Annotated in this window: 55 protein-coding genes (1 of these 55 only partly in view); 38 read left to right on the top strand and 17 right to left on the bottom strand. The window is 65.2% G+C overall.

What is annotated here, in order from left to right; all coding sequences use genetic code 11:
- Window positions 1-10 precede the first annotated feature (10 nt).
- Complete coding sequence (locus tag ACZ0AJ_RS14530; RefSeq protein WP_499455427.1) at window positions 11-2,254, bottom strand: phosphocholine-specific phospholipase C; 2,244 nt, start codon at window positions 2,252-2,254, stop codon at window positions 11-13.
- A 299-nt stretch (window positions 2,255-2,553) separates the two neighbouring features.
- Here ACZ0AJ_RS14530 and ACZ0AJ_RS14535 point away from each other — a divergent pair, with 299 nt between their 5' ends.
- The 15 genes from ACZ0AJ_RS14535 to ACZ0AJ_RS14605 all read left to right on the top strand — a co-directional run bounded on the left by ACZ0AJ_RS14535 (window position 2,554) and on the right by ACZ0AJ_RS14605 (window position 16,595).
- Window positions 2,554-4,383 carry a PAS domain-containing sensor histidine kinase gene (locus ACZ0AJ_RS14535; protein WP_499455214.1) on the top strand — a complete coding sequence of 610 codons (1,830 nt, stop codon included), beginning with the start codon at window positions 2,554-2,556 and terminating at the stop codon, window positions 4,381-4,383.
- Window positions 4,380-4,757, top strand: a complete 378-nt coding sequence (locus ACZ0AJ_RS14540) for a response regulator (RefSeq protein ID WP_183555695.1) — start codon at window positions 4,380-4,382, stop codon at window positions 4,755-4,757. Before ACZ0AJ_RS14535 ends, ACZ0AJ_RS14540 begins: the two co-directional genes overlap by 4 nt.
- Before the next feature lie 27 nt (window positions 4,758-4,784).
- Complete coding sequence (locus ACZ0AJ_RS14545; protein ID WP_499455429.1) at window positions 4,785-6,338, top strand: HD domain-containing phosphohydrolase; 1,554 nt, start codon at window positions 4,785-4,787, stop codon at window positions 6,336-6,338.
- Window positions 6,335-8,371 (top strand): ATPase, T2SS/T4P/T4SS family, encoded by a 2,037-nt coding sequence (locus ACZ0AJ_RS14550; RefSeq protein ID WP_499455431.1) that lies wholly within the window; start codon window positions 6,335-6,337, stop codon window positions 8,369-8,371. Before ACZ0AJ_RS14545 ends, ACZ0AJ_RS14550 begins: the two co-directional genes overlap by 4 nt.
- A gap of 5 nt (window positions 8,372-8,376) precedes the next feature.
- The gene (locus ACZ0AJ_RS14555; protein ID WP_499455216.1) at window positions 8,377-9,501 is read left to right on the top strand and encodes a type II secretion system F family protein; all 1,125 of its coding nucleotides are present in this window, start codon (window positions 8,377-8,379) and stop codon (window positions 9,499-9,501) included.
- Between the two features lie 141 nt (window positions 9,502-9,642).
- Window positions 9,643-10,203, top strand: coding sequence for a prepilin-type N-terminal cleavage/methylation domain-containing protein (locus ACZ0AJ_RS14560; RefSeq protein WP_499455217.1), 561 nt, complete (start codon window positions 9,643-9,645; stop codon window positions 10,201-10,203).
- 18 nt (window positions 10,204-10,221) lie between these two features.
- On the top strand, window positions 10,222-10,776 hold the full coding sequence (locus ACZ0AJ_RS14565) for a prepilin-type N-terminal cleavage/methylation domain-containing protein (RefSeq protein WP_499455218.1): 555 nt from the start codon (window positions 10,222-10,224) through the stop codon (window positions 10,774-10,776).
- Window positions 10,777-10,790: 14 nt separating this feature from the next.
- Window positions 10,791-11,237: a type II secretion system protein gene (locus ACZ0AJ_RS14570; RefSeq protein WP_499455219.1), complete on the top strand. Its 447-nt coding sequence runs from the start codon at window positions 10,791-10,793 to the stop codon at window positions 11,235-11,237.
- Entirely contained in the window at window positions 11,234-11,728 is a 495-nt protein-coding gene (locus tag ACZ0AJ_RS14575) for a PilW family protein (RefSeq protein ID WP_499455220.1), read from the top strand. Before ACZ0AJ_RS14570 ends, ACZ0AJ_RS14575 begins: the two co-directional genes overlap by 4 nt.
- Window positions 11,725-12,609 (top strand): DNRLRE domain-containing protein, encoded by an 885-nt coding sequence (locus ACZ0AJ_RS14580; protein WP_499455221.1) that lies wholly within the window; start codon window positions 11,725-11,727, stop codon window positions 12,607-12,609. The genes ACZ0AJ_RS14575 and ACZ0AJ_RS14580 overlap by 4 nt, the downstream gene beginning before the upstream one ends.
- 16 nt (window positions 12,610-12,625) lie before the next feature.
- Window positions 12,626-13,738, top strand: a complete 1,113-nt coding sequence (gene pilM / locus ACZ0AJ_RS14585) for a pilus assembly protein PilM (protein ID WP_499455222.1) — start codon at window positions 12,626-12,628, stop codon at window positions 13,736-13,738.
- The gene (locus ACZ0AJ_RS14590; protein WP_499455223.1) at window positions 13,731-14,390 is read left to right on the top strand and encodes a hypothetical protein; all 660 of its coding nucleotides are present in this window, start codon (window positions 13,731-13,733) and stop codon (window positions 14,388-14,390) included. The genes pilM and ACZ0AJ_RS14590 overlap by 8 nt, the downstream gene beginning before the upstream one ends.
- The gene (locus ACZ0AJ_RS14595; RefSeq protein WP_499455224.1) at window positions 14,387-14,920 is read left to right on the top strand and encodes a GspMb/PilO family protein; all 534 of its coding nucleotides are present in this window, start codon (window positions 14,387-14,389) and stop codon (window positions 14,918-14,920) included. Before ACZ0AJ_RS14590 ends, ACZ0AJ_RS14595 begins: the two co-directional genes overlap by 4 nt.
- Entirely contained in the window at window positions 14,917-15,255 is a 339-nt protein-coding gene (locus ACZ0AJ_RS14600; RefSeq protein ID WP_499455225.1) for a hypothetical protein, read from the top strand. Before ACZ0AJ_RS14595 ends, ACZ0AJ_RS14600 begins: the two co-directional genes overlap by 4 nt.
- Window positions 15,252-16,595 (top strand): type II secretion system protein GspD, encoded by a 1,344-nt coding sequence (locus ACZ0AJ_RS14605; protein ID WP_499455226.1) that lies wholly within the window; start codon window positions 15,252-15,254, stop codon window positions 16,593-16,595. Before ACZ0AJ_RS14600 ends, ACZ0AJ_RS14605 begins: the two co-directional genes overlap by 4 nt.
- A gap of 11 nt (window positions 16,596-16,606) precedes the next feature.
- Here the strand turns inward: ACZ0AJ_RS14605 and ACZ0AJ_RS14610 are convergent, their stop codons facing one another.
- Together ACZ0AJ_RS14610 and fliE are read right to left on the bottom strand one after the other, a co-directional pair.
- The gene (locus ACZ0AJ_RS14610) at window positions 16,607-18,445 is read right to left on the bottom strand and encodes a M14 family metallopeptidase (RefSeq protein ID WP_499455227.1); all 1,839 of its coding nucleotides are present in this window, start codon (window positions 18,443-18,445) and stop codon (window positions 16,607-16,609) included.
- A 158-nt stretch (window positions 18,446-18,603) separates the two neighbouring features.
- The gene (gene fliE / locus ACZ0AJ_RS14615; protein ID WP_183555708.1) at window positions 18,604-18,978 is read right to left on the bottom strand and encodes a flagellar hook-basal body complex protein FliE; all 375 of its coding nucleotides are present in this window, start codon (window positions 18,976-18,978) and stop codon (window positions 18,604-18,606) included.
- Window positions 18,979-19,167: 189 nt separating this feature from the next.
- On the opposite strand from fliE, the gene fliF reads away from it, so the two are divergent.
- From fliF to ACZ0AJ_RS14685, 14 genes are all read left to right on the top strand, one after another.
- Complete coding sequence (fliF, locus tag ACZ0AJ_RS14620) at window positions 19,168-20,868, top strand: flagellar basal-body MS-ring/collar protein FliF (protein ID WP_499455228.1); 1,701 nt, start codon at window positions 19,168-19,170, stop codon at window positions 20,866-20,868.
- Entirely contained in the window at window positions 20,861-21,865 is a 1,005-nt protein-coding gene (fliG, locus tag ACZ0AJ_RS14625) for a flagellar motor switch protein FliG (protein WP_499455438.1), read from the top strand. The genes fliF and fliG overlap by 8 nt, the downstream gene beginning before the upstream one ends.
- On the top strand, window positions 21,865-22,638 hold the full coding sequence (gene fliH, locus ACZ0AJ_RS14630; RefSeq protein WP_499455229.1) for a flagellar assembly protein FliH: 774 nt from the start codon (window positions 21,865-21,867) through the stop codon (window positions 22,636-22,638). The genes fliG and fliH overlap by 1 nt, the downstream gene beginning before the upstream one ends.
- Before the next feature lies 1 nt (window position 22,639).
- The gene (gene fliI, locus ACZ0AJ_RS14635) at window positions 22,640-24,064 is read left to right on the top strand and encodes a flagellar protein export ATPase FliI (protein ID WP_183555712.1); all 1,425 of its coding nucleotides are present in this window, start codon (window positions 22,640-22,642) and stop codon (window positions 24,062-24,064) included.
- 40 nt (window positions 24,065-24,104) lie between these two features.
- Window positions 24,105-24,548 (top strand): flagellar export protein FliJ, encoded by a 444-nt coding sequence (gene fliJ, locus ACZ0AJ_RS14640; RefSeq protein ID WP_183555713.1) that lies wholly within the window; start codon window positions 24,105-24,107, stop codon window positions 24,546-24,548.
- Between the two features lie 25 nt (window positions 24,549-24,573).
- Complete coding sequence (locus tag ACZ0AJ_RS14645; protein ID WP_499455230.1) at window positions 24,574-25,905, top strand: flagellar hook-length control protein FliK; 1,332 nt, start codon at window positions 24,574-24,576, stop codon at window positions 25,903-25,905.
- Window positions 25,906-26,104: 199 nt separating this feature from the next.
- Window positions 26,105-26,626 carry a flagellar basal body-associated protein FliL gene (gene fliL / locus ACZ0AJ_RS14650; RefSeq protein ID WP_183555715.1) on the top strand — a complete coding sequence of 174 codons (522 nt, stop codon included), beginning with the start codon at window positions 26,105-26,107 and terminating at the stop codon, window positions 26,624-26,626.
- Window positions 26,627-26,638: 12 nt separating this feature from the next.
- Complete coding sequence (gene fliM / locus ACZ0AJ_RS14655) at window positions 26,639-27,622, top strand: flagellar motor switch protein FliM (protein WP_183555716.1); 984 nt, start codon at window positions 26,639-26,641, stop codon at window positions 27,620-27,622.
- Between the two features lie 47 nt (window positions 27,623-27,669).
- Window positions 27,670-28,113, top strand: coding sequence for a flagellar motor switch protein FliN (fliN, locus tag ACZ0AJ_RS14660; protein WP_499455231.1), 444 nt, complete (start codon window positions 27,670-27,672; stop codon window positions 28,111-28,113).
- Window positions 28,110-28,802 carry a flagellar biosynthetic protein FliO gene (gene fliO / locus ACZ0AJ_RS14665; RefSeq protein ID WP_499455232.1) on the top strand — a complete coding sequence of 231 codons (693 nt, stop codon included), beginning with the start codon at window positions 28,110-28,112 and terminating at the stop codon, window positions 28,800-28,802. The genes fliN and fliO overlap by 4 nt, the downstream gene beginning before the upstream one ends.
- Entirely contained in the window at window positions 28,792-29,532 is a 741-nt protein-coding gene (fliP, locus tag ACZ0AJ_RS14670) for a flagellar type III secretion system pore protein FliP (RefSeq protein ID WP_183555719.1), read from the top strand. The genes fliO and fliP overlap by 11 nt, the downstream gene beginning before the upstream one ends.
- A 13-nt stretch (window positions 29,533-29,545) precedes the next feature.
- Complete coding sequence (gene fliQ, locus ACZ0AJ_RS14675; RefSeq protein WP_332532384.1) at window positions 29,546-29,815, top strand: flagellar biosynthesis protein FliQ; 270 nt, start codon at window positions 29,546-29,548, stop codon at window positions 29,813-29,815.
- A 30-nt stretch (window positions 29,816-29,845) separates the two neighbouring features.
- Window positions 29,846-30,688 carry a flagellar biosynthetic protein FliR gene (gene fliR / locus ACZ0AJ_RS14680; RefSeq protein WP_499455233.1) on the top strand — a complete coding sequence of 281 codons (843 nt, stop codon included), beginning with the start codon at window positions 29,846-29,848 and terminating at the stop codon, window positions 30,686-30,688.
- A 129-nt stretch (window positions 30,689-30,817) separates the two neighbouring features.
- Entirely contained in the window at window positions 30,818-31,654 is an 837-nt protein-coding gene (locus ACZ0AJ_RS14685; protein WP_499455234.1) for an alpha/beta hydrolase, read from the top strand.
- A gap of 58 nt (window positions 31,655-31,712) precedes the next feature.
- Here the strand turns inward: ACZ0AJ_RS14685 and ACZ0AJ_RS14690 are convergent, their stop codons facing one another.
- Window positions 31,713-32,726: a DUF4214 domain-containing protein gene (locus tag ACZ0AJ_RS14690; protein ID WP_499455444.1), complete on the bottom strand. Its 1,014-nt coding sequence runs from the start codon at window positions 32,724-32,726 to the stop codon at window positions 31,713-31,715.
- A 254-nt stretch (window positions 32,727-32,980) separates the two neighbouring features.
- Here ACZ0AJ_RS14690 and ACZ0AJ_RS14695 point away from each other — a divergent pair, with 254 nt between their 5' ends.
- Window positions 32,981-35,008, top strand: coding sequence for an AsmA family protein (locus tag ACZ0AJ_RS14695; protein WP_499455446.1), 2,028 nt, complete (start codon window positions 32,981-32,983; stop codon window positions 35,006-35,008).
- Here ACZ0AJ_RS14695 and flgL read toward each other — a convergent pair.
- The 11 genes from flgL to flgB form a co-directional block, all read right to left on the bottom strand.
- A complete protein-coding gene (gene flgL, locus ACZ0AJ_RS14700) occupies window positions 34,995-36,218 on the bottom strand; it encodes a flagellar hook-associated protein FlgL (protein WP_499455237.1) in 1,224 nt (407 codons plus the stop codon). The genes ACZ0AJ_RS14695 and flgL overlap by 14 nt on opposite strands.
- Window positions 36,219-36,235: 17 nt before the next feature.
- A complete protein-coding gene (gene flgK / locus ACZ0AJ_RS14705; RefSeq protein WP_499455238.1) occupies window positions 36,236-38,206 on the bottom strand; it encodes a flagellar hook-associated protein FlgK in 1,971 nt (656 codons plus the stop codon).
- A gap of 106 nt (window positions 38,207-38,312) precedes the next feature.
- Window positions 38,313-39,278, bottom strand: a complete 966-nt coding sequence (gene flgJ / locus ACZ0AJ_RS14710) for a flagellar assembly peptidoglycan hydrolase FlgJ (protein WP_499455448.1) — start codon at window positions 39,276-39,278, stop codon at window positions 38,313-38,315.
- A 15-nt stretch (window positions 39,279-39,293) separates the two neighbouring features.
- Window positions 39,294-40,406: a flagellar basal body P-ring protein FlgI gene (locus tag ACZ0AJ_RS14715; protein WP_183555732.1), complete on the bottom strand. Its 1,113-nt coding sequence runs from the start codon at window positions 40,404-40,406 to the stop codon at window positions 39,294-39,296.
- Between the two features lie 12 nt (window positions 40,407-40,418).
- Window positions 40,419-41,066, bottom strand: coding sequence for a flagellar basal body L-ring protein FlgH (locus tag ACZ0AJ_RS14720; RefSeq protein ID WP_183555733.1), 648 nt, complete (start codon window positions 41,064-41,066; stop codon window positions 40,419-40,421).
- 15 nt (window positions 41,067-41,081) lie between these two features.
- Window positions 41,082-41,864 (bottom strand): flagellar basal-body rod protein FlgG, encoded by a 783-nt coding sequence (flgG, locus tag ACZ0AJ_RS14725; protein ID WP_482899817.1) that lies wholly within the window; start codon window positions 41,862-41,864, stop codon window positions 41,082-41,084.
- A 64-nt stretch (window positions 41,865-41,928) separates the two neighbouring features.
- Window positions 41,929-42,669: a flagellar basal-body rod protein FlgF gene (gene flgF / locus ACZ0AJ_RS14730; protein ID WP_499455239.1), complete on the bottom strand. Its 741-nt coding sequence runs from the start codon at window positions 42,667-42,669 to the stop codon at window positions 41,929-41,931.
- Window positions 42,670-42,688: 19 nt separating this feature from the next.
- The gene (locus tag ACZ0AJ_RS14735) at window positions 42,689-44,239 is read right to left on the bottom strand and encodes a flagellar hook protein FlgE (protein ID WP_499455240.1); all 1,551 of its coding nucleotides are present in this window, start codon (window positions 44,237-44,239) and stop codon (window positions 42,689-42,691) included.
- A 41-nt stretch (window positions 44,240-44,280) separates the two neighbouring features.
- The gene (locus ACZ0AJ_RS14740; protein ID WP_499455241.1) at window positions 44,281-44,997 is read right to left on the bottom strand and encodes a flagellar hook assembly protein FlgD; all 717 of its coding nucleotides are present in this window, start codon (window positions 44,995-44,997) and stop codon (window positions 44,281-44,283) included.
- Between the two features lie 20 nt (window positions 44,998-45,017).
- Window positions 45,018-45,419 (bottom strand): flagellar basal body rod protein FlgC, encoded by a 402-nt coding sequence (gene flgC / locus ACZ0AJ_RS14745; RefSeq protein WP_183555738.1) that lies wholly within the window; start codon window positions 45,417-45,419, stop codon window positions 45,018-45,020.
- 11 nt (window positions 45,420-45,430) lie between these two features.
- Entirely contained in the window at window positions 45,431-45,847 is a 417-nt protein-coding gene (gene flgB / locus ACZ0AJ_RS14750) for a flagellar basal body rod protein FlgB (RefSeq protein WP_499455242.1), read from the bottom strand.
- Between the two features lie 167 nt (window positions 45,848-46,014).
- Between flgB and flgA the strand changes: the two genes are divergently transcribed.
- The 5 genes from flgA (at window position 46,015) to ACZ0AJ_RS14775 (ending at window position 49,460) form a co-directional block, all read left to right on the top strand.
- Window positions 46,015-46,713, top strand: coding sequence for a flagellar basal body P-ring formation chaperone FlgA (flgA, locus tag ACZ0AJ_RS14755; RefSeq protein WP_499455243.1), 699 nt, complete (start codon window positions 46,015-46,017; stop codon window positions 46,711-46,713).
- 116 nt (window positions 46,714-46,829) lie between these two features.
- Window positions 46,830-47,144: a flagellar biosynthesis anti-sigma factor FlgM gene (gene flgM / locus ACZ0AJ_RS14760; protein WP_183555741.1), complete on the top strand. Its 315-nt coding sequence runs from the start codon at window positions 46,830-46,832 to the stop codon at window positions 47,142-47,144.
- A 3-nt stretch (window positions 47,145-47,147) separates the two neighbouring features.
- Window positions 47,148-47,618 (top strand): flagella synthesis protein FlgN, encoded by a 471-nt coding sequence (locus ACZ0AJ_RS14765; RefSeq protein ID WP_332532402.1) that lies wholly within the window; start codon window positions 47,148-47,150, stop codon window positions 47,616-47,618.
- Window positions 47,619-47,792: 174 nt separating this feature from the next.
- On the top strand, window positions 47,793-49,028 hold the full coding sequence (locus ACZ0AJ_RS14770) for a GGDEF domain-containing protein (protein ID WP_499455244.1): 1,236 nt from the start codon (window positions 47,793-47,795) through the stop codon (window positions 49,026-49,028).
- A gap of 96 nt (window positions 49,029-49,124) precedes the next feature.
- A complete protein-coding gene (locus ACZ0AJ_RS14775) occupies window positions 49,125-49,460 on the top strand; it encodes a hypothetical protein (protein WP_499455245.1) in 336 nt (111 codons plus the stop codon).
- 18 nt (window positions 49,461-49,478) lie between these two features.
- Here ACZ0AJ_RS14775 and ACZ0AJ_RS14780 read toward each other — a convergent pair whose 3' ends face one another.
- Together ACZ0AJ_RS14780 and ACZ0AJ_RS14785 are read right to left on the bottom strand one after the other, a co-directional pair.
- On the bottom strand, window positions 49,479-50,624 hold the full coding sequence (locus ACZ0AJ_RS14780; RefSeq protein WP_499455246.1) for a DUF1501 domain-containing protein: 1,146 nt from the start codon (window positions 50,622-50,624) through the stop codon (window positions 49,479-49,481).
- A 3-nt stretch (window positions 50,625-50,627) separates the two neighbouring features.
- Window positions 50,628-51,998, bottom strand: a complete 1,371-nt coding sequence (locus ACZ0AJ_RS14785) for a DUF1800 domain-containing protein (protein WP_499455247.1) — start codon at window positions 51,996-51,998, stop codon at window positions 50,628-50,630.
- A 185-nt stretch (window positions 51,999-52,183) separates the two neighbouring features.
- On the opposite strand from ACZ0AJ_RS14785, the gene ACZ0AJ_RS14790 reads away from it, so the two are divergent.
- From ACZ0AJ_RS14790 to ACZ0AJ_RS14800, 3 genes are all read left to right on the top strand, one after another.
- Entirely contained in the window at window positions 52,184-53,545 is a 1,362-nt protein-coding gene (locus ACZ0AJ_RS14790; RefSeq protein ID WP_499455248.1) for a chloride channel protein, read from the top strand.
- Between the two features lie 240 nt (window positions 53,546-53,785).
- A complete protein-coding gene (nhaA, locus tag ACZ0AJ_RS14795) occupies window positions 53,786-55,018 on the top strand; it encodes a Na+/H+ antiporter NhaA (RefSeq protein WP_499455249.1) in 1,233 nt (410 codons plus the stop codon).
- On the top strand, window positions 55,015-56,180 hold the 5' portion of the coding sequence (locus tag ACZ0AJ_RS14800; protein WP_499455456.1) for a TrkH family potassium uptake protein. The gene runs 163 nt beyond the window's last position; the window shows 1,166 of its 1,329 coding nt (coding positions 1-1,166); the start codon lies at window positions 55,015-55,017; its stop codon lies off the right edge, out of view. The genes nhaA and ACZ0AJ_RS14800 overlap by 4 nt, the downstream gene beginning before the upstream one ends.

Below are 56,180 nucleotides of genomic sequence, written 5' to 3' on the forward strand. Positions count from 1 at the left end.
GCGAACATGGTCAGACCAGGCCCAGCGCCGGATCGCTGACCGTGTGGCGGCCGGTTTCGACGCGCCCGGCAAAGCGGCGCAGGTAATCGGGCTGGGCCGAGACCGTAGCGCTCAGGTCGTACCAGTAACCATTGGCCGCCAGCGGAATGCGCACGAGCAGTTCGGTGCGCGGCGCCAGCGTGTGCAGCTGGCGCAGTTGCGCATAGGCGTTCGCATTCAGGTTGAACGTGCACGGCGCCGCGCCGGTATTCATCAGGCGCAGTACCAGCTCCCCCGTGGCCGCATCGCAGCGCACGTGAACGTCCGGACGCGCCTGGCCCGCCGCGACGGCGCGCAGCGCGCTGCCGGTGAAATGGCGGTGATAGCCGTTCGGCCCCAGCACCCACAGGTCGTAGGCGCCGCCCACTGCGGGCGTCCAGCTGTCGGCCAGCGATTTGCCCGCCTCGACGGTGTAGCGGCGCGGCACGGCGGCCAGGTTCTTGCGGTCGTAGACGTGGAAGACCGCGCCCTGGCGCCCGCTATTGATGAAGTTCAGCGTCACCTGCACGGCGGCCATCGTGGCGCCGGGCTGCACCTGGCAGGTGGTGGCCAGTTCATATGGCAGCGCGCGCGATGGCCGTGTGCCCGGGGCCTGGATCGGCATCTGCGGCGACGCTGGCGGCGCGATCTGCGCCAGGCGTTGCTGCGCGGAGCGCAGGGCGTCGGCCTGGCTGCGATTGGTGCGGCCCTGCAGTGCCGGCAGCGCCTCGTCGTTCGGTGTCGCGAAGTTGAAGGCGCTGGTCAGGTCGCCGCACACGGCGCGGCGGTACGCGCTGATGTTCGGCTCGATGACACCGAAGCGTGTCTCCAGGAAGCGCAGCACCGACGTGTGATCGAACACCTGCGAATTGACCCAGCCGCCGCGGCTCCATGGCGAAATCACGTACATCGGCACGCGCGGGCCGGGCCCGTAGACGCGCCCGTCCGCAGCCGGTTGTCGGGTGCTGCCGGCAGGCCGTGGGTGCGTGTAATATTCCGGCCCCAGCGCGCCAGGAGACAGCGTGGTCTTGCCGGCGTAGCCGCCCTTGCCGTCAGGCGACGGCGCCGAGGGCGACGGCACGTGGTCGAAATAACCGTCGTTCTCGTCGAAGTTGACGATCAAGACCGTCTTGCTCCAGACCTCGGGGTTGGCCGTCAGCGCGTCCAGCACCTCTTGCAGGAACCAGGCGCCCTGCACCGGGCTCGATGGGCCCGGGTGTTCGCAATAGATCGACGGTGCGTTGATCCACGAGACCTGCGGCAGCTTGCCTTCACGGATATCGCGCTTGAAGGCGTCCAGGTACTGCTCGGGCTGGGTCCCCGGCAAGGTGTTGGCGATGCCTTTGTAAAGGGGATTCTTCGCGTTGTCGGTCGCCGCATCGTAGGCGTGATACGGCAGCGCCTGGCCCGTGTTGGTGTACGGCTGACCTGGCGCGCCGCCGCTGGACACCGGATAGCCCGACGCGATATTGGCGCGCCGGAACTGGCGGAACGCACCCAGCATATTGTCGCCCCATTCGTCGGGCATGTTCTGGTAGCTGATCCAGCTCACGCCCGCCTTCTCGAGGCGCTCGGCATACGTGGTCCAGGTGTAGCCCGTGTTCACGCCGCCGGGCAGGCCGTCGATCGCATCCCACTCATTCGAGACAAAGGCCGTGCCGGTGGGCCCGGCGCCGTTGGTGCCGGTCAGGAAGAACGAACGGTTGGCGTCGGTCCCGGTGTGCATCGCGCAGTGGTAGGCGTCGCAGACGGTGAACGCATTGGCCAGCGCAAACGCGAACGGAATCTCGCTTTCCTTGAAGTAGCCCATCGAGATGGGATTCTTGTAGCGCGGCCACTGGTCCATGCGGCCGTTGTCCCAGGCCAGCTGGCTGTCGAGCCAATCGTGCGGCGTGCCATTCACGCGCTGGGCGTTGCCGCGGCTCGCGTCCAGGTGGAACGGCATGACGACATTGCCGTTGGCCAGGCGCTGCTGCCAGACGCTGCGCCCTTCCGGCAGCGGGATCGTGAAGCGGTCGCCGAAGCCGCGCACGCCCTTGAGCGTGCCGAAATAATGGTCGAACGCACGGTTTTCCTGCATCAGGATCACGACGTGCTCGACGTCGCGGATGGTGCCCGTCGCGTTATTGGCCGGGATGGCCAGGGCGCGCTGGATGGCAGGCGGAAAGGCGGCAAACGTGCCGGCTGCGATACCCGCGCGCGCACTATTGCGCAGGAAACTGCGTCGTGAGGTCATAGATTCTATCCAAAGACGTGAGTGTTTAAGCCAGGAAACTTAAGTTGCAATAAGTTGTCTTGCAGACATGATGCGAGACGGCGCCAGCGTACGCCCGGATCGTGACGACGCCATGACACGTTCAATGGACTGGCGGTAGACGTGAAGACAACATGAAAACAACAATCGCCGTTGTCACGCGATTATTTTTTCAAGGAAATGTTGCGCACAATTGGAATTGTATTTGCCTCATTGCAACCTTAGACCTATAGTTTCGATCGTTACAGTTCGCTAGATTCCATTTCGCCAAGTCCATCCGCATGAAACTCAACCGCATCGGCATCATCCTCATCGCCTGTGCGCTGGCGGCCATTACTCTCGTCGTCGCCTTGCTCGTGGTCCGGCAGCAGGCCAGTCAGGCTGCGCAGGTGCGCAACAAGGGTGTCGGACTGGTCAGGGCGCTCAGCACCGTCCCGATGGCCCTGCTCGCCGACAGCAGCGGCCGCAGCGGCGTGCTCGCCGCAGTGCTTGCCTCGAACGATGGCAGCGACTTTGCTTATGTGACAATTGGGGATGCGACCGGCCGCACGCTGGCCGAAATCGCGGGCAGCGGCAGCATCGCGCCCGCCACCCCGCTGCCTGCGGATGCGCAGGCCGGCTTCGGTGAGCGCACGCTGCCGGCAACCGGTGGCAGCGCGCCGCTGCGCGAATTTTATGGTCCGCTGGCCGACGCCAGCGGCGGCCCGGTGTACGTCCGCGTGGGTTTCTACCAGCCGGGCTTTACCGTGCTGGCGCAGGATGTCTCGTTCCTCGCGCTGCTGGCGCTGATGATGTTTCTGGTCGTGCCGGTCATGTACGTCGTCATCAAGCGCGAGATGGCGCCGCTGGCGGCGCTCAGCCAGCAACTGCGCGGCCAGCTGCGCCAGCTCGCCGCGCCCGGCAGGCCGGATCAGCCCGGTGCGGACGACATGCGCGAACTGATCACCAATATGCAGCACTACCTCGACCAGGCTGGCGCCCGCATCGTCCAGCTCGAGGAAGGCTCGCTCAACACCACCGCCGACAACCGCCTGCTGCAATACGGCAGCAAGAAGCTCAATGCCGCGCTGCAGTCGCTGCCGGACGGCCTGTTGATGCTCGATCCGGCTGGCGACGTCACGTTCGCGTCCGGCAAGGTCGAGCCCCTGCTGGGCATCCCGATGGACCGGATCCTGGGGCAGCCGCTCGATGCCTGGTGCTGCGATCCGGCGCTGCGCACGCTGTTTGGCCGCTACAGCGGCGACCTGCGCGACAACGCCCGCTCGCACAAGATCGACTTCGCGCCGCAGAATGTCGAAGGCCGGCAGCTGAGCGCCACCGCACAACCGCTCAGCGGTGGGCACGGCACGATGTCGTTCGGCACGCTGGTCGTGCTGCGCGACGTGACCCGCGAATACCTGGCGCGCCAGGCGGGCAACGACTTCGTGGCCCACGTCTCGCACGAGCTCAAGTCGCCGCTGAACGTCATCGGCATGTACGCCGAGATGCTGGCCGACAGCGACGACGAGAGCATGCGGGTCGAATCGCTGAACGTGATCCAGGACGAGATCGAGCGCATGAATGCGCTGGTCGGCAACCTGCTCAACGTGAGCAAGCTGGAAACCGGCAGCATGAGCCCCGAACGCAACCGCGTGCGGCTCGACGACATGCTGCGCGACGCGTATGAGCAGGCGCTGCCGCGCGCCGAAGGCAAGCAGCTGCGCGTGCTGCTCGACCTGCCGCGCGAACTCGAGGCCGTGGCCATCGACAAGGACCTGTTCCGCATTGCGCTGAACAACTTGCTGACCAATGCCATCAAATACAACCGCCCGGGCGGCAGCGTGACGCTGGCGGCCCGCAATGAGGACAATGAAATCGTGATCAGCGTACGCGACACCGGCATCGGCATCGCGCCGGAAGCCCAGGACCGCATCTTCGAGAAGTTCTACCGCGTCAGCGAAGCGGGCGCCGCCACCCAGCGCGGTGGCCACGGCCTGGGCCTGTACCTGGCGGCCCAGATCGTCGAACTGCACCACGGCCGCCTGGTCGTCGAGAGCGAACCCGGCGTGGGCAGCACCTTCTCGGTGCACCTGAAAATCGTTTCCGCGCCCGCCGGCGCCGCCGTGCTATGAGCGCGCGCCACATCCTGCTCGTCGACGACGAGCCCCATGTCCTGCGCGTGCTGCGCCTGTCGCTCGAACGCGAAGGCTATATCGTGGCCACCGCCAGCGATGGCAACGCCGCGCTGGCTGCGATGGCGCAGCAGCTGCCCGATGTCCTGATCAGCGATATCCAGATGGACGGGATGGACGGGCGCACGCTGTGCCCGCTGGCCCGCGCCACGTATCCGGACCACCCGTTCCTGATCCTGGTCATGACGTCGATGACCGCGCTCGACGAGCGTGCCTGGGCACGTGAACTGGCCAATACCGAATTCCTTGAAAAACCCCTGAGTCCGCGCCAGCTGGTGGCGCGGTTGTCCCGCCATTTTGCGGCCCTGGCGTAACGCCGCGCCAGCCACCAAAGCCTGCCCATGTCCCTTGATCTTCTGCCCACCCTCGACTACACCCGCCACGAGCGCTGGCTGCGCCGCAGCACCGGGAGCGATTATTCACTGGCCGTCTGCGACGCTGCTGGCGCGCCCTGCTGGAGCGCACCCGGCGACACCACGCTCGCATCGTGGATCACGGCGCTCAATGCGGGCGGCTTCGCCTGGCCGTCCACGGGCGACGGCATGCAGCGCCACGATGCGGGCGATGCCACCCTGCTCTACACGCCGATCATCGCCAAGAGCGGCCTGATCGGCTACCTGGCGGTCCGTGCAACCACAGCGGCGACGACGGCCACCGACGTGCCGTTCGCCTGGGACGCACTGGCCGAAGCGCTCGAAGACATTGCCAGCACGATTGCCGACGACTGCCGCACGCAGGGCGAGCTCGATGCGATGGCGGACGAACTGTCGGACCGCTACGAAGAGCTGCACCTGGTGTATGCGATCGACCGTCAGGTGCAGGACATGACCACGGGCGAAGACCTGTTCGGCGAGCTGCTCGAGAGCTGGGCCAGCCACATGGACGCCGACGTCGCCGCCTTCATCAAGCCGGGCGAAAACCTGTGCGTGTCGGCCACCAACCTGTCGGCGCCGATCCATAACCTGGATCTGGTGCTGGTCGAAATGCGCGGCGATCTGTACCGCTTCTCGCATTCGTCGCGCCAGCCAATCGTCATGAACGAGCCCGACGATCCGCGCCGCGCCTACATCTTCACCGACATGCCGTTCAAGATCCTGTGCTGCCCGGTCTTCCAGGACAAGTCGGTCGTGGCGATCCTGGTGCTGCTCAACCATGCGAACAAGGAAGACTTCAGCAACAGCGACCGCAAGCTGGGCGAAGTGCTGGCCAATCACCTGTCGAGCCTGTCGCGCATGCACAGCATGCTGGCCGAAACGAGCAAGTTCAACCAGCAGATGGCGGCCGCGCTGATCGAGGCGGTCGAAGCGAAAGACCCGTACACGCGCGGCCACAGCGAGCGCGTGCACCACATCGCCATGGAAATCGGCCGCGCGCTGCGCCTGCCGCCGCGCGAACTGGACAACCTGTTCTGGGGTTCGCTCCTGCACGACGTCGGCAAGATCGGCATCCCCGACGCCGTGCTGTGCAAGCCGGGGCGCCTGACGCGCGATGAATTCACCTTCATCATGGTCCATCCCGAGCGCAGCTACGAAATCCTGCGCCACATCGACCGCCTCAAGGGCGCGGTGCCGGGCGCGCGCCACCACCAGGAAAAGTACGACGGCACCGGCTATCCGCACGGTCTGGCCGGCAACGACATACCGTACAACGCGCGCATCATCGCGGTGGCCGACACCTACGACTCGATCACCAGCTCGCGCGCCTACCGCGCCGGGCGCAGCCACGAAGTGGCGATGGCAGAGATCGCGCGCTGCGCCGGCACCCAGCTCGACCCGGGCGTCGTGGCAATGTTCGAGACGGTGTGCCGCGCCGAACCGGGCTGGATCGCCGAGTTCCGCATCGCCCGCGATCCGGTGCCGGCGCCGGCCCCAGTGCAGGTCGCCGTCACCGCATGAGCGAGACCACCGCCCCCGAGCGGATCACCCGCAGCCGCATCGGCGCCATGACGTACCTGGCGCCGCTGACGGCGCTGGTGGCCGACGAGGCCGTCCAGACGCTGCAGGCGGCGCTGAACGAGTGCGTGGCCCAGCACCAGGTGTCGATCGTGGTCGACCTGGGCAAGGTCACGCTGCTGTCCGGGCGGGCGCTGAGCATGATGGCCGACATGGGCGAGCGCCTCGGCGAGCTGGGTGGCTGGCTCAAGCTGGCGTACCCGAATGCCCTGCTGCAGGACATCCTCGCGGCCACGGGTCTGCTGGAGCAACTGCCGCTGTTCGATGCACGGCCGACCGCGCCGCGCCGCGTACGCGAGCCGGGCAGCAAGCTGGGCGACATCCTGGTCGAGCGTGGCGCGGCCAGCGCCGAGCAGGTCGCCGAGGCGGCGCGCCTGCAGGACCAGACCGGCAAGCGCATGGGCCTCATCATGGTCGAGCGCAAGTGGATCACCGAAGCGGCGCTGTACCAGGCGCTGGCTGACCAGCTGGGCCTGCCGTATGTGCAGCTGCGCACGGGGCTGTACGACCCGGGCGCGCTGGCGCTGCTCGAACGCGATGTCACGCGGCGCCTGAACGTGCTGCCGCTGTTCCAGGTGCAGGGCACGCTGACGGTGGCCAGCGCCGAACCGCAGGCCATCCACAGCATCGACGAACTGCGCGCCCGCACCGGCGTGCGCATCCGCATCGTGGTCGCGCCGCCGGCCGATATCCGGCGCCTGGCCGACGAAGCCTATGGCAGCGCCCTGCCCGATTTCGTGCAGACGGAAGCGAGTGACCTGGAACTGATCGAGTCGACGATTCCCGACGACTACACGCAGATCGACGAAATGGCCGGCGCCAGTCCGGTCATCAATATGGTCAATGCCGTGATCCAGCGCGCGATCCGCGATGGCGCCAGCGACATCCACATCGAGATCTCGCGCAACCGCGCCCGCATCCGGCTGCGCATCGACGGCGTGCTGTACGAAGTCATGTCGCCCCGCGTCGACCAGCACCCCGCCATCGTCTCGCGCCTGAAGGTCATGGCCAACCTCGACATCGCCGAGCGCCGCCTGCCGCAGGATGGCCGCATCCAGGTGGCGACCCAGGGCCGCACGGTGGACCTGCGTTTCTCGTCGCTGCCCGGCATCTACGGCGAAAAGGTCGTGCTGCGCGTGCTCGACAAGAACCAGTCGATCCTCGACGTCGACAAGCTCGGCATGAATGCGCATGCAGTCGGCGCGTTCAAGCGCCTGCTGGGGCGCAGCCATGGCCTGATCCTGGTCACCGGCCCCACCGGCAGCGGCAAGACCACCAGCCTGTACGCGGCGATCAGCCACCTCAAAAGCATCGAAAAGAACATCGTCACGATCGAGGACCCGGTCGAATACCAGCTCGACATCATCAACCAGAACCAGGTCAACGATGCGATCGGCTTGAGCTTCCCGAAGATCCTGAAACACGTGCTGCGCCAGGACCCGGACATCATCATGATCGGCGAAGTGCGCGACCGCCAGACCGCCGAGATCGCGGTGCAGGCGGCGCTGACCGGCCACCTGGTCTTGACCACGCTGCACACCAACGACACGCTGGGCGCGGTCTCGCGCCTGGTCGAGATGGGCGTGGAGCCGTACCTGCTGTCGTCGGCCCTGATCGGCGTGATGGCCCAGCGTCTGGTGCGGCGCGTGTGCCAGGGGTGCCGCACCAGCTACCTGGCCACGCCCGAAGCGGCGGCGGCTTACCGCTGGCGCGGTCAGGGCGACCTGCGCCTGATGCGCGGGCGCGGTTGCCCGGCCTGCTATGACTCCGGCTACAAGGGCCGCATGGGCATCTACGAGCTGCTCGAAGTCGGGCCCGACCTGCAGCGCATGATCGTGGCCAATGCCAGCAAGGACCAGCTGGCTGCGCACGTGGCCTCGACCGGCCACCATGACCTGTACGCCGACGGCATGGCGCGCGCTTTTGACGGCCACACGACGCCCGAGGAAATCGCGCGCGTCGTGCATTCGCTGTAACCGCCATGCCAATCGAACTCGACGCTACCGGCCCAGGCCCCGACCCGGCCATCAAGACCGCTCCTTCAGCCGCCTCGTGGTGGACCCTGGGCGCACGCCCGCCGGGCATGCGCGAACGGGCGCTGTTCACCGAGCGCCTGGCGCTGCTGCTCGAGACGGGCGTGCCGCTGCACACGGCGCTGCAGTCGCTGCACGACCAGACCGAGCCGGGCCAGCTGCGCACGATGATCGGGACCATCGGTGACGACATCCTGGCCGGTGAACGCTTTTCGTCGGCGCTCGGGCGCCATGCGCTGTTCCCGGGCAGCTACGTGAACCTGATCGCGGCCAGCGAGGCCGGCGGCTTCATGGCCGAGGTGCTGGTGCAGCTGGTGGAGCTGGACGAAAAAGAAGAGCGCCTGCGCGCCATGCTTGTCTCGGCCCTGTCGTATCCGGCGATCCTGCTGACGTTCTCCTTTGGGGTGGTGGTGTTCATCCTGACGTTCGTGTTTCCCAAGTTTGCCGTCATGTTCGCGTCGATCCATGACCAGTTACCGATCACCACACGCGCGCTGCTGGTGGTGAGTCAGGTGCTCACCGGCCATGCCGCGATTGTTGCGGCGCTCACGGCTGGCGCCATCGGCGCGGCCTGGGTGCTGATGCGCCAGCCCGGGGTGCGTGTCGCGATCGACCGGGCCAAGCTGCGCCTGCCGGTCATGCGCGACGTGTTCGCCAAGATCTATCTGACGCGCCTGCTGCGCGTGATGGGCATTTCGCTCGAACACGGTGTGACGATCCTGGCCACGCTCGAGGCCTGCCGCGCGGTGGTGACCAATGCCGACTTCCAGCGCTTCATCCTCGACCTCGAACGCGATGTCACCGAGGGCAAGGGCATTGCCGCCGGCTTCGAGCACAGCAATTTCGTGCCGCTGTCGGTGCGCCAGATGATCGCCACCGGCGAGGCGACCGGCACGCTGGGCCGCGTCATGACGCGCGTGGCCGATTCATATGACCGCGAACTGACGCGCCTGCTGGCGCGCCTGACGAAGATGGCGGAGCCGGTGATGCTGCTGGTGATGGGCATCCTGGTCGGCACCATTGTCAGTTCGCTCATCTTGCCGATATTTAAATTATCACGCGCTGTGCACTGAAGCGTTTCACAAAAACCACACTTTGTCACACGATTGACAAGTTAGTGCCGAATGGAAACATGCCCATGTTACCCTTCGGCATTACCTTTTTTAACCACGCAACGTCCTGTAAAGACGCTTGTTCAACTATTTAAATTTTCCATGTCGAGCTCATTCAAGCGCACTGCCGCCGCCGGTTTCACCCTGATCGAATTGCTGATTGTCGTGATTATTCTTGCAATTATTTCTGCGATTGCGATTCCGCAGTTTTCGGCGGCGACTACTGATGCACAACTTGCTTCGCTCGACACCAGTCTTGCGAATGTTCGTAATTCGATCGAGCAGTATCGCGTCCAGCACACGGGCAATGTCTACCCAGGCGCGACTGCATCGAGCGGCGCTACTTGCCCTGACAGCGGCGTTGCCGGTACTGGCGCAGCAGGAACGGACCAGGCATTGAAAGACCAGATGCAATATCCGTCGAATGCGGCAGGACAGACCTGCTCGATCGCCGGCGGCGCGTTCCGCTTCGGTCCGTACCTGCGTCAGGGTATTCCGGCCGAACCGGTCAATAACGATGCGACGCTCGTTGTCACCACGACCGGAGCGATCGCCACACCTGCGTTGGCAGGCAAGGGCTGGGCCTACGACACCAAGACCGGTCGGTTCATCATGAACAGCGCCACGCTCGATCCAAGCGGCAAGGCTTACTCCGCCCACTAAACTGCCGGGTTCCCGAACGTGTACGCACATCGCTGCGCAGCGTACACGCTGACCGAACTGATGATTGTGGTCGCGGTGCTCGCCATCGCCGCCGCCGTCGCCATGCCGACGGCGCAACCGGTGGCGGAATTTCGCGCCGATGCCGCCGCTGGCGAAGTGGTGAATGCCCTGCGCTTTGCCCGCGAGAACGCGCAGTACAGCGGCGTGCAGCGGCTGGTCGACTGCGATGCCGCAGCCAACACCATTGCGGTGTTCGCGCTCGAAACCGACAAGACCACCACGCGGGTGGCGCGCGACCCGGTTGAACACCCGTTCAACCGCGCGCCCTATCTGCTCAACCTGAACGCTGTCCCCGCCGGAAACACCATGGCCCTCGTGCGCTGCACCTTTACCTTTGAAGATAACACCAGCGCCACCGCCATCGCCTTCGATACGGCCGGCAATCCGCAGCGCGGTGTCGGCAGTGGGGTTGCCAGGGACAACCCGCTGCGCACGGGCCAGGTCGTGCTCGGCGCCGGTAATGTCGAGCGCACAATCGCCATTGACGGTACCGGTCGCATCACGGTTTCCTGACAACCTTGCCGACCATGCACGTTCTCCCATCGCGCACCAGGGCCGCCGGCATGACGCTGCTCGAAGCGGTGTTCGCCCTGCTGCTGCTGTCGGTCTGCCTGATCCCGGCCGCCAATGCGCTGCGCGGCGCCATCAACGTGCCCGCCGACAGCGCCCTCGCGGCGCGCGAACTCGATTGTGTCAGCACGCTGATGGACACCGTGCTGGCCGAACACTACGCCGATCTGCTCAGCGCCGCCGGTGCGCCTGACGCGCCGTCGGTCTATTCGACGCCCGGTGGCGCCCGCGCACCGGCGATGCCGGACCACTGCCCGGCCCTCACCGTCACCATCACCCGCTACGGCGTCGACAGCACCCGCAGGATCGGCCTGGGCGGCACCGGCGAGCATCTGCTGCGCGTGACCACGGCGCTGGCCGCCCCCGCCGGCCGCTGGCCATTGACCACGCTGGTGGCGCGATGACGATGCCCCGCCCTGCGCACGGCTACACACTGCTCGAACTGATGATCGGCCTGACCATCGCGGCGCTCGTGATGCTGCCGCTGAGCGAGATGTTGCGCGCCGGCGCCGACAGCGCGCGCTTCGTGCGTGCCGGCCTGGACCAGAACGCGGATGCCCGCTTCGTCCTCGGCCGCATCGTCGCGCAAGCCGCGAAAGCACGGCAACAAGATACCAAGAATCTCGGCAACCCTGCAGCCTACTGGCTCATGCCGCTCCAGTACACACTCACCAATGGCGCTCTGGTCGAAACCGATACGGACGCCAAGCCGGTGCGCAATTCGGTGCTCGCCACCGGCGTGCGGGCGTTCGATCTGAACGTATCGGATGTGGGCGCCGGGCGCCTCGTCCTGCGCATCGACCTCGTACTCGACCGTCCGGATTGCGACACCAGCCGCGGTCAGGACTGCAGCGTCGCGTATGCGCGTACCGTCCGACTCGGGGCAGCGCCATGATGCCGCGACGCCAGGAAGGCGCATTGCTGTTGATGGTCGCGCTGCTGCTGGCCACGCTGGCGGCGCTGGCGTTCGGCATCAACCGTGCGGGCAGCGTTGAACTGCGCTCGATCAACGACGACTATGAGGGCCGCGCTGCTGCCTACCTGGCCGAAGCGGGTGTTGCTGCTGCCAGGTGGTCGGGCCAGGTTGGCGCCTGCGTCACCCGGCCGGTCGGCCCCATTGCCCTGGGCGCCGGCACGATAACCGTGGACATCAAGAAAGAAGACATCATCGACGTCATCGCCACGGCAACCGTGAACGGGGCGACGCGCACGGTAACGCGCACCAAAATGCCCCTGTACGATTTGCGGCAGACCGAGCGCGTCGACATCTCGAACGAGACGATCGACACCACGATCGTGACACCCAGCGCCGGGCCGCTGGAAAAGGATCAGACGCTGCGCCTGGTTTCCGGCAAGTCGCACATCCTGATGAGCTGGAATCTGAGCGACATCGACGACGACGAGATGCTGGTGGTGTCAGCCACGCTGAATCTGGTGCCGACCACCATCAGCGGCGTCGTGCGCCAGGTTGCCGTGCACCGCGTCACGACGGCCTGGGACAAGGGCGCCACCTGGATCAAGGCGCGCCCGGCGTCGAACTGGAACGGCGGCGACTACACGAGCGCCGTGCTGGCCTCGGCGGACGTCGGCAGCGTCGCGGTCAACTGGGACCTGACCGGCCTGTTCGATGGTTGGGTCAGCGGGCGCTTGCCCGCCTATGGCGTCCTGCTACGCTTGGTCGAGGACGGCAAAAGTGTCAATTTCTATAGCCGCGAAACGCCCTTTGCCAACCTGCGGCCGCTGCTGCAGATCGTGCGCGCCAAGGAGTGCGGATGATCGACGTGAGCCCAACATGACATTGCGCCAACTCGTAACGACCATGCAGCACCGGCTGCGGCCATCGGCAGCGCGGCCCATTGGCGCCGACTTCGCCGCCAACCGGCTCAACCTGGTGCAGGCCGACTGGCGCGATGGCGGCTGGCGTTTGCGCGCTGCCAGTTCGCTGCCTTATCCGATGCCGCGCGACGTGCTGCTGGCCTCACCGAAGGCGCTGGTGCAATTCGTCGATGCCGCGCTGGCGCAGGCGCCGTTCCAGGGCCGCCGCGTGATTTCCGCCCTGCCCCCGGCCGACGTGCGCATCCTGCCTCTGACGGTGCATGTCGCCAGTGGCCAGACCGAGGCGCAGGCCGTGGGCCGCGCGGTGGGCGAGCAACTGGGCGAGCGGGCCGGCCAGCACGTCATCGATTATTACCAGGTGCGCGGCGCCGACATGGACGGCGGCGAACGGCAGGTGCTGGTTGCTGCCGCGCTCAAGCACCGGGTGCTCGATTATCTGGCGATGCTGGAGCACGCGCGCCTGGAGCCGGTCGCGCTCGACATCGGCCCGGCTGCCATCGGCCGCCTGCTCGCCACGCTGCACGGCAGCGACGTCGGCCAGTCAGTCGCGCTGCTCAATTTCGGCGCGGCCAAAAGCTACCTGACCGTGATCTGGGGCCGGCGCCTGATGCTCGATCGCGAGATCGCGTTTGGCGAAGACATGCTGGCCGGCGCTGTTGCAGGCGCGCTCGACCTCCAACCCGACACGGCCGCCAGCCTGCTGCGCCAGCACGGCATCGGCGCGCGCCCCGGCATGGCGGTCGACAGCCCGCACATCGAGCTGCGGCGCGCGATCCGCGCCATCCTGCACCCGGCCTGCCAGGCACTGGCCGACGAACTCGCCCACACGCAGGTGTACGTGGCCTCGCGCACGCGCGGCAGCTCGATCAGCCGCCTGTACCTCAATGGCAGCCTGGCGCGCTACCCCGATATCCAGTCCCGGATCGCCGAGCTGATCGACGTGCCGGTGCATCTGCTCGATCCGTTTGGCGCCTTCCCCGAATCGGCCAGGGACACGGCAGGCGAACCGGCGACGACATCGCTCGCGCTGGCCACCGGCCTGGCGCTGCGCGGAGGCGCGGATGGCTGATATCGACATGATCCCGCGCAGCTACCGCGACGGCGTGCGCGTGCGCCGTACGCTGCGCCGCGCCGGGGTGGCGCTGGCCGCGATCGTTCTCGGCGCGGCGGCCGGCAGCGGGGCACTGCGCTGGCAGAGCGCCGCACTGGAGCGCCGCACGGCCACGCTGCAGCAGGCGGCGAGCGCGGCGCAGACCAGTCAGGCGCAGGCGGCCACCGCCCAGGCAGCGCGCGAGCGCCTGCTGGCGCAACAGGGCCTGCTGCGCGCGCTGCGGCGCGAAGGCGAACTGGCCGCGCTGGCCGCTGCCATCGACAGCGCCCTGCCCGCGAATGCCTGGCTGACCGCCATCAATCTGCAGCGTGATCTGCAACTGGCAACGGCGACCCCGGCCACCGCTACGGCGCCAGCGCCGGCCCCGGACAGCCGGGCAACGACATTCGCTACCGGCAACGCGGATGGCGGCACGCTGGTGATGGTCAGCAGCGTCGAACTGGCCGGCCAGGCGGCCGATTACAACGGCATCACGGATTTCCTGTCGAGCCTGGGGCGCATGCCCGGCATGCATGGCGTCGAACTGCTCTCGAGCAGCGCCAATCCGTCGACGGCGGCGATTGATTTCCGCGCCGTGGTCGTGCTGGTCCCGCCGGCGGAGGCGCCATGAGCCCGAAACTGCGCGACCTGCTCGCCGCCCTGCCTGCGCGCCAGCTCAATCTCGTCGTCGGCGGCGCGATCGTCATCGCACTGCTGCTGGCATGGACGCTGGCCCTGCGCGCGCCGCTGGCGGCCTACCGGCAGCACAAGGCAACGCTGGCCGCACTGGAAGCAGCGGGCACGGCCACACCAGGCGCTGCACCGCCGTCGGCCTCCGCCGCCGCCATCACACCAGCGCCAGCGCCACCGGAGCCGCTGGCCCTGATCGCGGCGGTCAGTCACAGCGCTGCAGCGGCCGATGTGGCCGTGTTGTCGGCAGCGCAAGGCACGCAGCGCACCGTGGGCGGCGTGCGACTGCTCACGGTCGAGATCGTGGCCAGCGCCCGCTACACCGCCCTGCTGGACTGGATTGCCGCCATCGAACGGCAGCAGCCAACCGTGGGCATCCACCGACTGACCGTGGAAGCCGCCGACGATACCGACGAGCGCGCCATCACCCTGCAGCTTGTCATCCACGACACTGGAACACCACCACCATGAAACACATCTTGATGCCGATGCTGGCGCTGGTCCTTGCCGGCCTGGCAGCCAATGTGCTGGCCACGCCGCCCCGCATCGTGCGCGATCCGTTCGTCAGCCGGCTCCCGGCCAGCGCGCCACTGGCCGCTGCGGCGCCCGCACCCGCCACGCCGCCACGCCTGCGCGCGGTGGTGCTCAACGGCGCGCAGTCGCTGGCCAATCTCGACGGCAATGTCGTGGCCACCGGCGAACGTGTCGCCGGCTATACCGTGCTGCGCATCGATGCGCGCGGCGTGCTGCTGGGCCATGCCGGCAGCGAGCACCTGCTGACGATGCAGGACAAGGACGCCCAATGACCCCGCGCCACCTGCTCGTCGCCCTGTGCGCAGCCTGGGCCTGGCTCGCACTGCCCGCGACCGCGAACACTGCCGCACCAAGCGTGGTAACGAAGAGCACAACCACCGCACCGGTACCGCTGGCACCGGTAACGATGTCGTACACATTCCGCGACACGCCCATCGAAGAATTGTTCAACATGATTGCGCGCAGCGCACGCATCAATATCGTGCTGGGCAAGGGGGTCGGCGGCAACGTCTCGATCAACCTGTACGACATGACGGTGCGCGAGGCGATCGAGGCGATCGCCGAAGCCGGCGGCTTTGCGGTGACGGAACGCGCGGGTGGCTTCCTGATTTCGGACCCGAAGACCGCGCTGCCCGAGCGCGGCGCCATTCTGCAGGTGAAGGCGATGAAGGTGCGCTACGCCGACGTGACCAAGGTGGGCGCCATCCTGGCGCGCCAGATCGGCGTGCCCGGCACGGTGACCGTGCTCGACCAGACCAAGACGCTCGTGGTCGAAGCGACCGCGGCGGGCCTGGAGCGCGCAGCGCTGGTGCTGCGCGAAATCGACCGCGCGCCGCAGCAGATCCTGATCGAAGCGAAGATCCTGGAAATCACGCTCGACCAGAACGAAAACTTCGGTGTCGACTGGTCACGCGTGTTCAGCGGCGACGGCCCCGACACGGTGGGCGCGACGGGCTTTGCCACGCGCGCCGGCCCGCGCTTTTTCCTGAATCTGGTCAATGGGAATATCGAAGCCTACCTGAGCGCGCTGAGCAACAAGGGCCGCGTGCACACGCTGGCCACGCCGCGCCTGCTCGCCCTCGAGGACCAGGAAGCGAGCACGAATGTCGGCGACCAGCTGGGCTACCGCCTGACGACGACGATCAACAACGTCACGTCCGAATCGATCGAATTCCTCGACACCGGCGTGATCCTGCGCGTGACGCCGTCGGTGGACGCCGACGGACGCATCATGATGAAGATCCGGCCCGAAGTCAGCTCCGGCTCGGTATCGGCCGGCATTCCGTCGAAGAAGACGACCGAAGTGAACACGCAGCTGGTGGCCAGCGACGGGCAACCGGTGCTGATCGGCGGCCTGATCAAGCGCAGCCGCACCTACCGGCGCCTGGGTATCCCGCTGCTGTCGGATATTCCGGTAATTGGCGGCGCGTTCGGCAGCACCGACGACGGCGGCGCGGCCACCGAAACAATTGTCGTCATCACGCCGCGCATCGTGCCGTCCAGTGGCCCGGCCATCGATGGCGTTACCGAGCGCACGCTCCAGCAGGCCGAGCAGACCATGCGCACGCGCGGCGATATGCTCGATCGCAAGCTCGATACGCTCGACCGTTAAGGCCTGGCCTTTTACCTGGTCTCCCGGAGATTCACCGGTTGCACGTCGTGGATAGCATGGGCGTCGGCGCTGGTGCCAGTTTCGAACTGGCAGGTCGTCGTCTCTTGCTCAGTGAAGACGGGATAGGTGAACAGCGAGCGCTCAAAATAGTCGGAGCGCTGTAGCCACCAGCGCAAGCGCGCCTGAGGATCCGAGGACAGGGCTTTGTCGCTGGCAAGCGCTTGCTCGAAGCTTGCGCGCAATGCCGGGTCGCTTCCCATCATCCGGTCTGCCAATGGTGCCAGCAGGTGGTTGGACAAGCGCGATTCGGGCGGCAGCGCCTGGTCGAAGTAGCCTTGCGCCAGGAAGGAGTCATCACTCTCCGGCGCGAGCAGCGCAGCGGCAAGCGATCGTTGCGCCTGGTCGGCGGTGATGCGGACCGCCCCTGCCGGCAGAGTCACATTCTTGACGGCCTTGTACGGATTTGTCCGATCCTTGCCGTTGGCGAAGCCGACCACCCCGAGCGGGAGCGTGCATTGGCTGGCAAGCGCTTGCATCTGCACGCCATGGGCACGCAACGTTGCAATGATGTCCCGCTGCTCTGGCCGCACCCACCAGGCCTTGGGAAAATCCATTTCCCTGGTCGCGCGTACACCGTACACGGGCAAACCGATGTCGACTGGCTCTCCGGTCCAGCGCAACTCGCGTGCGCCGGAGGCCTTCGAGTCGTAGGTGTCGTAGCGATACCCCTTGAAGTCGCGTGTCGCCAGCGGTTCCGGGTCACGCTCCCACCCTGTCATCAGCCGCGCCGGACGTGCGGCCCGGTCTTGCGACTTGGCCTGCGCAATCCGTGCATGGTCGCGGGCGACGGTCCTGATCGATTGTTCCAGCAGCACATAGGTACCGAGCACGCGGCGCTTGTACGGCTTCATCGCATGATTCTCGACCAGCACCGTCGGAATGCCGGCAAAATCGCCATAGCCCGTCGAATAGCGCGGCCCCTCGGCGCTGATGCGCAGCCCCTTGTCCGGCTGGTCTTCATCGATCCAGCTGGGATAGACACCCGGCACATGCCCTTGTGCGACCAGCGCCGCGTCGACAGCCGTGGTGTAGTCGTTCATGAGCCACGCGGCGGTCGCGCGCGAGCGGGCATAACTGCCCCAGCCGGCGAACGTGTACGTGGTGTCGTACTGGTAATCGGTGCCGTCACTGACATGCACGTCGATGTACAGCGCCGGATTGAAGCGCTGCAGCAGTGCGACCACGGCGGCGATCTCGGGCGACTGCAGCCTCGCGTAGTCGCGGTTCAGATCGAGACCCTGCGCATTGGTGCGCGCCCCCTTGATCCGCAGCCCGCGCATATTGGGGCGACCGAACGGGCTGGTGTTTTCATGCGCGTCGACATTCAGGATCGGAATGAAGACGATGTCGACCCGGTCGAGCAGATCATCGCGGCCGCGAAACGCGATGTCGCGCAGCAGCATCAGGCCCGCATCCTTGCCGTCGATTTCGCCGGCATGGATGCCCGCCTGGATCATGACCACCGGCTTGCCGGCGCCGGGTTTCTTCGCCAGCGCGTAGACCAGTTCGCGGCCCTGGTAGCTCTTGCCGAACGTGTGCAGCGAGAGCAGATCGGACTTCGCATCCATGGCACGCAGATAGCCAAGCGTGCTGGCAGCGTCAGGGGAATCCTGAAAATCCGATTTCTCGGCCGGCGTGATCCACGGGTCGTTCGGGGCGGCGACCAGTTGTTCGCTGGCGCCGGTCCATGGCGCGGCGGGCGGCAGCAGTGACGGTTCTGCGGTGCTGGCCGATGCCGCAAGCGACATCAGCAGAAAGGGTGTGGAGAAAATTGATGGGAACGTCGGCAACTTGCATCCTTTGACTGGGGATGCCAGTGCCTGCACGGCGTCGGCAGGACTGGCTGGTGAGTCCGGCGAACGGAAGCATCGTTTGCGGGCAAACGATAATGATAATGGATTATCAAAAAGGCTGCCCGACGATCCCTGTTGCTGCCACAGGACTTGCCTTACACCTGCATGTTCATGATGTCCTGATAGGCAGAAATCATCTTGTTGCGTACCTGCACAGTCGCCTGGAACGCGATGCTCGATTTTTGCATCGCCACCATCGTGTCCGACAGGCTGACCGTATCGTCGCCCATCGTGAAGCGCTTGCTCAGGGCCTGCGCCTCGGCCGAACGGTCGCTCACGCCCTGCAGCGTGCTGTGCAGGGCTTCCGCAAAATCGAGCTTGACCGTGGGTTTGCCCCCGATCGCGCTCGCGCCGCCCAGGCCATTGGCCACCTCGGGCGCCGCCGACGCTTTGGTCGCTGCCGCCTTGAGCTGCTCCATCATGGCCTGGATCCGGCTTGTATCAATCCCGCCGATGCCGCCAATACTCATCTTGCCCTCCGCTTGTGTTCGCTTTGCAGAAAACTCTACAAATGCACTCAGGGAAGCAGAATAGCAGCGCAAAAGCGAATTTGACCTGCGAATCAGGCCCGTAAACGCCCGCTATTTCGGGGTTTGAATGTTGCCCGGTGGCTCCATAATGCGTGCTGTCCCCACCCATTTTGACCAGGCCCCTCCACCATGGCAGCAACTGCTGAAAACCTTATCGACACGCCACCAGGCACGCCGGCCCCCGCTACCCCGTCGTTTTTCCAGACGACCATGGGCAAGCGCGTTGCCGTGGGTGGTGGTGTCGCGCTCATTCTGGCGTTGATGATTGCGGTCTGGATGTGGAGCCAGGCGCCGGAGTACCGGGTCCTGTTCGCCAATTACAGCGACCGCGATGGCGGCGCCATTACCGCGTCGCTCGACCAGATGGGTGTGCAGTACAAGTTTTCGGAAGGCGGCAACGCGATCCTCGTGCCGGCCGAACATATCCACGATCTGCGCCTGAAGCTTGCGGCGCAGGGCTTGCCGAAAGGCGGCAACGTCGGCTTCGAGCTGATGGAGAACCAGAAGCTGGGCGTGTCGCAATTCCTGGAACAAGTCAATTACCAGCGCTCGCTCGAAGGCGAGCTGGCGCGTTCGATCCAGTCGCTGGGGTCGGTGGCCGCGGCGCGCGTCCACCTGGCGCTGCCAAAACCATCCGTCTTCGTGCGCGACCAGCAAAAGCCGACCGCGTCCGTGCTGCTGAACCTGCAGCCGGGTCGCGCGCTCGATCCGGGCCAGGTCAGCGCCATCGTCCACCTGGTCGCGTCGAGCGTGCCGGAACTCACCACAGGTAACGTCACCGTCGTCGACCAGAACGGCGCGCTGCTGTCCGATACCAGCAACAAGGGCGCGGGCGGCAAGTCGCTCGATCCGACCCAGCTCAAGTACGTCGACCAGGTCCAGCAGAACATCATCAAGCAGGTCGAGTCGATCATCAAGCCGCTCGTCGGCGAAGGCAATGTGCGCGCCGAAGCCACCGCCGAAGTGGACTTCGCCCAGGTCGATACGGCGGCTGAAATGTACAAGCCGAATTCGCCACCGGAGCCGCAGGCGATCCGCAGCACGCAGAGTTCGGAAGTCGTCGGCGCGGGCGGCGCGGCATCCGGCGTGCCGGGCGCGCTGTCGAACCAGCCGCCAGGCGTGAACACGGCGCCGATCCAGGGCGCGCCGCCGGCCGAAGCAGCCGCACCGAGCGCCCCGACCAGCAAGAACTCGACCACGAATTACGAAGTCGACAAGACCATCCGCTACGAGCAGCGTCCGATGGGCGGCATCAAGCGCCTGACGGTCGGCGTGGTCGTGAATCACCGCCGCATCGTCGACCCGGCCACCGGCAAGGTCACCGTGCGTCCGCTGGCCGCGGCCGAAGTGGCCCAGATCAATGAGCTGGTCAAGCAGGCGATGGGCTACAACCAGGCCCGCGGCGACACGCTGAACGTGACCAACGCGCCGTTCGACGGCGTGGACAAACCGGCCGAGGCGGTGGTAGAACCGACCTGGTGGAGCGATCCGGCGAACTTCCCGCTGTTCAAGGACCTGGCCCGCTATGCCTTCGTGGCTGCCGTGATCGCCTTCCTGTACTTCCGCTTCCTGCGTCCGCTGCTGCGCCCGGCCATCAAGAAGTTCGACGAAGCCACCGCCGTGCCGGAAGAGCCAAAGGAAGAAGAAAAGGACGAGGACGCCGAAGAAGAAGTCGCCGACACGCCGGCCGAAGAAGCGATCAAGGAAGAAGAAAAGATACGTCAGGACATGGGTTACCGCGCCAACCTGAAAATGGCGCAAGAGCTGGCAAACAAGGATCCGCGCATCGTCGCCAACGTGATCAAAGGATGGTTGGGTTCAAATGAGTGATAAAGACAAAGACAATACCAACAAGGCCGCCATCCTGATGCTGGCCCTGGGTGAATCCGAAGCGTCGGAGGTGATGAAGTTTCTGGGCCCGCGCGAAGTGCTCAAGCTGGGCGCCGCGATGGCGCAGATGAAGGCGGTGCAGCACGAACAGGTGGTCACGGTGCTCGAAGACTTCGTTACCGAAACCAATCTGCACTCGACCGTGGGCCTGGATTCGGACGAGTACATCCGCCAGGTGCTGACCAAGGCGCTGGGCGACGACAAGGCGGCCGTGCTGCTCAACCGTATTCTCGGCGGCAAGGACGCGTCGGGCATCGAAAGCCTGAAGTGGATGGACTCGGTGTCGGTCGCCGAGCTCATCCGCAACGAGCACCCGCAGATCATCGCCACGATCCTGGTCCACCTCGAGCGCGACCAGGCCTGTGAAATTCTGGCAAACTTTACGGAACGGTTGCGTAACGACGTGGTGCTGCGCATCGCAACGCTCGACGGCGTGCAGCCGGCGGCGCTGCGCGAACTGAACGACGTGCTGACCAAGCTGTTGTCGGGCAATGAGCACATCAAGAAGTCGTCGCTGGGCGGTGTGCGTACGGCGGCCGAGATCTTGAACTTCATGAGCGGCGAGCAGGAATCGGCCGTGATGGACAACATCAAGAACTACGACAACGACATGGCGCAGAAGATCATGGACGAGATGTTCGTGTTCGACAATATTATCGATATCGACGATCGTGGTATCCAGTTGCTGCTGCGTGAAGTACAGTCCGACATGCTGATCATTGCGCTCAAGGGCGCCTCGCAGGATCTGCGCGAGAAGGTGTTCAAGAATATGTCGCAGCGTGCCAGCGAAATGATGCGCGAAGACCTGGAGTCGAAAGGTCCGGTGCGCTTGTCTGAAGTGGAATCCCAGCAGAAGCAGATTCTGCAGATCGTGCGGCGACTGTCCGATGAAGGCCAGATCGTCCTGGGTGGTAAAGGAGAGGATTCGTTCGTCTGATGGCAATTTCAAAAGAACAGCAGAGCGCCTACCAGCGCTGGGAAATGGCCTCGTTTGGCGACGAGCGCCCCAGCACGCTTGCCCGGCGCGCTGCTGAGCAGCCATCCGCCCCCGCAGCATCGGCGGGCGTATCGCTGAACAGCCTCGGCCTCGGCCTGCCGCCGAATGTCATGCTGCCCAGCGTCGAAGAACTCGAGGCGATGCGCGAGGCGGCGCGCCAGGAAGGCTTCGCGCAGGGCCTGGACGAAGGCCGCGTGCAGGGCCGCGCCGACGGCCAAGCTGAAGGCCGCGCCGAAGGGTATGCCGAAGGTTTTGCTGCCGGTAGCGCCGAGGGTGAGCAAGCCGCCAAAGAAGAACTAGAGCAATTGCGCACGGTTGCCGCCAGCTTCGGCAATGCCGTGGCGCAGGCCGACGAAACGATCGCCAGGGATGTGCTCGACCTGGCGCTGCGCCTGGCGCGCGGCATGGTGCGCACTGGCCTGGACGTGCGGCCCGAGCTCATCATGTCGGTGGTGCGCGACGCCATCAACCAGTTGCCGATCCTGCAGCAGCCCGCCCTTCTGATGCTCAATCCGCAGGATGCCGAACTGGTACGCCATGGCATGGCCGAAGAACTGGCCACCGGCGGCTGGCGCATCATCGAGAATGCCACCATCGCGCGCGGCGGCTGCCGGGTGGAGACGGCCAGCAACCAGATCGATGCCCAGGTCGAGGCCCGCTGGCAACGCCTGACCCACGCGCTGGCCGCCAACGTCGACTGGCTAAGCCCGTAACATGGACGACCACACCACCCCGCAACCGCCCCAGGCATCCTCGCACGACCGCCACACGGCGCGCTGGAAAGCGTATATCCGCGACTGCGACACGCTCGTCAGCTTTGCCGAACCGCTGCAGATTTCGGGGCGCGTCACGCGCGTGGCGGGCCTGGTCATGGAATGCGTTGGCCTGCGGCTGGCCGTGGGCGCGGCCTGCACGATCCCCACCGCCAGCGGCCAGATCGAGGCCGAAGTGGTCGGGTTCGAGGGCGAGCGCCTGTTTTTGATGCCGCAAAGCGACACCGAAGGCGTCGTGCCCGGCTCGCGCGTGTTCCCCGTCGAAAGCGTGCTTCCGCCACCGGGCAGCGTGCCGCACGGGCGGCGCCGGCCGCAAGACCGCGCACGCCACCTGCCGGTGGGCATCCAGCTGCTGGGCCGCGTCGTCGATGGCGCCGGCCGGCCGCTCGATGGCCTGGGCCCGCTCGGCACGTCCGACATGGCGCCGCTGAACGCCCGCCCCGTCAATCCGCTCGACCGCGCGCCGATCAAGGACACGCTCGACGTCGGCGTGCGCGCCATCAATTCGATGCTGACGGTCGGCCGCGGCCAACGCCTGGGCCTGTTCGCCGGTACCGGTGTCGGTAAATCGGTCCTGCTCGGCATGATCGCGCGCTACACCGAGGCCGAAATCATCGTCGTTGGCCTGATCGGCGAACGGGGCCGCGAGGTCAAGGAATTCATCGACCAGATCCTGGGCCCGGAAGGTCGCGCACGCTCGGCCGTGGTGGCCGCGCCGGCCGACTCGCCGCCCCTCTTGCGCCTGCAGGGCGCGGCCTACGCCACCGCCATTGCCGAGTACTTCCGCGACCAGGGCAAGAATGTCATGCTGATCATGGATTCGCTGACCCGCTACGCGATGGCGCAGCGTGAAATCGCGCTGGCCATCGGCGAGCCGCCGGCGACCAAGGGTTATCCGCCATCCGTGTTCGCCAAGCTGCCGGTGCTGGTCGAACGGGCCGGCAACGGCCTCGAAGGCGGCGGCTCGATCACGGCGTTTTATACCGTGCTGTCCGAGGGCGACGACCAGCAGGATCCGATCGCCGATGCCGCGCGCGGTATTCTCGACGGCCACATCGTGCTCAACCGCCACCTGGCCGAAGCCGGTCACTACCCGGCGATCGACATCGAACAATCGATTTCGCGCGCCATGCACTCGATCACCACGCACGAGCACCAGCTGGCGGCGCGCAAGCTCAAGCAGCTGTACTCGCGCTACCAGCGCTCGCGCGACCTGATCAGTGTGGGCGCGTACGCGGCCGGCAGCGATCCGGTGCTCGACATGGCGATTGCCAAGAACACCGAGATCGAGGAATTCCTGTGCCAGGAAATCCACGACAACGCGTCGCTTCCCGAGAGCTTGGGGCGATTGACCACGTTATTCTAGTGATTGCGGGCAACGTCATGCCGGTAGAATGTGATTCACCATGGCACAAGCTTCCGCTCTCGAAACACTGATCGACCTGGCGCAACGCGATTCCGACGCGGCCGCCAAGCGGCTCGGTGCGGCCCTGAAACTGGTCGAGGACGCCGAACAGAAGCTGGCCATGCTGGTCGGCTACCGCGACGAATACGCGCGCAAGCTCGACACTGCCCAGATGGACGGCATCACCCCTTTCGCGTACCACAACTTCGTTGCCTTCATTGGCAAGCTGGACCACGCATTGAGTGGCCAGCGCGAGGTGCTCAAACACGCGCAGAACAAGGCGACGTTCGAGCGCACGACCTGGCAGGAAAGCGAGCGCAAGCGCCTGTCCTACCGCACGCTGAACGAACGTGCGGCAAGTGAAGCACTCAAGGTCGAGAACAAGCGCGACCAGAAGCAGATGGATGACCACGCAGCCCGTGGCGCCCGTTACAAACAACGCTGAACCAACGTCGATAGTCGAGTCCACCATGACGATGCAGACCAATACCCTCCCGTTTCAGATCACCGGCGCCAACGCCACGGCGCAGCGTCCGGCCATGCCCGATCGCCTGGCCGACGCAGCACGCAGCAGCGGCACTGGCGGATTCAGCGCCACGCTGAACCGTGAAATGGCCACGCGCCAGCCCGCTGCGCCGCCGCCACCAGCGGCGCAACCGAAACCGGCGCCAGGACCAAAACCGGCGGCCCCCGACAAGCAGACCAACCGCGAGCCGGTGCGTGAAGGCCCGACCCGGTCGACCATCCGCCCTCCAATGCATGACGGCGACGCCAAGTCCACACAAGCGGCCAGCAGCAGCACGGCGGACGCGGCAAGCGATGCCGATGACGCTGCGGCAGCAGAAGCGGCCGCGGCCGCGGCAGCAGCGGCAGCCACCACGCCGGTGACGGACATGCTGGCCTTCATGGCCAGCCTGAGCCAGCCGGCCAGCACCGCCGCCACCGTGAGCACGGACACCGCCGCAGCCGACACCGCCACGCCAGGCGACGCCCAACTGACGGCGCTCGAAACGGCGCTCGACAATATGCAAACCATGGCCGCCGGCGCGACCGTCACCCCTGACGCAGCCGACGCCACCGACGCCAGCACCAGCGGCACCAGCAAGGGCCAGGCACCCGCCAGCGGCGTGCAGCAGGCACCCGCCGAACTGCGCACCACGCAGGCGCCTGGCGCCGCGCTGCCACAGGGCGAGCAGGCTGTCGGCCAGTTCCAGGCCCAGCTGCGCGATACACAGCAACAGCAGCAGCAATTGCCGGTGGCCGAAGAAGCGCCGGCCCCGCTGGCCACATTGCAGGCCCAGGCGGCCAAGGTCGATGCCACGGGCAATCCGGCGATGCCGGGCGACCGCATCCCGGCGCGCCTGGGCACCCAGGCCTGGGACAACCAGGTCAGCCAGCGCATCGTGTACATGGTCGGCAAGGAACAAGCGGCCACGCTGACGCTCAATCCGCCCGACCTGGGCCCGGTGCAGATTGTGCTGAACGTGACCAACGACCAGGCCACCGTGGCCTTCTCGTCCGACCAGCTCGACGTGCGCCAGGCGCTTGAAAACGCCCTGCCCCGCCTGCGCGAAATGATGAGCGAAAGCGGCATCGCGCTGGGCAATGCCACGGTCGATGCCAACGTGCCCGACCAGCGCCAGCAGCAACAGGACAGTGACCGCCGCGCGCAGGGCGGCCAGCGCGGCGCCGGTGGCCTGACGGGCGATGGCCAGGATGCCGCACCGGCCGTGAACGAGGTCGCGCCGCGCACGCGTACCGTGTCGATCGGCGACCGTGGCATGGTCGATCTGTTCGCCTGATGCAGCACGGCTGTCCCGGGGGCGGCCACACGGCCGCCCTTTTCTATTCTGTCATCGCGCCTCAGCAACAATCACACGGATTACCACGGCTTCCCCCCTCTTTTCGAGGCTTGCCAGGACGCATCTTTCCGCGACAATGCCATAATGACGAACCCTCACCAACCAGCGGCAAAGACACATCTTGAAAGCGAATCCGAAAATGAAAGCTGATCCGAAAGCGGACACCGCAGCGGCACCTTCCGGCTCGAAGAAAAAGCTGATCATCATGATCCTCGCCGCCGTGCTGGTGCTGGGCGCAGGCGCCGGTGCGGGCTGGTACTTCACGCAGGGCGCCGCCGCCCATGGCGAAGAAGAAGACGCGCCAGCCAAAGAGCACAAGAAAAAGAAAAAGAAGAACCCGGACGCAAAAGCCGAGTACGTGCCGATCGAATCGTTCACCGTGAACCTGCAACCGGAAAACGGCGAACAGTATTTGCAAGTACAGTTCACGCTGCAAGTGGCGGGTCCCGAGCAGGCCACGCTGGTCAAGGACAATATGGCGATCGTGCGCAACCGCATGCTGCTGCTGCTGTCGAGCAAAAAAGCATCCGAGATCAGCACCGTCGAGGGCAAGCAGCAGCTCGCCACCGAGATCCAGAAAGCCATTACCGAACCCTTCGAGAAAGATGGCGACGAACAGGAAGTGTCCGACGTATTATTCACCTCGTTCATCATCCAGTAAATCCAGACAAACATGGCCGATAATTTCCTCTCCCAGGAAGAAGTCGATGCCCTCTTAAAAGGGGTCAACGGCGATCAGGACGACATCTCGGCGCCTGAAGACACCTCGGGGGTCCGCACCTATAACCTGGCAACGCAGGAGCGCATCGTGCGCGGCCGCATGCCGACGCTCGAGATCATCAACGAGCGCTTCGCCAGGTATTTGCGGATTGGGTTGTTCAACTTTTTGCGCCGCAGCGCCGAAGTGTCGGTCGGCTCGGTGCGGGTGTCAAAATACAGCGAGTTCATCCGCAACCTCGTGGTCCCGACCAACCTGAACCTGGTGCACATGAAGCCGCTGCGCGGCACGGCGCTGATGGTGCTCGATCCGGGCCTCGTGTTCCTGCTGGTGGACAACCTGTTCGGTGGCGACGGGCGCTTCCACACCCGCGTCGAGGGCCGCGATTTTACCCAGACCGAGCAGCGCATCATCATGCGCATCCTCGACATCATCTTCGAGGCGTATGCCAAGTCATGGGAGCCGGTGTTCCCGGTCGAATTCGAGTTCATCCGTTCCGAGATGAACACGCAGTTCGCCAACATCGCCACGCCGAACGAAGTGGTGGTGTCGTGCACCTTCACGGTCGAGCTGGGCTCGGTGTCGGGCCAGATCCACTTCTGCATGCCGTATTCGATGATCGAGCCGATCCGCGATGCACTGACCTCGAGCCTGCAGGGCGAAGCGCTCGAAGTCGACAAGCGCTGGGTGCGCCTGATGACGCAGCAGATCCAGGTCGCCGAAGTCGAGCTGGTCGCGGTGCTGGGCCATGGCAAGGCCAACTTCGACGAAATCCTCAACATGAAGATTGGCGACGTGATCCCGATCGTGGTGCCCGAGATGGTGCAGGCCACGGTCGACGGCGTCCCCGTGATGGACTGCAGCTACGGCGTCTTCAGCGGGCAATATGCGCTGAAGGTCGAGAAGCTGCTCGCCAATAGCGACACATTCAACAAGTAATTGGTATATTGGCAAGGCGCATCGCGCTGGCCGTACAGGAGAACACCATGTCCGACAATCAGGAAGACCAGGAACACATCGACGACGATTGGGGCGCCGCCATTGCCGAACAGGCCGCGGCCGAAGCGGCAGCACTCGAACGCCAGACGTCCGCCGCAGCCGCCGCACCGGTGGCCTCTGCAGCCGTGTTCAAGGATTTTTCGAACAAGGGCGCGCGCAACGAAACGCCGAACGATATCGACTTCATCCTCGACATCCCGGTGCAACTGACGGTCGAACTGGGCCGCACCAAGATCGCCATCAAGAACCTGCTGCAACTGGCGCAGGGTTCGGTGGTCGAGCTCGACGGCCTGGCGGGTGAACCGATGGACGTGCTCGTCAACGGTTGCCTGATCGCCCAGGGCGAGGTGGTGGTCGTGAACGACAAATTCGGTATCCGCCTCACCGACATCATCACGCCATCAGAGCGGATTCGCAAACTCAATAAATGACCGCACGCCGCGCCGCCAGCTATTTCACGACCATTGCGGCGCTGCTGCTGGCAGCGCCGCTCGCGCTGGCGCAGCAGGCGGCGCCAGCCACGGATACCACCACCGGCCGGGCGCCCGCCCCTGCTGTGCCGGCGCCGGCCACCGTGCCCGCCACGACCGCGCCACCGGTTGCCGCGCTGCCGGGCGATGCTGCGGCACTGCCGGGCAATGCTGCGGTGCCTGCAGAAGCTGCTGCAGCGGCAGTGACGGCGGCCACGCCGGCGCCATCCACCACGACCACCGCCCCCGCCATCACGCCGATGCGCCCGCCGCCGCAAGTCGCGCTGCCGGCCTCGAGCGGCTCCGGCGCGGCCGGCCTGCTGCAAACGATTTTCGCGCTGCTGCTCGTGCTGGGCCTGTTGATCGGCCTGGCCTGGCTGCTCAAGCGCTACGGCCCCAAGCCGGGCGGCGGCCTGGCCAACCTGCGCGTGGTCGGTGCGCTCAATATCGGCGGGCGCGAACGCATCATGGTGGTCGAAGTGGGCGATCAGTGGATCGTCGTCGGCGCCGCCCCGGGCCGCGTCAACGCGCTGCACACGATGCCGCGCCAGGACGTGGATTTGGGCGCGGGCGCCGCACAAGGCAGCATCCCGGCCACACGCTTTGCCGACTGGCTCAAGAATACGATGGACAAACGCAATGCGTCATAAACACCTGTGGCTGGCCGCTGGCCTGGCCCTGCTGCCGCTGATCGCGGCGGCGCAGCCCGGCATCCCGGCGTTCCAGAGCAGCCCGGCGGCCAACGGCGGCACCGCGTATTCGCTGCCGGTGCAGACGCTGCTGCTGCTGACCTCGCTCACCTTTTTGCCCGCTGCGCTGTTGATGATGACGAGCTTCACGCGCATCATCATCGTGCTCTCGCTGCTGCGCCAGGCGCTCGGTACCCAGACCGCGCCACCGAACCAGGTGATGGTCGGGCTGGCGTTGTTTTTGACCTTTTTCGTGATGGGGCCGACCTTCGACCGCATCTACAGCGAAGCGTATCTGCCGCTGCAGAACAACCAGATCCAGATGACCGAGGCCATGAACCGGGGCGCCGTGCCGCTCAAGGAATTCATGATCAAGCAGACGCGCGAATCCGACCTGGCGCTGTTCGTCAAGATTTCGCGCTCGCCGGCGCTGCAGGGCCCTGAAGACATTCCGCTGCGCGTCTTGATTCCCGCGTTCGTCACGAGTGAACTCAAGACGGCGTTCCAGATCGGCTTTGCGATCTTCATCCCGTTCTTGATCATCGACATGGTGGTCGCGTCGGTCCTGATGGCGATGGGCATGATGATGATGTCCCCGGCCGTCATCGCGCTGCCGTTCAAGCTGATGCTGTTCGTGCTGGTCGACGGCTGGCAACTTCTGCTGGGCTCGCTGGCCCAGAGCTTCTACTAGAGGACGCCGCGCGATGACTCCCGAGAGCGTAATGACGATGGGCCGCACGGCCATGGAAGTGACCCTGATGGTCTCGGCCCCACTGCTGCTGGTGGCGCTGATCGTCGGCCTGGTCATCAGTATTTTCCAGGCCGCGACCCAGATCAACGAGGCCACGCTGTCGTTCATCCCGAAGCTGGTCGGCGTGTTCGTCACGCTGGTGGTGGCCGGACCGTGGATGCTGTCGGTGATGCTGGACTATATGCGCCAGGTGTTCACGGGTATTCCCGGCCTGATCGGCTAAGGCCCGCGTGCGCACGCCCGGAAGCGCCCGATGCTGACGCTGACCTCGGCGGAAATGAATGCCTGGATCGCCGGACTGCTGTGGCCCCTGTCGCGCATTCTCGGCCTGATCGCCGCCGCCCCGCTGTTCGGCAATGCCAGCGTGCCGGTGCGTGCCAAGCTCGCGCTGGGCATCCTGCTGGCGATCGTCATCGCCCCCCTCGTGCCGGCCGTGCCGGCGGCCGACCCGACCTCGTGGGCGGGCCTCCTTATCCTGACCAAGGAAATGATCATCGGACTGGCGATGGGCTTTGCCATGCGCATCGTGTTTGCCGCCATTGAATATGCCGGTGAAGTCTCGAGCCAGACGATGGGGCTGGGTTTCGCGATGTTCTTCGACCCCAGCACGCGCGGGCGCTCGTCCGCCATCAGCCAGTTCATGGCGCTGGTCGCGACGATGGCCTTCCTGGCCGTGAACGGCCACCTGATCCTGCTCGAGGCGCTGGCCGAAAGCTTCATCACGATGCCGATTACCGACACCCCATTTTCATCGAACACCGCGCTGGAACTGGTGCGCTGGGGCGGCCGCATCTTCTCGGCCGGGCTGCAGATCGCCATGCCGATCATCGCCGCGCTCTTGATCACGCAGGTTGCCCTTGGCATCCTGACCCGCGCCGCGCCCCAGCTGAACATCTTCGGCATCGGCTTTCCGATCACGCTGGGCGTGGGCTTTTTGACGCTGAGCCTGGTGCTGCCGTACCTTGGCGCGCCGATCGTCAACCTGTTCAATCAGGGCATTGAAGTGAGCAGATCATTGCCTCGTGCGAGCAATCCGCAACCAGGGACGGCGGGTGCGCAGCCGGTGGCCAGGCCGGTGGTACCAGCGCCGGGGTAATCGAGCCCGCGCACTGCGTTACAATGAGAATCATTCTCATCCTTCATCAAGCGCATGGCCACTCCTGCTGCCGTTCCGACTTCCTTCCCGCGCCGCCGCATCCTCGGCGCCGCTGCCGCACTAACCGCCATGGCTACTCCATTGGCACATGCCGCAGCTGCGTGGCAACCCGCCACACTGCAGCAGGCCCGGCAACTCGACATCACGTCGCCCATCACCGGCCAGACCTACCGCATCTTCGTCAGCATCCCCACCACCCCGCCCCCACCCGCTGGCTACCCGGTCATCTACGCACTGGACGGCAACGCGACCTTCCCGACGCTGGCAGTGATGGCGCGCACGATCCTGCCGCGGGGCGCTGCGCTGCCCGTCGTCGTCGGCATCGGCTATCCGGGCGAGTTCGATTATGGAATGGGGCGCGGTCGCGACTACACGCCGCCCTCGGGCGCGGACGGCCCCGCGAAGGAAGGCGGCGCCGACCTGTTCCTCGACTTTATTGAACGCGAACTGAAACCGCTGATCGCAACGCTGGCGCCGCTCGATCCGGCGCGCCAGGCGCTGTATGGCCATTCATATGGCGGCCTGTGCACATTGCACGCGCTGTTCACGCGCCCGGCAATGTTCCAGACTTATCTGGCGGCCAGTCCATCGATCTGGTACCGCGACCGCGTGGTGCTGGGCGGGATGGACGGCTTCAGCCAGCGCGTTGCTGCGCTGCCGTCGAAACCGTCGCTGATGCTGGCCGTGGGCGAGCTGGAACAACCGTCAATCGCAAACGGCCCGCCGCAGGGCCGTGACGCCATTGCCGCCGCGCGCCGCATGGTGGACAACGCGCGCGAACTGGGCGAGCGACTGCAAAAGACTCCTACTCTGGCGCGTGTGCAGTTCCACCTGCTGGCGCACGAAAACCATGGTTCGGCAACCTTCCCGGCGATGGCGCGTGGCCTCGAGTTTTTCCTCGTTTGAATCAGGGAAAGTGTCTGACCGGATACGCAACGCTTCGCCTTACAAGAGCGCGAGCGACTCACCCATACGGCGTATAGGCAAAGCCATTGCCGATGACGTCTGCCAGTTGCGCTCGATTTTCCATGCTCTCGGCGAATTCAATGAGTACGTCCGCGCGACTGGTGCCATGGTCCAGCGCATCATTCCAGAATGCCACACCGGATGCTTCGCCGTCGCGATGCAGTACGTTGTCATACAGCGCGTCGATGAAGGCCATATTGCTGGTATTGGCGCCATACAGGTCGGTGAACTCCGCGCTGTCGATGAAGCTCTGCGAGATCGCCGTCAACGTCTGGCCCGCGTCGCTGACCGCTAGCCAGAAACCGAAACCGATCTTGTCGGGTGTACGGTCAAACGCGGCCTGGTACAGGCGGTAAACCTGGCCCAGGTTGCCCGTCATGGACAGCGCCAGCGCGTCCTTGCTTTCAGTGAACAGGGCACGTTCGATACTGACCAGTTCGATCGTCTGTCCGGCAAAGGGACCCGGGACGGTATAGCCGGTCGCGGTCTTGGTGAGCGTGAAGTCGGATGGCGTTTTGAAAAAGACCGCCGTGTCGCGCGTGTTCGCATCGGTGCCGGCCACACGACCGCCAATGCCCAAGCCGGCAAGTGCGGTGTCGCCATTACGCAGCGTGTTGACCTCGAATGGTCCCACAAGTCGCCCATTCTCGTAAAAGTTGCCGGCGGAATCGGCGATGCTGCCGGGGCTAAATCCCAGCGCATAGCTGCGCACCGACAGCACGTGACCTGGGATAAATGTGACCGTGTTGCCGCTGATCGTCACCGCAGGGTCGGACAGGTCGAACGAGTCGAGCGTCATCGACAAGTTCCCGGTCAGCAGCGAGAGCCTGCCGCCGTACGCCTGGATCGCTTCATCAAACACAATCGTGACAGGCCCGTCGACGGTTGCGCTGACCGACACCACCCTCGGCGCTGTCGTGTCAGGGAACGTGGCTGCAGAACCCGTTGCGACGACGCGTTCAGCGGTGGGGGCATTGGCAAGCAGACTGTCGGTGTGCATGAGCGTGACCAATGGGTCGGGAAAGGATCAGTATAGCCCGATGGAAGCCACATCAAGATAACCGGAAAGCATAAAATCACGCCGGACTCCGGGCATGGCGCGTGGCCTTGAATGTTCTCTCACCTGACGCAAAGCGTAAAAAAATACCAATTAATTGTGCAGTAGTGCGACTTAGCCAACCAACAATATTGCCAAGACCCTGCTAGCCTGACGATCCCGGTGCCTCGCTGCGCCAGCCGCCGACCCACTCATGGGCACGAACGACAATGACCCTTTCCAGACCTCTCAAAATTACCGGCTGGATCTTGCTGGCCATCACCGTGGCAGTGATCCTGTTCCTCATGCTGTTCGACTGGAACATGCTGCGTCCCTATATCAACCGCAAGGTGTCGGAAACGACCGGGCGTGAATTCGCCATCCGCGGTGATCTGGACGTCAAGTTCCAGCGTGATCGCAACGGTGAAACGGGCTGGCGGCGCTTCGTGCCGCAGCCGCATATCACGGCCGACAATGTCTACATGAGCAACCCTGCCTGGAGCACGGTCGGCAAGCAGATGGCCGCCGCCCAGCGCATCGAGGCCGGCGTACGCATCCTGCCGCTGCTGACCAGGGATGTCGTGATCACCGACCTGCGCCTGGCCAATCCGGACATCGCTGTCCAGCGCCGTGCCGATGGCAGCAATTCGTGGACGTTCAAGGACAACGGCCCCTCCGAATGGAAGGTCGATCTGCAGCGCCTGGCCTTCGACAGCGCCAAGGTGCGCTACGTCGACGAACCGATGAGCCTGGACCTGCGCGCCACGGCCGATTCGATCAAGGGCGGCGAAACCGCCTCCACGGCGCAAGGCGTGCCGCCGTATGGCCTGGCATTCAAGCTGACCGGTACCTATAACAAGGCGAAGATCACCGGTGGCGGCAAGGCCGGCGCCGTGCTCTCGCTCACGGGCGACAACACCAGCTTCCCGATCGAAGCCGAAGCCACGGCCGGCGAAAACAAGCTTGGCCTGCGCGGCATCATCCGCGATCCGCGTTCGCTGTCGGGCTTTGCCCTGCAGATGCAACTGGCCGGCGCCAGCATGGCCGACCTGTACGGGCTGACTGGCGTGCTGCTGCCGGAAACCCCGCCGTATGCCACCAAGGGCACCTTGCTGGGCAAGAAAGACGGCGACTTCTGGACGTTCACCTATAAAGACTTCACCGGCAAGGTCGGCGCCAGCGATATCGCTGGCACGCTCGCCTACGCCCAGCGCAAGCCGCGGCCGCTGCTGACCGGCGCGCTGACATCGAAGCAACTGCGCCTGGCCGACCTGGGTCCGACCGTGGGCGCCGATACCGGCGAAGGCACCAAGGCCGCCGGCAAGGTCACGGCGCCGGCGCCGGGCAAGGCCCTGCCTGTGGACCAGTTCAACACGGCCAAATGGGGCGCACTCGACGCCGAGGTCAAGTTCACCGGCAAGCAGATCCTCCGTACGGCCGACATTCCGCTGCGCGATATCGAAACCACGATCCGCATGAAGGACAAGGTTCTGACGCTGACCCCGCTGAGCTTTGCGCTGGCGGGCGGGCGCATCACGTCGAACATCCGCCTCGACGGGCGCGAGAAGGTGCTGGATGCATCGGCGCGGCTGGCGGCGCGCGGCGTGAAGATCCGCGAACTGTTCCCCAAGCTGCAATCGATGCAGGCAACCTTTGGTGAAATCAATGGCGATGGCGCGCTGGTCGGTAAGGGCAACACCGTGGCCGCCATGCTGGGCACGTCGCAGGGTGAGATCAACGCCGTCGTTACCGAGGGCACGGTCAGCCAGTTCGTCCTCGAACTGGCCGGCCTGAATGTGGCCAACGCCGTCTACGTGAAGATTTTCGGCGACAAGCAAACCATGCTCAATTGCGTGGCGGCGACCACCACGGTGCGCAATGGCCGCGCGAACATCGATCGCTTCGTGCTCGACAGTGAAGATGCGGTGGTGAACGCGACCGGCTATGTGGACCTGGCCACCGAGAAGCTCGACGTGGACGTGCGGCCGAAAACCAAGGGTGCGCGCATCCTGTCGCTGCGCACGCCGCTGTATGCGCGCGGCACGTTCAAGGATCCGAAAGTGGGGCCGCATGCCGGGCCGCTGGCGCTCAAGGCCGGCGCAGCCGTGGCGCTGGCAGCGATCAATCCGCTGGCTGCCCTGCTCCCGTTGATCAACGTCGACAAGGCGCCCGATACGAACTGCGGCGCCGAAATCAGCGCCGCGAAAGAACCACCAAAGGTGAACGGTAAGGTCGCGCCGAAGATCAAAGGTAGTTGAACAGCGACAGGCCCGACATCGTCTTGAACGACATCTGCGCCGCCTGCAGCGTCATTTGCTGCTGCGAGAAGTCCGAGATGGCCTTGACGGTGTCGAGGCCCACCAGATCGTCGAGCGTGGAGGCGTACTGAATGTCCAGGTCGTCGCCGGTGCTGTCGAGGTAATCGAGCTCTTTCATGTGCGCGCCCACCGACGATTGCACTGTCAACACGTTGTCATGCGCATTCTTCAGATTGTCGAGCGCCGTGTTCAGGCCGTTGGTCAACGCTGCCTTGCCGGCCGAGCCTTCGCCCGCCAGGCGCAGCGTGGAGATCAGGTCGGTCACGGTCGTAAACACCGACTGCTTCTGGCTCGGCTCGACGCTGAAGGTGTCGCCATTGGCCGGCGCGCCCTTGATGTCGAAGGCCATGCCGCCAAAGGTGATCTGCTTGCCGGGCTCATAGGCATTGCCGCTGCTGACCACGGCTTGCGGATTGCTGCTCGTGTCGTAGACCGAATACGTGGTGACTGGCGGCGTGGCGGTGCTCACCGCGAATTCGATCCCGTACTTGGTGCTGTTGAAGGCCTGGCGGTCCACGACCGAGCCGGACGAAATCAGGGCCGCGCCCGTATTGCCGCTACCAGCCTTGGTCTGGAACGTGCCGTTGCCGGTCGGGATTGCTTCGAAAATGGCGCTACCCGATGCCGACAGCGGCAATTTGCGCGAATCGCTCACCTGCAACTGGCGCACGCCCTGGTCGCCCTGATAGGCCGCGCCGGTGGGGGTGCTGGTGAACGGCTGGGTCGTAGTCATGTAACCCGAAAACAGGTAACCGCCCGAGCCGTCGGCGGTATTGGCGATACCCAGCAGATCGGCCAGGCGGCCTTCGAGTTCCGTCGCCAGCTTTTCGCGGTCGCTCGGCAGCATCGTGGCGTTACCGGCCGAGACGGCCAGCGTCTGGATGTCCTGCAGCACATCGCCCGTATTTTGCAGCGTCGATTCCACCTGCGCCAGCGACGACTTCGCGCTGTTGCGGTTGGTAGCGAACTGGGCATTGATTTCCTGCGACTGGCTCACTTCGAGCGCGCGCGCCGAGGCGACCGGATCGTCGGCGGCGGTCAGCAGGCGGCGGTCGGTCGACAGCTGCATCTGCGTGCGCGCGAGCGCGCTTTGCAGCGTGTTGAGCTGGTTGGTCGAGGTGGAATACAGATTCGCGGTACTGATACGCATGATCTTCTTTCTCTACGTTAGCGGCTGATCGACAGCAGCGTGTCGAAGATGGTGCCGGCGATCTGCATCACCTTGCTCGACGCCTGATAAGCCTGCTGGTACTTGATGAGATTGGCGGCTTCTTCATCCAGATTCACGCCCGAGACATCGGCCTGGGCGCCCTCGGCCTGCGCCAGCAACGCATTGCCGGCCTGCGCATTGACCTGCACTTCGCGCGTCTTGTTGCCCACCTGGCTGACCATCTGCGCATACGACGACGTCAGCGTGGCGGTGCCGTTGTTGAAGATGTTCTTGGTCTGCAGCTCGCCCAGCGCAGCGATATTGCGGGTGTCGCCCACGCCGCTGCTGTTGGCCGCGATCGTGAACTTGTCGTTGTCGCCCGGCTTGCCGGTCATCGTGACGCTCACGCCGCCAAAGCTGTAGGTCGAACCGTTGTCGAACTTGACGTTGGCAGAATTGACCTGGCTCGACTCGCCCTTGCTGTTGACCACGGTCACCATGCCGGCCGGGAAGCCGGTCAGGTTGCCGCTGGTTTCATCGAATTCAAGCGTGACCGGCAACGCGGCGGGTGTGGTCAGGAAATCCTTGGACACCTTGCCTTCGCTGATCTTGGCGGTGCCGGTATTGGTCAGCGGCATGCTGGTCAGAATCGGGGCCGCGGCGGCGATCTGCGAGACATCATTGGCCAGCACCTTGAAGTTGGCCGCGCCGTCGATGGTCGGGCGCACCAGGAACGTGTCCTTGTTGCGCGCATTGTTCTTGAAGCTGAACTCGACGCCATCGATTTCAAACGTGGCCACGCCGTTGGCGCCCGGCGTGACGGTGCCCACATCGGCGTTGTCGGACTGGCGCACGACCTTGTAGCTGGTGCCGTTGAACGTGACTTCGTAGTCGCTGTCCTTGAGCTTGCTCGGATCGGTCACCTTGGCGCTCAGTTCGGCGGCCGGATCGGTGCTGGTGCCCTTGGCGTTGTTGATGCTCGCACCGACGAACGCCGGCGCCACGTTGAAGAACGGCTGCCCCTTGTTGCCGTTCTGGTCCAGGCCCAGCTGGTGCTGTGCGTTGAATTCAAAGGCCATGCCAATGGCGATCTTGCCGAGCGAACTCTGGGCCTTGTCGAGCGTGTCGGTACGAAACTCGAGCAGGCCGCCCAGCTTGCCGCCGGAGAGCGCGCCATCGGGCAGCACCGCCACTTTCGAGCCCACCTGGTACCCCACTTCCATGCGCGTGAGGTCGGTTGGCGACGCCATCGCCGCCAGCTGGAACGAGTCATTGCCCACCACCAGCGGCTGGCCGTTGCCGATGGAAATCGTCAGGCTGCTGTTGTCGCCCGGCGTGACGCTGGCCTTGACGAATTTGTTCAGTTCGAGCACCACCTGGTCGCGCTGGTCGAGCAGGTCGTTCGGCGGGCGCGTGGCCGAGGAGGCGAAATTGGAAATCTGCTCGTTGAGCTTGGCGATCTGCGTGCCGTAGGTGTTGATCGCGGTGACGCTCGCTTCGATCTCGCCATTCACGCCGGAGCGGATCTCGCCCAGGCGCGAATCGAGGTCCTGCAGGCGCGTGGCCAGCGTTTCGGCACTCGACAGCATCGCCTGGCGCGACGGCACCGACGCGCGGTTGGCGGCCATGTCCTGCACGCCCTTGAAGAAGCCCTGCATCGCCGGCGACAGGCCCGATGTGGTGTCGGCCAGCAGGTTGTCGATCTGCTTGATCTGCCCGTAGTACGACTCCAGGCCGCTGGTGCTGGCCTGGGCGTTACGCACTTGCGCGTTCAGAAAATTATCGCTGTAGCGCTTGATCTGCGCGATCTCGGTCCCGGTGCCCAGGAAGCCGACACCCGTATCGAGCGCGGCCGACGTGGCCTGCACGACAGTCTGGCGCGAGAAACCCGCCACGTTCGCGTTGGCGATGTTGTGGCCGGTCGTGGCAAGGGCTGCCTGTGCTGCATACAACCCGGTCTTACCGATGGCGAGGAGGCTACCTGACATAATTTTTTTCTCTCTGTGACAGTACAGTCAACGGCAGGTTTTCAGAAAACTTGACGGTTGGCTGACATAAGAATGGCGTCAACGGGCGCATGTGCGCATGGGTACATTACGCCAGCGAGTTCTTGATCAGGCGCGTCAGCTTGGCCGCGTAGTTTGGATCGGTCGCATAGCCGGCGCGCTGCAGGCCCTGGGCAAAGGTGGCCGCGTCGCTGCTGCCGATGACTTTTTCGTAACGCGGGTTCTTCGCGATCATGTTTGCGTAATCGCGGAACGAATCGGCCGGGCTGTCGTAGGCGCGGAATTTCTCGACCTTCGTCTGTGGCTTGCCATTCACGTATTCGGTGGTGACGGCGGTGGCGACCTTGCCTTTCCAGCCAGGGCCAGCCTTGATGCCGAACAGGTTGTTGCTGTTGCTGCCATCGGCATTTTTGATCATGCGCTTGCCCCAGCCGGTCTCGAGCGCGGCCTGGCCCAGCATGAACTTGGCCGGCACGCCCGTGGTCTGCTCGGCCGCATGGGCGTGCTCGTGCAGTTTTTCCTGGAACGCGCGCACGTGCGGCGCCTGGATGCGGCCCGTCTCGGTCGTTGCCGGCAGCGGCGGCGCCTTGCTGGCGGTAGCACTTGCTGCAGCGCCAGCACCCAGCGCCGCGCCATTGCCATACATCGCCGCCGCGTTGGTCAGCGACGGGGTCAGGCGGCCAGCGCCAGCGGCGGCATCGCCCCCCATGCCATCGGCGCCAATGGCCAGCGCCTGCTGCCCCATCTGGTTCGCGCTCAGCTGGCGCACCAGCACGTCGGCCAGGCCGACACCGCGCTTGGCCAGGTTCTGGCTGGTCTGCTGGTCGAGCATCGTCGTGAAGGTCTTGGTCTGCTGGTTGTCCAGCATGCCTTCCTGGGGCGTCGCATCGCGCATGCTCTTCATCATCATATTGATGAACATCGCCTCGAACTGGGTCGCCGCTTCTTTCATGGCGGCCGGCGTGCCGGCTTTCGCGCTGTTCTTCAGCCCGTTGAGGCTGTTGGTGTCGAGCGCGAGCTTGCTGGTCTGGTCAAGGTTGGGCGAGGCGATCATGGCGTGTCTCTTGAATTAGATGATTTCGAGCTCGGCGCGCAGCGAACCGGCGGCCTTGAGCGCTTGCAGGATGGCGAGCAAGTCTTGCGGGGTGGTGCCGATCGAGTTCATCGCCTTGACCACTTCAGCCAGCGATGCCCCGCCCTTCACGTTGATCATCTGACCAGGCTCTTTCTTGATCTCGACCGACTGGTTCTGCGTGACGACGGTCTGGCCGCCGGCCAGGGCGTTCGGCTGGCTCACCTGCGTATCCGAGCCAATCGTGATCGACAGGTTGCCGTGCGAGATCGCGCAGTTGTCGAGCATCACGGCGCGGTTCATCACGACCGACCCGGTGCGGGCGTTCATGATGACCTTGGCCGAGGCCAGCGGCTGATTGACGTCGATCTGTTCCAGCATGCCCAGGAAAGCGACGCGCTGGTCGCTCGACGAGGGCGTGCGCACGCGCACCACACGGCCGTCCAGGGCCGTGGCGATGCCGGGCCCGAACTGGTCGTTGACGGCGTCGACGACGCGCGCGGCGGTGGCGAAATCGGTCTCTTTCAGTTCCAGGCGAATCTGGTTGTTTTCGCCCAGATTCGATGCGACGGCGCGCTCGACCGTGGCACCGGCCGAGATACGGCCGACGGCCAGGTGATTGACCTGCACCTGCGCGCCGCCGCCCTGCGCCTGGACGCCCACGCCGCCGACCACCAGGTTGCCCTGGGCCATGGCGTAGACCTGGCCATCGGCGCCATGCAGCGGCGCCATCAACAGCGTGCCGCCGCGCAGGCTTTTGGCGTTACCGATCGACGACACGGTGATGTCGAGCGTCTGGCCCGGCTGGGCAAACGCCGGCAGCGAGGTCGTGACCATCACAGCTGCCACATTCTTCAGTTGCAGCTGGGTGCCGGCCGGCAGGTTGACGCCCTTCTGTTGCAGCATCGCGCGGATCGACTGCACGGTGAATGGCGTCTGGCTGGTCTGGTCGCCGGTGCCGTCCAGGCCCACGACAATGCCGTAGCCGGACAACTGGTTCTGACGCACGCCGGCGATGGTGGCCAGGTCCTTCAGGCGCTCGGCCTGGGCCAGGGGGGCGATGCCGCCAAAAGCGGCAACCAGCAGGACAACGGAAGCAAATTTACGCATGGGGTTGGCCTTTTAGAACGGCAGCATCGACAGGAAGAAACGCGACAGCATCGACGTCACCTCGGCGCGATCGAGCCGGCTGTTGGTGCGGTATTCGACGCGCGCATCGGCGATCACGTTGGACGAGACCATATTGCCGGCCTGGATCGTGTCGGGGCTGACCATGCCCGAGAAGCGGATGAACTCGGTGCCCTTGTTCATCGCGACCTGCTTTTCGCCGGCCACGATCAGGTTCCCGTTCGGCAGCACTTCGGTGACGGTCACGCCGATCGTGCCGGTGAAATTGTTCGACGCGCTCTGGTTGTCGCCATCGGCAAACTTGGTGCCCGATTCCAGCGCCACACCGGCACCGATCACGCCGGCCAGCAGGCCCGGGCTGGTGAAGCTCGCGCTGCCGCTCTTGTTGCCTGAACTCGCACCGGCCTTGGTTGCCGACGTGCGCTCGCTGATATTGACGGTCAAGAGGTCCCCGATATGACGGGCGCGGCGGTCTTCGAACATTGGCCGGTAGCTGTTGACGTTGAAGATCGCGCCATCGGTGGCCGGGGCGCCGTCGACCAGCATCGGACGCGCGCTGGTCGGGCCCTGCACGATGGTGGTGGGGGTGGCGGCGCAACCGGCAAGCAGTACCAGCGCAGCGAACGAAGTCAGGATTTTCATGATGGCTGTAGAAGATTAAAGCTGCGACAGTTTTTGCAGCATCTGGTCGGATGTCGTGATCGCCTTGCTGTTGATTTCGTAGGCGCGCTGGGTCTGGATCATCGCGACCATTTCCTCGACCACGTTGACGTTCGACGACTCCACATAACCCTGCATGATGTTGCCCGCGCCATTGGTGCCTGGCACGTTCAGGTTCGGGTTACCGGAGGCGGTGGTTTCGGTGTACAGGTTCTCGCCGCGCGACTCGAGGCCGGCCGGGTTGATGAAGGTGGCCAGTTGCAGGGCGCCGATCTGGGTGGTGGCGGTTTCGCCGGCGACAGTGACCGATACGGTGCCGTCACGGCCCACCGTGATCGACTGGGCATTGATTGGCACGGTGATCGGCGGCTGGATGACGAAGCCGCTCGACGTCACGAGCTGGCCGTTCTGGTCTTTCTGGAACGAGCCGTCGCGGGTGTAGGCCTGGGTGCCGTCCGGCATCAACACCGGGAAGTAGCCAGGCCCGTTGACCATCACGTCCTTGTCGTTGCCGGTCAGCTGGGGATTACCCTGGGTGTGGATGCGCTCGGTGGCGACGGTGCGCACACCGGTACCGATCTGCAGGCCCGACGGCAGATTGGTCTGCTGGGACGATTGCGCACCTGGCTGGCGCACGTTCTGGTACAGCAAGTCCTCGAACACGGCGCGCGACTTCTTGAAGCCGTTGGTGCTGACGTTGGCGAGGTTGTTCGAGATGACGTCGAGATTGGTCTGCTGGGCTTCCAGGCCGGTCTTGGCGATGTAGAGCGAACGGATCATTGCATTCTCCTATTGGTGGCAGGCGAATGCCTCCACGGACAATAGAATTATGCAGCGGCAACACTTAATTCAAAGCGAGGAGTTGGGTGGCTTTCGCCGCGTTGTTCTCGGCGTTCTTCAGCAGGCTCATTTGCGTGTCAAAAGAACGTGCCAACGCAATCATGTCGACCATGCAATCGACCGGATTGACGTTGCTGCCCTCGAGCGCGCCACCTGCGACCTGCACGGTCGGGTCGGCCTGGACCGGCGCGCCGTTCTTGACGCGAAACAGCCCGTCGTCGCCGCGCACCATGTCGCCCTGTGGCGGATTGACCAGCTTCAGGCGGCCGATCACCGCCGGCGCGGCCGGCGTGTCGACGTTGGAAATCGTCGAGATGGTGCCGTCACTGCCGATCGTCACGGTAGCGTCAGGCGGGACCGTGATCGGCCCGCCTTCGCCCGCAATCGTCTGGCCACCCGGCGTTTGCAGCACGCCGTTCGGACTCATCTGAAGCGCGCCGTTGCGGGTATAGGCCTCGGTGCCATCCGGCATCTGCAGCGCCAGCCAGCCCTGCCCTTTCACCGCCACATCCAGATCGCGCCCCGTGGCCTGCAGCGGGCCGGCGGCGAAGTCGTTGCCGGCGGTCGAGTCGACGACGAATGCACGCGTCGGCATGCCCGGCCCCTGCACCGGCGCCGCGCGGAACATGTCGATCTGGGCGCGAAAGCCCGTCGTGCTCACGTTGGCCAGGTTGTTGGACGTCGTGGCTTGCTGCTCGAGGATGTGCTTGGCGCCGGAGGCGGCGGTGTAGATCAGGCGGTCCATGGTGGTTTCCTAGATGGGTTTAACGCAGGTTCACCAGCGTCTGCAACACCGAATCCTGCGTCTTGATCGTTTGCGCATTGGCCTGGTAGACCCGCTGCGCGGTGATCATGTTGACCAGCTCGGCCGTCAGGTCGACGCTCGATGCTTCGGTAGCCGACGCTTGCAGTACGCCCAGGCCACCGGTACCGGCGGTGCCCATCAGCGGGACGCCGGACTGCGACGATTCGGCCCAGGCATTGTTGCCCAGTGGCTGCAGACCGTTCGGGTTGGTGAAGTTGGCCAGCACGACCTGGCCCAGGACCTTGGTCTGGCCATTGCTGTACTGGCCCAGGATGCTGCCGTCGGCGCCGGTGGAGAAACGCTGCAGCGAGCCCGGCTTGTAGCCGTCCTGCGCCAGGAACTTTTCGCTGGTCGTGGTGCCGTACTGGGTGGTACCGGCAAAGTTGATTTCCACTGGCAGGTTCAGTTCGGCACCGGTCGATGGCACGATCGGGATGTCGATGTTGAACTTGCCGGCGGTGCCCGTGCTGGCCAGGTTCAGCGCGCCGTTGGTGTCGAATTTGAGCGTGCCGATGGCTTTCGGTTCCATCTTGAGCGCCTTGGCAATCGCGGCGTCGATCTGCACCGGGGTGGCGCCCGGGATCGCTGCCGCAGCATCGGCGGCGGCGCGCACTTCGGCCAGGTTATCGGCGCTGGCAGGGGCCTGCGTCGCAGGCGGAGTGACGACGCTGGCAGCGGCGACCACGGCATCGGCGGCGGCTTTCCCGTAGGCAGCAGCGGTGGTTGCCAGGTTGGCGGCCACTGGCGGCACGACCTTGCTGGCAGTATCCCAGGCAGTGCGGGCAGTGACGGCTGCCGGGTCGGTCTGGGCCTTGCCGACCGCGGTCAGCGCGCCGATTTCGGTGCCGTCCTTGGCCGCGTACACGTTCCAGGTGCCGTCGCCGGTCGGCGACTTGACGTAGAAGGTCGACAGCGTGTGCGAGTTGCCCAGCGTGTCGTACACGCTCATTGGCACCTGCTTGTTGTAGGTCTCCGGATCGGCCGGATCGAATTCGGTCTTCTTCGGCGGGCTGGCGCGCGAATCGAGCTGGAGCTGGATCTGCATTTCCGACGTGACCTTCGGCGGCTGGTCGGCGGTATCGATCTTGAGCGGCACGGCGGTGCCGGCGGCCAGCAGGCCGTTGGCGCCCAGGCCATAACCGGTCAGCTTGGCGCCCTGGGCGTTGACGATGAAGCCTTCTTTATCGAGCGAGAACTGGCCATTGCGCGAGTATTGCGTCACACCGGCCTGCTCGATGCGGAAGAAACCGGCGCCGTTGATGGCGATGTCGAGCGGATTGCTCGAGGCTTCGACGTTACCCTGCGTGAACTGCTGGGCGATGGCAGCGGTTTTCACGCCGATACCGGCGCTCAAGCCGCCCGCGCCGTTGAGCGCATTGGCGTAGACGTCGGCAAATTGGGTGGTCGAACTCTTGAAGCCGACCGTGCTGGCGTTGGCGATGTTGTTACCGATAACGTCCAGCGATTTGGCAGCAGCGTTCAAGCCGCTCAGGCCTTGTTGGAAAGACATGGTAATGCTCCAGTATAAGGTGAGAGAGTAAGCGGCCTGGCTTACAGAACTTGTTTAATATCGGCGAGGGAAACAGCGCCCTTGCCCGGCAGATTCAGCTTGACGCCGTCCTTGCCATTCGTCGTGACGCTGGCCACGCTGTCGAATGACAGGGTCTTGGCGTCGGTGAGCTGTTCGCCCGCGCGTGTTGCGATCACGCGGAAGGTGTAGTTCCCATCTGGCAGCACGACCGGCTTGCCATTGGCGTCCAGATTGTTCGGGTCGGGGATACCATCCCACGCAACCGGCACGATCCCGGCTTTCTGCTCGCCCAGGTCGATCGCCGCGACATCCTTGCCCGTGGCCTTGTCGACGACCACGACCTGCAGCTTGTCGGCCGGGCTTTCCAGTTCGACACCCAGGATCGCCTGGCTCTTCGACAGCAGGATGCCATTGCCTTCGACCAGCACGCCGTGGCCGATCAGATTCGTCGCCGACAGCGATTCGCTCGACTGGTAGCTGGCTTTCAGCGACTCCAGCGTGGTATTGAGTTTGTTCACGCCGGTGACGGTCTGCAGCTGGGCCAGCTGGCTGGTCATCTGCGCGTTGTCCATCGGATTGAGCGGATCCTGGTTCTTCAACTGGGTCACGAGCAGCGTCATGAACTTGTCGGTGTCGGCCTGGACGCCATCTTCGGCGGTCTTCGCCTTGGCATTCATGGTCGCCTGCAGGCTGGAAATATCGGACGTTGCGGTCGAGCTGGTAATTGGGCTGGTCATGGTATCGATCTACGGGGCGCTTACTGGCCGATGGTCAGGGTCTTGAGCAGCATGGTCTTGGCTGCATTCATGGTTTCGACGTTGGTCTGGTACGAGCGCGAGGCGGACAGCATATTGACCATCTCGTCGACCACGTTCACGTTCGGCATCGATACATAGCCCTTGTCGTCGGCCATCGGATGCTTGGGGTCGTACACCTGCTTGAGCGGCGACGGGTCTTCGACCACTTCGCGCACGCGCACGCCGGTCGCGCCCGAGGCGGTGGGTACCGACTCGAACACGACCGACTTGGCGCGGTAGGCTTCGCCCGACGGCGACGTGGCGCTGTCGGCATTGGCCAGATTGCTGGCCACCGTGTTCAGGCGCTGCGCCTGGGCGCTCATGGCCGAACCGGATACATTAAAGATATTAAACAGCGACATGGCGAGTTTCCTTATTGGCCCTGGATCGCGCTCAGGAGGCCCTTGATCTGGCTGTTGATCATATTGATCCCGGCCTCGTAGCGCAGCGCGTTGTCGGCGAACTGGTTGCGTTCGACGTCCATGTCGACCGTGTTGCCGTCGACGCTGCCCTGCACCACGCCGCGGTACAGCACTGGCGTGCCATTGGCCAGCGTGTCGCCGGTGGCAGCGCCGTGCGCCATATGGTTGGTATTGGTGGTGTTCATCGCACCGCCCGGCTTGCCGCCTCCCATCGCGCCCTGCAATGCTGCCGCGAAATCGATGTCGCGCGCCTTGTAGTTCGGGGTATCGGCATTGGCGATATTGGACGCCAGCAGTTCCTGGCGCTGCGAGCGCAGGGACAATGCCGTTTCATTAAAACGCATGTAGTCGTCGAGTTTGCCGATCATGCCGCCTCCGGGCTGTTCTTTGTTGGGACAGAAGCGATCATACGGTTCGGTTCGCAACACCAATCGACGGAGAAGAGTGGACATTCCCCCCGCTATTCAAAGTTTCACTACGGAATCATTCGACCTAAGATAGCAGCATTCCCGGATTTCAGCTCGAACACAAAACCATGACATCACAACTTGTCGCTTTTTCGCTGCTGGCACTTGTATACAGTGGTGCGCAGGCCCAGCAGGGGGCAAACAGCCGCCAGCAACCCGAGGCCGTGCGCGCCGTCGTGGAACAGTTTCTGGCGACCCAGAGCGCCGGCTTGCCGGGCCAGGTGAGCGTAAAGGTCGGCGCGATCGATCAGCGCCTGAGCCTGCCCGCCTGCCCCGCGCCTGAAGCATTCCAGCAACCGGGCGCCCGCCCCTGGGGCAAGACGACGGTGGGCGTGCGCTGCACGGCGCCGGCGTGGACGCTGTATGTCCAGGCCCAGGTCAGTGTCGTGGCCGAGTATGTCGCCGCCGGCGTGCCGCTGGCCCAGGGCCAGCCGCTGTTGGCGGGTCAACTGGTGATGGTGAAAGGCGATATCGCCGCGATGCCCAACGGGATCATCACCGACATGGCGCAGGCGCTGGGCCGTGCGCCCACCGTGTCGCTGCCGGCCGGCACCGCGCTGCGGGTGGACGCGCTGCGCAGCCAGGCCGTCATCAAGCAGGGCCAGGCGGTGCGCTTGGTATCGCGCGGCTCGAACTTTTCGGTGAGCAGCGAAGCCAAGGCGATCAACAACGCCAGCGATGGCCAGATCGTCCAGGTACGCACGACGGCCGGCCGGATCATCAGCGGCACCGCGCGCGATGGCGGGACCGTGGAAATTGTTTTATAGCAATTGCGATCTTCTCTTCGCCAAATCGGTGCTGATTGCTAAAGTTTGTAAAGGCGTGGCCGTTACAATAAGCAGATCCCGGAGCTTGTGCTCCGCGCACCGAGAAGGATGAAGCCGTGAAAATCAACGATACACTCAAGAGCAACCCAGGCCTTCAACCCGCCACCACGCAGACGAACAATGCGCGTGGCGCCGACAAGGCAGCAACGACCGCGCCCCTGACCGGTGCGCAAACCGACAGCGTGCGCCTGTCCCCGCAAGGCCAGGCCATGGCAAGCAGCGTCGGTGGCGGCGCCGCCGTATTCGACGCCAAGAAAGTAGAACGTATCAAGATGGCCATCGCCGATGGCCAGTTCCAAGTCAACTCCGAGAAAGTGGCTGACGGCTTGCTAGACACCGTACGCGACTTGCTCCATTCGAGACAACGCTAAACCATGACCACCAGCCCGTTCCAGACCCTCGCCGCCGAACACCATCACCTCACCGCCCTCCTGGCGTTGATGAAGCAAGAGCAGCAATCCCTGGTGTCGCTCGATGCCGACACCCTGGCCGAGCTGACCACGCGCAAGAATGCGATGCTGGCCGACCTGGCCTCGTTGTCGCAACAGCGCCACGCGGCACTGGCCGCGGCGGGCTGCGATGCATCGGAAGCGGGCATGGAACCCTGGCTGGCAGTCAATGACGACGGCGACGTACGGCAACAATGGGAGCGCATGCTCGACGCTGCGCGCGAAGCAAAAGAACTCAACCGCGTCAATGGCATGCTGATCAACAAGCAGCTGGCGCACAACCAGGGCGTGCTCAACGCCCTGCGCACCCCCACCAACGCACCGACCGGCACCATCTACGGCGCCAGTGGCCAGACCATGGGCGTGGGCGTCTCGAAACGCTACGTCATCGGCTGACCGGCCGTCGCGGGCAAGGCCGCCTCAGCGGCTTGCAACGTTAAGATTAAGTAATTGAACAACGGCGCCAAATAAGCGCCCGGCCTGGATACAACGACGGCATAATACCGGCTCAGTTCGGTTTGTCCCCTCTTGTCCACCACTGCGCATCCCAGTGCGCCAGGCCCGTTCGCCATGCTCGCCACTCAGCAGATCTTCCTGATCGCGTCCCTGCTTTGCTTTCTTGTCTATCTTGCGTTGGTGTCGGCCGGCTCGCAATCCCTGCGCGGCATGCGCGCCATGCGCTGGGCCGCGCTGCTGGGACTGCTTGGTAACCTGCTGTATGCCTTTGGCCGTGAACTGCCGACCCTGCTGGGCTACGAAATAGCAAACATGGCGTATTCCGGCGCCGGCGCAGCCCTTGCTGCCGGTTATCGCCAGCTGTCCGGCCGCCAGGCCCATGTCAGAACGCTGGCGTTGCTGGTCGCTGCGGTCGGCATCCTGACCGTGGTGTTTCATGACTGGTTCGACTCGTTCATGCTGCGCAGCGCCGTCGTTTCGCTGTTCCAGGCGGGCATCTGCATCGACATCGCGCACAGCGTGCTTGCCGGGCGTGGCGAGCAGCAGCGCCGCTCGCATGGCCAGGTGCACCTGCAAGGCCCCGGACAGCAGCATGTGCAGCGCTTCGTGCTGCTCATGTGCGTGCTGGTGGCCGGCGGCCACGCGGTGCGCATGCTCTGGCTGCTGGTCGCGGCCAATCCACCGACGTCGCTGCTGCAGCCAAGCACGGCCAGCCTGGCGATCCTGACCGTGGCCGCGCTGGCATTGCCGGCACTGACCCTCGGCGGCCTGCTCACTCTGCACCGCCACATCGTGCACCAGGCCGAATACATCGCCAATCACGACCACCTGACCGGTGCCTGGTCGCGCAAGGCGTTTTTCGAGATCGCCGAACGCGAGACGACGCGCGCCAGACACCGGCGCCAGCCACTGGCCCTGATGCTGATCGACCTCGACCACTTCAAGGCCATCAACGACAGCGCCGGCCACGAGGCGGGCGACATCGCCTTGCAGCTGGTGGCCACCAGCGCGCGCGAGACGCTGCGCGCCGTCGACTGCATCGCCCGCCTGGGCGGGGATGAATTCGCCGTGCTGCTGCCGGGCGCCGACCTGGCGCGCGCCAGCGCAGTGGGTAACGCGCTGGCCGCCGCACTGCGCGAGGTCGTCAGCACGATGCCGGCCGCGCAACGCCGGCTGACGCTGAGCATCGGCGCAACCGTCACGCTGGACGGGGAACCGTTCAAGACCACGCTGGCACGCGCCGACTCCGCGCTGTACGCCGCCAAGTCAGCCGGCCGCGATCAGGTGATTGCACTGGCCCCGCCGCTGCACGTCGTGCGCTCGTCACACAAGGTCAGCGCCAGCCGCTGAGCGACCAGTCCTACGCCGGAACGCTCCCTGCTCCTATTGGGAAGTGTGCGCCATGCACCCAACTGCATTGCATACCAACGCATCCAGGAGAGCAACATGAACAACGACAATACCAACGACCCGAAAGATGCCGGCGTGCGCGACGGCGGCCTACGCGGCGGCGGCCCTGACTCGTATGCAGGCTTCGTGGCGAATGACGCCGACGGCGATTCGAGCATCGGCCATCCTGCCAAGGGCACCAGCCAGTCAGGCATCAACAGCAATTTCGCGAAAGCTTCGCCGGAAAGCAATGTCGGCCCGGCAGGCGCACCGCAGGCCAGCCACGGGCAGGCAACCGGTGATGTACCGGGTGGCTCGCGGCCCAAGGCGCCGGGCGAGCCGGACGGCGAGGCGGCCGATGGTGGCGCGGATACGCCGACGCGCCAGGACTGATTGCCGTTTATACAGTCATCAGCCGCGCAACAGGCGCGCCGATGACGTTCCCGGCGTCGAACCGGGAAACAATACGCGCGCCGTGCGTTCCGGATCCAGCTGAAACGCTTCGGCGCACGCGTGCGCTACCAGCGCATCCAGGCCGAGTGTCGGCCTGAGATCGCGACTGTCGAGCAAATCCCCGGGCGCCAGCCCGGGCCAGTCGGCAACGATCCGGCCTCCCTTGACCGCACCACCGATCAGCATAGCAGCCGATGCCGTGCCATGGTCGGTCCCGCCCGTGCCATTTGCCGCGACGGTGCGCCCGAACTCGGTGGCAACGAGAATCGTCGTCTGACGCCATGCATCGCCAAGGCCCTGCTGCAGCCCGCTGATCAAGTCATCGAGGTTGTTCAGCTGTGTGGCCATGCGCCCTTTTTGCGCACTGTGCGTATCCCAGCCGTTGGTTTCGATCATCGCAATCCGGGGCCCGTCCGCGCGCGCCAGAAAGCCGGCAGCGACCTTGCCCAGCTCAACCGGAGACTGTTGGCCCTTGCCGCCGGCAGTCGCACCAGCCATGCCCTGCGCCTTGAGCGCCGTCGACCAGAGTCCGTTCAGCTGGGCATCGCCTTCATACAGCTTCTGCACGCGCAGCAGCAGATCGTCATTGGCGTGCGGCAGGCCGGATGGCGCGTACGACGCGACATCGATCGCGCCGCGCAGCGCCAGCGGCAGGGTGGGCGCGAACGCGATCGCCTGGTTACTGCGCCGTGGCAGCATGCCGGCCAGCCGGTTCATCCAGCCGTCCTTGATGTCGAACGGCGCCTTGCCGCCCGTCTCCAGAACATTTTGCGCGTCGAAGTGCGAGCGATCGCGATACGGTGACGCCACCGCATGGAACAAGCTGGCCTGCCCTGCCTTGTACAGATCGGCGATGCCGGTCAGCGACGGGTGCAGCGCAAAGGTGCCGTCCAGCTTCAATGCTTCGGTGGGATCGATGGCGAGCGCACCGCGCAACCTGGCATACGCGGGATCGGCGTAAGGGATCAGCGTGTGCAGGCCATCGGCAGCGCCGCGCTGGATGATGAACACGAAGCGGCGCTCGGTCTCGGCGCCTGCAAATGCGATGCGGGGCGCGGCAAGCAATGCGGCGGCGCTGGAAATAAAGCCTCGTCGGTTGAGCATGTTTTACCTTCTCAGGAATTCAGGCGATGCCAATAGCAAGGCCAGTGCATTGGCCGGGCTTTCTGCCTGTGCAATCGCGGTGGCGGTCGCGCCGCTCAAGGTACCCGGCAGCACGCGCGGCGCCAGCGCGCGCGCATCGATCTTGCTGCCAAATTCCGTGGCCAGGCGCTGCGCGATTTCCACCCGGCGCAGCAGCGCATCGGGGGCCGCCCAGGTGGCAGTGACGTCGCCATAACCGGCCGGCGAGCCAGGCCGCCAGACGGGCTGGCCGAGCCGGCCCGTCAGAAACTGGATGCGCGCCGCCGGCACGCTCTGCACACCCATGGCGCGCAGGCCAGACAGCATCCAGTCCCAAGGCGACTTGAACTTGGCGGCCACTGGCGGCACATCACTGGCGGCGCTCACCAGTTCGCGGTACAGCGCCGGCAAGTCGCCGCCGGTCTGCAGAAACCGGTCCGCCAGCCGCTTGACCAAGGCCGGCGGTGGATCGTCGGTGATGAAGTGGCGCGCCAGCTTGGTGGCGATGTGGCTGGCGGTGGCCGGCGCCCTGGCCAGATCGCGCAGGATGGCTGTTGCCTGCTCCTGCCCATTGTCGGCATAGCTGCGGCCAAGCACCGTCCGCACGCCGGGCTCGTGCTGGTTTGCCTGGAACCGGAAGGTTTGCGCGGCGTCCTCAAGCGACTGCTGGCCGGGCAGCGTCCAGCCGGTGAGTGCACGTGCGAATTCCAGCACGTCGGCCTGGGTATAGCCGCTGCGCACGCCCAGTGTGTGCAGTTCGAGAATTTCGCGCGCCAGGTTTTCGTTCAGGCCACGGGTCGGGCGATCCGGCGCTTTTGCGCTGGCCCGGCGCGCGGCAACGCTGTCCGGCCCGGTCGACACGGACTGGTCGAGATACAGCAGCATGGCGGGATGGCGCGCCGTGGCGAGCAACAAATCCTCGAACCGCCCCAGGACATTCGGCCGGATGGCATCGGCTTCGAAGCTGGCAGCAAAGCCCAGCACCGGTACTTTGTCGACCGAGATCGCAAAATGGTTGGCCCAGAAGTGGGTCAAGCGCTCGACGAACGGCGTGCTGCTCTGCAGAGCGCTGTTGGTGCGCGCCTCCACGCCGGCCAGATAGGCTGCCCTGCCCGCGCGCTGGTAGTCTGCACGAACGCTCGCACGCTGCGCCTCGGGTGCGTTGCGGATGGCGGCTTGTTGCTCGGTCCACTGCGCCACGCGCATCGGGGTGCGCTCGATGGCGCGCCATGGCGGCGGCAACGGCTCGTAATCGTCGAGCTGCGCCAGCAACCAGCGCCGTGGATCGGCAACGGGCTTGTCGTCCGGTCGCGCACCGAGGCCCAGGCGGTTGCGCGCAATGGAATCGTTGATCATGGCCCGAGTATAGAACCGTAACTGCCCTGGCAGGCCATACCGGCTTGTATGGGATGTAACTGTCCGTAACCGCCTGACCGGCAGTGCGTGCAGAATTTCTTTTATATTTGTGTCATTACAACAGTGTGGGCGCAAATACATTCGCACAAATCTATATAATACGGCCTCGTCCCCTCGAGCCCACCATGTCCCACGACCCCTCCCCGCACGACGTACGCTCCGCCTTCAAACGCGAACTCATTTCTGCCAATCTCTGGCGCACCCGCATCGTCGTCGTCGGCACGGCCTCCATCGCCGGCCTTGTGGTCGTGGCGTTTACCTGGCTGGCCGAATCGGCATTCGCCCAGTTCAACAAGATCGCTGACTTCGCCTGGTGGGTGCCCCTGATCTGGACCCCGCTTCTGTGCGCCGCCATCGTCTGGGTCACGCGACGCTTCGTGCGCGGCGCGGGTGGCTCCGGCATTCCGCAAGTGATGGCGGCACTTGACCCGGCTATTTCCGGCGGCCGGCGGCCCCTGCTCGTGTCCCTGAAAATCAGCTTCGCCAAGATCGGCCTGACCTCGGCTGGCTTGCTGGGCGGCCTGTCGCTCGGGCGTGAAGGCCCGTCGGTCCAGATCGCTGCCGGCGTGATGCTCGCGGCGCGCCGCTGGCTGCCGCGCGGCAGCGGCATCAGCGCCCATTCGCTGCTGGTGGCGGGCGGCGCGGCGGGGATTGCGGCCGCGTTCAACACGCCGCTGGCGGGGATCATGTTCGCGATCGAAGAATTGTCGCGCGCGCCCGAACAGCGCAACAGCGGCCTGATCGTCGCGGCGATCGTGCTGGCCGGCCTGATCGCCGTGTCTGTTCACGGCAATGGCCCGCACTTCGGCGTCATCCATCCGGGGCCGATCGGGTTGTCGTTGCTGTGGCCGGGTTTGCTGGCCGCTGTCGTCTGCGGCTTTGCCGGTGGCCTGTTCGCGCGCGTGCTGATCGCCAGCCTGCGGGGTGTCTCGCCCGACCTGCCCACGCGCTGGCGCGCCCGTTATCCGGTGCGCTTCGCACTGGGCTGCGGCTTCCTGATCGCGGTCATCGGCGTGCTCAGCGGTGGCGCAACCTACGGCAGCGGCAACGAAGCCACACGCAGCCTGCTGGAAAACGAAGCCAACGTGCCCGCGGCGTTTGCGCTCTTCAAGTTTGTTGCAACCTGGCTGACTGCCTGGTCGGGGGTGCCGGCCGGTATCTTCGCGCCGTCGCTGTCCATTGGCGCGGCCATGGGTCAGAACATTGCCTCGATTACCGGCTACCCGTACAGCGCCGCACTGATTGCGCTGGGCATGGTGGGCTTTCTGGCGGCCGCCACGCAGGCGCCGCTGACGGCCTTCATCATCGTCATGGAAATGGTCGATGGCCACAGCATGGTGCTCAGCCTGATGGCCTGCGCGGTCGTTGCCAGTACGGTCTCGCGCGTGCTCACGCCGCCGCTGTACAGCGCACTGGCGACGATCCAGTTGCCGCCGCGCCCCGTTCACCCGGCGAGTCCGGGCGAACCGCCAGAGCGTGCGCCGTGACGCGCAGCCCGCGCCATGGCGTGGGCGGCTTGTCGATTGATTACGTTATAATCCGACCAGGGTGTTCATGCCGCCAGGCATGACAGGATTTGCGCTGGTCGGGCCGCCACGCGGGCTACTACGCGACCACCATGCACCTGCACCTTACGCCGCACTCCACTCGCACGCCAGCTGCTGCTGCGCCGCCTCATTCCACACGGGGGTTGCCAGATGACGCCCAAGCACTTTTGGAGAACCACCATGCGCATTGAAAAGCGTCTATCGAACACGTTCAAGGCATTCGCCGCGTCCGGCAAGGCGGGCGGCACGGTCCTGATCCTGTGCACCATCCTGTCGCTGATGGTTGCCAACTCACCGTGGGGTGCGCCGTACCTGGCGTTCTGGCAGATCGACCTGGCTGGCCTGAGCGTCGAGCTGTGGATCAACGATGCGCTGATGGCCATCTTCTTCCTGTTGATCGGCCTGGAGCTGCAGCGTGAACTGAATAACGGCGAGCTGTCCGACCTGCGCAATGCGCTGCTGCCGATCATTGCCGCAGCGGGCGGCGTGGCGGTGCCTGCGCTGATCCACTTTTCGCTCAATGGCGGCACCCACACCCAGCCGGGCATGGGCATTCCAATGGCCACCGACATCGCGTTCGCGCTGGGCGTGCTGGCCTTGCTGGGCAGCCGGGTGCCGGCGTCGCTCAAGATTTTCCTGACCGCGCTGGCTGTCATGGATGACCTGGCCGCCATCATCGTCATCGCCGTGTTCTATACCGCAGAGCTCAAGGTCGGCTATCTGGTCGGCGCGCTGGGCATGTTCGTCGCCTTGTTCCTGATGAACCGCCGCCTGAAGGTGCTGGCGCTTTGGCCTTACCTGCTGGGCGGCGCGGTGATGTGGTTCCTGATGCTGATGTCGGGCGTGCACGCGACGATTGCCGGCGTGCTGCTGGCCTTCACCATTCCGTACTCGCACACGCAGGACGATCCCGCTTCGCCAGCGCACCGGATGGAGCACGTGCTGCACACGCCGGTCGCTTTCCTGATCCTGCCGATTTTCGCGCTGGCCAATACCGGCATCGTGATCGGCGCCGGCTGGGCGGGCGAACTGATGTCGTCGAACAGCCTGGGCATTATTGCCGGCCTGGTCGCCGGCAAGCCGGTCGGCATCTTCCTGTTCACCTTTGCCGCCGTGATGCTCGGCGTATGCCGCCTGCCGCTCGACCTGGCATGGCGCCACGTGATCGGCGCGGGCCTCTTGGGCGGGATCGGCTTCACGATGTCGATCTTCATCACCAACCTGGCGTTTGTCGGTGAGGCCGAGATCATCAACGCGTCGAAGATGGCGATCCTGACGGCGTCGCTGGCGGCGGGCATCCTGGGCTTCGTCTGGCTCAAGCTGTTCGGCGCGCCGGCCGAAGGCGATCTTGACCCGGACACCATGGATTTCGACGACGGCACCACGGACACCGGGCCAGCCCGGGCGGCATGACCACCATCCTGCATCCGGCCAGGGTCGTCGTCCTGCTGTTTGCAGGCGCGATCCTGGCCGGCACGTTGCTGCTGATGCTGCCGCTGGCCAGCGCCAGCGGCCATGGCGCGCCGTTGATGGTGGCGTTCTTCACGGCGGTATCGGCCGTGTGCGTCAGCGGCATGGCCGTGGTCGATACGGGCACCTACTGGTCGGGCTTCGGCCAGGCGTCGATCATGGTGTTGTTCCAGCTGGGCGGCTTCGGCATGATGACGGCCGCCACGCTGCTCGGCCTGATGGTCAACCGCTCGTCGCGCCTGCGCACGCGCCTGATTGCGCAGACCGAGACGCGCTCGTTGGGCATGGGCGACATCGCCAGCGTGGCCCGGGTCGTGCTGACCGTGTCGGTGCTGCTGCAGCTCGTGATTGCTGTCATCCTGTTCGTGCGGCTGCGCGCGGGGCACGATCTGGCGTGGGGCGACGCAGCGTGGAGCGCCCTCTTCCACGCCGTCTCGGCATTCAACAATGCCGGCTTTTCGCTGCACGCCGACAGCCTTACCCGCTATGCGAGCGACGCGCTGGTGCTGCTGCCGATCATGGTGGCCATCGTGGTCGGCGGCATTGGTTTTCCGGTGCTGCACGACCTGCGCCACCGCTTGCGCGATCCGCGCCACTGGTCGCTGCACACCAAGCTCACCCTCACCGGCACGCTGATGTTGCTCGTGGGCGGCTTCGCCACGGTGCTGCTGTTCGAGTGGAACAACGCCGCCACGCTGGGCGCGCTGTCGACACCCGACAAGCTGCTCAACAGCATGTTCATCTCGGTAGCGTCGCGCACCGCGGGTTTTAATACCGTCGACTACAGCGCGCTGACGCCCGAGACCTGGGCGCTGCACTATCTGCTGATGTTCATCGGCGGCGGCAGCGCGGGCACAGCGGGCGGCGTCAAGGTGGCCACCGTCATGATCCTGGTCCTGCTCGTCGTGGCCGAAGCGCGCGGCCAGTCCGATACCGAGGCCTTCGGCCGCCGGGTCGGAATGGCGGCACAGCGCCAGGCCGTGACCGTGCTCGTGCTGGGCAGCGTGATCGTGGCGCTGGGCACGCTGGCGCTGCTGCGGATCTCGCATTTCCCGACCGATCAGATTATCTTTGAAGTCATCGCGGCCTTTGGCAGCGCCGGCCT

This window comes from Telluria sp. AC161 (assembly GCF_979258535.1).

Coding starts and splice junctions, on each gene's coding strand:
- ACZ0AJ_RS14530 (WP_499455427.1), bottom strand. CDS start 2,254: ATGACCTCACGACGCAGTTTCCTGCGCAATAGTGCGCGCGCGGGTATC.
- ACZ0AJ_RS14535 (WP_499455214.1), top strand. CDS start 2,554: ATGAAACTCAACCGCATCGGCATCATCCTCATCGCCTGTGCGCTGGCG.
- ACZ0AJ_RS14540 (WP_183555695.1), top strand. CDS start 4,380: ATGAGCGCGCGCCACATCCTGCTCGTCGACGACGAGCCCCATGTCCTG.
- ACZ0AJ_RS14545 (WP_499455429.1), top strand. CDS start 4,785: ATGTCCCTTGATCTTCTGCCCACCCTCGACTACACCCGCCACGAGCGC.
- ACZ0AJ_RS14550 (WP_499455431.1), top strand. CDS start 6,335: ATGAGCGAGACCACCGCCCCCGAGCGGATCACCCGCAGCCGCATCGGC.
- ACZ0AJ_RS14555 (WP_499455216.1), top strand. CDS start 8,377: ATGCCAATCGAACTCGACGCTACCGGCCCAGGCCCCGACCCGGCCATC.
- ACZ0AJ_RS14560 (WP_499455217.1), top strand. CDS start 9,643: ATGTCGAGCTCATTCAAGCGCACTGCCGCCGCCGGTTTCACCCTGATC.
- ACZ0AJ_RS14570 (WP_499455219.1), top strand. CDS start 10,791: ATGCACGTTCTCCCATCGCGCACCAGGGCCGCCGGCATGACGCTGCTC.
- ACZ0AJ_RS14575 (WP_499455220.1), top strand. CDS start 11,234: ATGACGATGCCCCGCCCTGCGCACGGCTACACACTGCTCGAACTGATG.
- ACZ0AJ_RS14580 (WP_499455221.1), top strand. CDS start 11,725: ATGATGCCGCGACGCCAGGAAGGCGCATTGCTGTTGATGGTCGCGCTG.
- pilM (WP_499455222.1), top strand. CDS start 12,626: ATGACATTGCGCCAACTCGTAACGACCATGCAGCACCGGCTGCGGCCA.
- ACZ0AJ_RS14590 (WP_499455223.1), top strand. CDS start 13,731: ATGGCTGATATCGACATGATCCCGCGCAGCTACCGCGACGGCGTGCGC.
- ACZ0AJ_RS14595 (WP_499455224.1), top strand. CDS start 14,387: ATGAGCCCGAAACTGCGCGACCTGCTCGCCGCCCTGCCTGCGCGCCAG.
- ACZ0AJ_RS14600 (WP_499455225.1), top strand. CDS start 14,917: ATGAAACACATCTTGATGCCGATGCTGGCGCTGGTCCTTGCCGGCCTG.
- ACZ0AJ_RS14605 (WP_499455226.1), top strand. CDS start 15,252: ATGACCCCGCGCCACCTGCTCGTCGCCCTGTGCGCAGCCTGGGCCTGG.
- fliE (WP_183555708.1), bottom strand. CDS start 18,978: ATGAGTATTGGCGGCATCGGCGGGATTGATACAAGCCGGATCCAGGCC.
- fliF (WP_499455228.1), top strand. CDS start 19,168: ATGGCAGCAACTGCTGAAAACCTTATCGACACGCCACCAGGCACGCCG.
- fliG (WP_499455438.1), top strand. CDS start 20,861: ATGAGTGATAAAGACAAAGACAATACCAACAAGGCCGCCATCCTGATG.
- fliH (WP_499455229.1), top strand. CDS start 21,865: ATGGCAATTTCAAAAGAACAGCAGAGCGCCTACCAGCGCTGGGAAATG.
- fliI (WP_183555712.1), top strand. CDS start 22,640: ATGGACGACCACACCACCCCGCAACCGCCCCAGGCATCCTCGCACGAC.
- fliJ (WP_183555713.1), top strand. CDS start 24,105: ATGGCACAAGCTTCCGCTCTCGAAACACTGATCGACCTGGCGCAACGC.
- ACZ0AJ_RS14645 (WP_499455230.1), top strand. CDS start 24,574: ATGACGATGCAGACCAATACCCTCCCGTTTCAGATCACCGGCGCCAAC.
- fliL (WP_183555715.1), top strand. CDS start 26,105: ATGAAAGCTGATCCGAAAGCGGACACCGCAGCGGCACCTTCCGGCTCG.
- fliM (WP_183555716.1), top strand. CDS start 26,639: ATGGCCGATAATTTCCTCTCCCAGGAAGAAGTCGATGCCCTCTTAAAA.
- fliN (WP_499455231.1), top strand. CDS start 27,670: ATGTCCGACAATCAGGAAGACCAGGAACACATCGACGACGATTGGGGC.
- fliO (WP_499455232.1), top strand. CDS start 28,110: ATGACCGCACGCCGCGCCGCCAGCTATTTCACGACCATTGCGGCGCTG.
- fliP (WP_183555719.1), top strand. CDS start 28,792: ATGCGTCATAAACACCTGTGGCTGGCCGCTGGCCTGGCCCTGCTGCCG.
- fliQ (WP_332532384.1), top strand. CDS start 29,546: ATGACTCCCGAGAGCGTAATGACGATGGGCCGCACGGCCATGGAAGTG.
- fliR (WP_499455233.1), top strand. CDS start 29,846: ATGCTGACGCTGACCTCGGCGGAAATGAATGCCTGGATCGCCGGACTG.
- ACZ0AJ_RS14685 (WP_499455234.1), top strand. CDS start 30,818: ATGGCTACTCCATTGGCACATGCCGCAGCTGCGTGGCAACCCGCCACA.
- ACZ0AJ_RS14695 (WP_499455446.1), top strand. CDS start 32,981: ATGACCCTTTCCAGACCTCTCAAAATTACCGGCTGGATCTTGCTGGCC.
- flgL (WP_499455237.1), bottom strand. CDS start 36,218: ATGCGTATCAGTACCGCGAATCTGTATTCCACCTCGACCAACCAGCTC.
- flgK (WP_499455238.1), bottom strand. CDS start 38,206: ATGTCAGGTAGCCTCCTCGCCATCGGTAAGACCGGGTTGTATGCAGCA.
- flgJ (WP_499455448.1), bottom strand. CDS start 39,278: ATGATCGCCTCGCCCAACCTTGACCAGACCAGCAAGCTCGCGCTCGAC.
- ACZ0AJ_RS14715 (WP_183555732.1), bottom strand. CDS start 40,406: ATGCGTAAATTTGCTTCCGTTGTCCTGCTGGTTGCCGCTTTTGGCGGC.
- ACZ0AJ_RS14720 (WP_183555733.1), bottom strand. CDS start 41,066: ATGAAAATCCTGACTTCGTTCGCTGCGCTGGTACTGCTTGCCGGTTGC.
- flgG (WP_482899817.1), bottom strand. CDS start 41,864: ATGATCCGTTCGCTCTACATCGCCAAGACCGGCCTGGAAGCCCAGCAG.
- flgF (WP_499455239.1), bottom strand. CDS start 42,669: ATGGACCGCCTGATCTACACCGCCGCCTCCGGCGCCAAGCACATCCTC.
- ACZ0AJ_RS14735 (WP_499455240.1), bottom strand. CDS start 44,239: ATGTCTTTCCAACAAGGCCTGAGCGGCTTGAACGCTGCTGCCAAATCG.
- ACZ0AJ_RS14740 (WP_499455241.1), bottom strand. CDS start 44,997: ATGACCAGCCCAATTACCAGCTCGACCGCAACGTCCGATATTTCCAGC.
- flgC (WP_183555738.1), bottom strand. CDS start 45,419: ATGTCGCTGTTTAATATCTTTAATGTATCCGGTTCGGCCATGAGCGCC.
- flgB (WP_499455242.1), bottom strand. CDS start 45,847: ATGATCGGCAAACTCGACGACTACATGCGTTTTAATGAAACGGCATTG.
- flgA (WP_499455243.1), top strand. CDS start 46,015: ATGACATCACAACTTGTCGCTTTTTCGCTGCTGGCACTTGTATACAGT.
- ACZ0AJ_RS14765 (WP_332532402.1), top strand. CDS start 47,148: ATGACCACCAGCCCGTTCCAGACCCTCGCCGCCGAACACCATCACCTC.
- ACZ0AJ_RS14770 (WP_499455244.1), top strand. CDS start 47,793: ATGCTCGCCACTCAGCAGATCTTCCTGATCGCGTCCCTGCTTTGCTTT.
- ACZ0AJ_RS14775 (WP_499455245.1), top strand. CDS start 49,125: ATGAACAACGACAATACCAACGACCCGAAAGATGCCGGCGTGCGCGAC.
- ACZ0AJ_RS14780 (WP_499455246.1), bottom strand. CDS start 50,624: ATGCTCAACCGACGAGGCTTTATTTCCAGCGCCGCCGCATTGCTTGCC.
- ACZ0AJ_RS14785 (WP_499455247.1), bottom strand. CDS start 51,998: ATGATCAACGATTCCATTGCGCGCAACCGCCTGGGCCTCGGTGCGCGA.
- ACZ0AJ_RS14790 (WP_499455248.1), top strand. CDS start 52,184: ATGTCCCACGACCCCTCCCCGCACGACGTACGCTCCGCCTTCAAACGC.
- nhaA (WP_499455249.1), top strand. CDS start 53,786: ATGCGCATTGAAAAGCGTCTATCGAACACGTTCAAGGCATTCGCCGCG.